General features: G+C 69.7%; 50 protein-coding genes (2 of these 50 only partly in view). 16 read left to right on the top strand and 34 right to left on the bottom strand.

The window, feature by feature from the left end; all coding sequences use genetic code 11:
• From AB0F72_RS12650 to AB0F72_RS12630, 5 genes are all read left to right on the top strand, one after another.
• Positions 1-1,399, top strand: partial view of a S8 family serine peptidase gene (locus AB0F72_RS12650; RefSeq protein WP_360429593.1) — the final stretch only. 1,910 nt of this gene lie to the left of the window's left edge; 1,399 of the gene's 3,309 nt are visible here — the last part of the coding sequence; the start codon falls outside the window, past its left edge; the stop codon is at positions 1,397-1,399.
• A gap of 231 nt (positions 1,400-1,630) precedes the next feature.
• The gene (locus tag AB0F72_RS12645) at positions 1,631-6,235 is read left to right on the top strand and encodes a hypothetical protein (protein WP_360429590.1); all 4,605 of its coding nucleotides are present in this window, start codon (positions 1,631-1,633) and stop codon (positions 6,233-6,235) included.
• Positions 6,232-6,825: a FixH family protein gene (locus AB0F72_RS12640; RefSeq protein ID WP_360429587.1), complete on the top strand. Its 594-nt coding sequence runs from the start codon at positions 6,232-6,234 to the stop codon at positions 6,823-6,825. Before AB0F72_RS12645 ends, AB0F72_RS12640 begins: the two co-directional genes overlap by 4 nt.
• Positions 6,826-6,917: 92 nt before the next feature.
• Complete coding sequence (locus AB0F72_RS12635; protein ID WP_360429584.1) at positions 6,918-7,328, top strand: hypothetical protein; 411 nt, start codon at positions 6,918-6,920, stop codon at positions 7,326-7,328.
• 42 nt (positions 7,329-7,370) lie between these two features.
• Complete coding sequence (locus AB0F72_RS12630; RefSeq protein ID WP_360429581.1) at positions 7,371-8,285, top strand: alpha/beta hydrolase; 915 nt, start codon at positions 7,371-7,373, stop codon at positions 8,283-8,285.
• 312 nt (positions 8,286-8,597) lie between these two features.
• Here AB0F72_RS12630 and AB0F72_RS12625 read toward each other — a convergent pair whose 3' ends face one another.
• From AB0F72_RS12625 to AB0F72_RS12610, 4 genes are all read right to left on the bottom strand, one after another.
• Positions 8,598-8,963, bottom strand: a complete 366-nt coding sequence (locus AB0F72_RS12625; protein ID WP_360429578.1) for a hypothetical protein — start codon at positions 8,961-8,963, stop codon at positions 8,598-8,600.
• The gene (locus AB0F72_RS12620) at positions 8,960-10,171 is read right to left on the bottom strand and encodes an SseB family protein (RefSeq protein WP_360429575.1); all 1,212 of its coding nucleotides are present in this window, start codon (positions 10,169-10,171) and stop codon (positions 8,960-8,962) included. Before AB0F72_RS12620 ends, AB0F72_RS12625 begins: the two co-directional genes overlap by 4 nt.
• A 2,599-nt stretch (positions 10,172-12,770) precedes the next feature.
• A complete protein-coding gene (locus tag AB0F72_RS12615) occupies positions 12,771-13,064 on the bottom strand; it encodes a WXG100 family type VII secretion target (RefSeq protein WP_360429572.1) in 294 nt (97 codons plus the stop codon).
• A 10-nt stretch (positions 13,065-13,074) separates the two neighbouring features.
• The gene (locus tag AB0F72_RS12610) at positions 13,075-13,392 is read right to left on the bottom strand and encodes a WXG100 family type VII secretion target (RefSeq protein ID WP_360429569.1); all 318 of its coding nucleotides are present in this window, start codon (positions 13,390-13,392) and stop codon (positions 13,075-13,077) included.
• Between the two features lie 284 nt (positions 13,393-13,676).
• Between AB0F72_RS12610 and AB0F72_RS12605 the strand changes: the two genes are divergently transcribed.
• The 3 genes from AB0F72_RS12605 to rarD all read left to right on the top strand — a co-directional run bounded on the left by AB0F72_RS12605 (position 13,677) and on the right by rarD (position 16,951).
• A complete protein-coding gene (locus AB0F72_RS12605; RefSeq protein WP_360429566.1) occupies positions 13,677-15,413 on the top strand; it encodes a type VII secretion protein EccE in 1,737 nt (578 codons plus the stop codon).
• Positions 15,414-15,494: 81 nt separating this feature from the next.
• Positions 15,495-15,875: a phage holin family protein gene (locus AB0F72_RS12600; RefSeq protein ID WP_360429564.1), complete on the top strand. Its 381-nt coding sequence runs from the start codon at positions 15,495-15,497 to the stop codon at positions 15,873-15,875.
• A 122-nt stretch (positions 15,876-15,997) separates the two neighbouring features.
• On the top strand, positions 15,998-16,951 hold the full coding sequence (gene rarD / locus AB0F72_RS12595) for an EamA family transporter RarD (RefSeq protein ID WP_360429561.1): 954 nt from the start codon (positions 15,998-16,000) through the stop codon (positions 16,949-16,951).
• Between the two features lie 16 nt (positions 16,952-16,967).
• Here the strand turns inward: rarD and AB0F72_RS12590 are convergent, their stop codons facing one another.
• Both AB0F72_RS12590 and AB0F72_RS12585 read right to left on the bottom strand, forming a co-directional pair.
• The gene (locus AB0F72_RS12590; protein ID WP_360429558.1) at positions 16,968-17,681 is read right to left on the bottom strand and encodes a zf-HC2 domain-containing protein; all 714 of its coding nucleotides are present in this window, start codon (positions 17,679-17,681) and stop codon (positions 16,968-16,970) included.
• A 127-nt stretch (positions 17,682-17,808) separates the two neighbouring features.
• On the bottom strand, positions 17,809-18,603 hold the full coding sequence (locus AB0F72_RS12585; protein WP_360429555.1) for an IclR family transcriptional regulator C-terminal domain-containing protein: 795 nt from the start codon (positions 18,601-18,603) through the stop codon (positions 17,809-17,811).
• A gap of 169 nt (positions 18,604-18,772) precedes the next feature.
• On the opposite strand from AB0F72_RS12585, the gene AB0F72_RS12580 reads away from it, so the two are divergent.
• On the top strand, positions 18,773-19,939 hold the full coding sequence (locus AB0F72_RS12580; RefSeq protein ID WP_360429921.1) for an MFS transporter: 1,167 nt from the start codon (positions 18,773-18,775) through the stop codon (positions 19,937-19,939).
• A gap of 128 nt (positions 19,940-20,067) precedes the next feature.
• On the opposite strand, the gene AB0F72_RS12575 is transcribed toward AB0F72_RS12580, so the two are convergent.
• The 19 genes from AB0F72_RS12575 to mqnC all read right to left on the bottom strand — a co-directional run bounded on the left by AB0F72_RS12575 (position 20,068) and on the right by mqnC (position 41,505).
• Positions 20,068-21,027, bottom strand: coding sequence for a polyprenyl synthetase family protein (locus AB0F72_RS12575; protein ID WP_360429919.1), 960 nt, complete (start codon positions 21,025-21,027; stop codon positions 20,068-20,070).
• A 343-nt stretch (positions 21,028-21,370) separates the two neighbouring features.
• Positions 21,371-22,903: an NADH-quinone oxidoreductase subunit NuoN gene (nuoN, locus tag AB0F72_RS12570; RefSeq protein ID WP_360429552.1), complete on the bottom strand. Its 1,533-nt coding sequence runs from the start codon at positions 22,901-22,903 to the stop codon at positions 21,371-21,373.
• 3 nt (positions 22,904-22,906) lie between these two features.
• Positions 22,907-24,445 (bottom strand): NADH-quinone oxidoreductase subunit M, encoded by a 1,539-nt coding sequence (locus tag AB0F72_RS12565; RefSeq protein ID WP_360429549.1) that lies wholly within the window; start codon positions 24,443-24,445, stop codon positions 22,907-22,909.
• Positions 24,442-26,370: an NADH-quinone oxidoreductase subunit L gene (gene nuoL / locus AB0F72_RS12560; RefSeq protein WP_360429546.1), complete on the bottom strand. Its 1,929-nt coding sequence runs from the start codon at positions 26,368-26,370 to the stop codon at positions 24,442-24,444. The genes AB0F72_RS12565 and nuoL overlap by 4 nt, the downstream gene beginning before the upstream one ends.
• 11 nt (positions 26,371-26,381) lie before the next feature.
• Positions 26,382-26,681, bottom strand: a complete 300-nt coding sequence (gene nuoK / locus AB0F72_RS12555) for an NADH-quinone oxidoreductase subunit NuoK (RefSeq protein WP_360429543.1) — start codon at positions 26,679-26,681, stop codon at positions 26,382-26,384.
• Entirely contained in the window at positions 26,678-27,421 is a 744-nt protein-coding gene (locus AB0F72_RS12550) for an NADH-quinone oxidoreductase subunit J (RefSeq protein ID WP_360429540.1), read from the bottom strand. Before AB0F72_RS12550 ends, nuoK begins: the two co-directional genes overlap by 4 nt.
• Complete coding sequence (nuoI, locus tag AB0F72_RS12545) at positions 27,421-28,050, bottom strand: NADH-quinone oxidoreductase subunit NuoI (protein ID WP_360429537.1); 630 nt, start codon at positions 28,048-28,050, stop codon at positions 27,421-27,423. Before nuoI ends, AB0F72_RS12550 begins: the two co-directional genes overlap by 1 nt.
• A 1-nt stretch (position 28,051) precedes the next feature.
• Entirely contained in the window at positions 28,052-29,407 is a 1,356-nt protein-coding gene (nuoH, locus tag AB0F72_RS12540) for an NADH-quinone oxidoreductase subunit NuoH (RefSeq protein ID WP_360429917.1), read from the bottom strand.
• A gap of 8 nt (positions 29,408-29,415) precedes the next feature.
• Positions 29,416-31,911, bottom strand: a complete 2,496-nt coding sequence (locus AB0F72_RS12535) for an NADH-quinone oxidoreductase subunit G (protein ID WP_360429534.1) — start codon at positions 31,909-31,911, stop codon at positions 29,416-29,418.
• Positions 31,911-33,227, bottom strand: coding sequence for an NADH-quinone oxidoreductase subunit NuoF (gene nuoF / locus AB0F72_RS12530; protein ID WP_360429531.1), 1,317 nt, complete (start codon positions 33,225-33,227; stop codon positions 31,911-31,913). The genes AB0F72_RS12535 and nuoF overlap by 1 nt, the downstream gene beginning before the upstream one ends.
• Positions 33,224-34,372 carry an NADH-quinone oxidoreductase subunit NuoE gene (gene nuoE, locus AB0F72_RS12525; protein ID WP_360429529.1) on the bottom strand — a complete coding sequence of 383 codons (1,149 nt, stop codon included), beginning with the start codon at positions 34,370-34,372 and terminating at the stop codon, positions 33,224-33,226. Before nuoE ends, nuoF begins: the two co-directional genes overlap by 4 nt.
• Entirely contained in the window at positions 34,372-35,697 is a 1,326-nt protein-coding gene (locus tag AB0F72_RS12520) for an NADH-quinone oxidoreductase subunit D (protein WP_360429526.1), read from the bottom strand. Before AB0F72_RS12520 ends, nuoE begins: the two co-directional genes overlap by 1 nt.
• On the bottom strand, positions 35,694-36,413 hold the full coding sequence (locus tag AB0F72_RS12515; RefSeq protein ID WP_360429523.1) for an NADH-quinone oxidoreductase subunit C: 720 nt from the start codon (positions 36,411-36,413) through the stop codon (positions 35,694-35,696). Before AB0F72_RS12515 ends, AB0F72_RS12520 begins: the two co-directional genes overlap by 4 nt.
• A complete protein-coding gene (locus AB0F72_RS12510) occupies positions 36,410-37,081 on the bottom strand; it encodes an NADH-quinone oxidoreductase subunit B (RefSeq protein WP_014440404.1) in 672 nt (223 codons plus the stop codon). The genes AB0F72_RS12515 and AB0F72_RS12510 overlap by 4 nt, the downstream gene beginning before the upstream one ends.
• A 5-nt stretch (positions 37,082-37,086) precedes the next feature.
• Positions 37,087-37,452 carry an NADH-quinone oxidoreductase subunit A gene (locus AB0F72_RS12505; protein ID WP_014440403.1) on the bottom strand — a complete coding sequence of 122 codons (366 nt, stop codon included), beginning with the start codon at positions 37,450-37,452 and terminating at the stop codon, positions 37,087-37,089.
• Between the two features lie 83 nt (positions 37,453-37,535).
• Complete coding sequence (locus AB0F72_RS12500) at positions 37,536-38,825, bottom strand: geranylgeranyl reductase family protein (RefSeq protein WP_360429518.1); 1,290 nt, start codon at positions 38,823-38,825, stop codon at positions 37,536-37,538.
• A gap of 119 nt (positions 38,826-38,944) precedes the next feature.
• On the bottom strand, positions 38,945-39,205 hold the full coding sequence (locus tag AB0F72_RS12495; RefSeq protein WP_360429515.1) for a hypothetical protein: 261 nt from the start codon (positions 39,203-39,205) through the stop codon (positions 38,945-38,947).
• Positions 39,206-39,254: 49 nt separating this feature from the next.
• On the bottom strand, positions 39,255-39,950 hold the full coding sequence (locus tag AB0F72_RS12490; protein ID WP_360429512.1) for a demethylmenaquinone methyltransferase: 696 nt from the start codon (positions 39,948-39,950) through the stop codon (positions 39,255-39,257).
• Between the two features lie 313 nt (positions 39,951-40,263).
• A complete protein-coding gene (mqnC, locus tag AB0F72_RS12485; protein ID WP_360429509.1) occupies positions 40,264-41,505 on the bottom strand; it encodes a cyclic dehypoxanthinyl futalosine synthase in 1,242 nt (413 codons plus the stop codon).
• A gap of 141 nt (positions 41,506-41,646) precedes the next feature.
• Between mqnC and AB0F72_RS12480 the strand changes: the two genes are divergently transcribed.
• The 3 genes from AB0F72_RS12480 to AB0F72_RS12470 all read left to right on the top strand — a co-directional run bounded on the left by AB0F72_RS12480 (position 41,647) and on the right by AB0F72_RS12470 (position 46,607).
• Positions 41,647-44,688, top strand: coding sequence for an SNF2-related protein (locus AB0F72_RS12480; RefSeq protein WP_360429506.1), 3,042 nt, complete (start codon positions 41,647-41,649; stop codon positions 44,686-44,688).
• A gap of 1 nt (position 44,689) precedes the next feature.
• Positions 44,690-45,505 (top strand): SWIM zinc finger family protein, encoded by an 816-nt coding sequence (locus tag AB0F72_RS12475; protein ID WP_360429503.1) that lies wholly within the window; start codon positions 44,690-44,692, stop codon positions 45,503-45,505.
• Positions 45,506-45,653: 148 nt separating this feature from the next.
• Entirely contained in the window at positions 45,654-46,607 is a 954-nt protein-coding gene (locus tag AB0F72_RS12470) for an aldo/keto reductase (protein WP_360429500.1), read from the top strand.
• Here the strand turns inward: AB0F72_RS12470 and AB0F72_RS12465 are convergent.
• On the bottom strand, positions 46,604-47,455 hold the full coding sequence (locus tag AB0F72_RS12465) for a menaquinone biosynthesis protein (RefSeq protein ID WP_360429497.1): 852 nt from the start codon (positions 47,453-47,455) through the stop codon (positions 46,604-46,606). The genes AB0F72_RS12470 and AB0F72_RS12465 overlap by 4 nt on opposite strands.
• Before the next feature lie 117 nt (positions 47,456-47,572).
• On the opposite strand from AB0F72_RS12465, the gene AB0F72_RS12460 reads away from it, so the two are divergent.
• Positions 47,573-49,291, top strand: a complete 1,719-nt coding sequence (locus tag AB0F72_RS12460; protein ID WP_360429494.1) for an ATP-binding protein — start codon at positions 47,573-47,575, stop codon at positions 49,289-49,291.
• Here the strand turns inward: AB0F72_RS12460 and AB0F72_RS12455 are convergent.
• Genes AB0F72_RS12455 through AB0F72_RS12440 form a run of 4 tightly spaced genes read right to left on the bottom strand, consistent with a single transcriptional unit; the run spans position 49,236 to position 51,788 of the window.
• Positions 49,236-50,465, bottom strand: a complete 1,230-nt coding sequence (locus tag AB0F72_RS12455) for an MFS transporter (RefSeq protein WP_360429491.1) — start codon at positions 50,463-50,465, stop codon at positions 49,236-49,238. The two genes, AB0F72_RS12460 and AB0F72_RS12455, sit on opposite strands and share 56 nt — an antisense overlap.
• Positions 50,466-50,508: 43 nt before the next feature.
• Entirely contained in the window at positions 50,509-51,078 is a 570-nt protein-coding gene (locus AB0F72_RS12450; RefSeq protein WP_360429488.1) for a winged helix-turn-helix domain-containing protein, read from the bottom strand.
• A 22-nt stretch (positions 51,079-51,100) separates the two neighbouring features.
• On the bottom strand, positions 51,101-51,418 hold the full coding sequence (locus tag AB0F72_RS12445) for a helix-turn-helix transcriptional regulator (protein ID WP_360429486.1): 318 nt from the start codon (positions 51,416-51,418) through the stop codon (positions 51,101-51,103).
• Positions 51,408-51,788 (bottom strand): type II toxin-antitoxin system RelE/ParE family toxin, encoded by a 381-nt coding sequence (locus tag AB0F72_RS12440; RefSeq protein WP_360429483.1) that lies wholly within the window; start codon positions 51,786-51,788, stop codon positions 51,408-51,410. Before AB0F72_RS12440 ends, AB0F72_RS12445 begins: the two co-directional genes overlap by 11 nt.
• Positions 51,789-51,973: 185 nt before the next feature.
• On the opposite strand from AB0F72_RS12440, the gene AB0F72_RS12435 reads away from it, so the two are divergent.
• Together AB0F72_RS12435 and AB0F72_RS12430 are read left to right on the top strand one after the other, a co-directional pair.
• A complete protein-coding gene (locus AB0F72_RS12435) occupies positions 51,974-53,983 on the top strand; it encodes an AAA family ATPase (protein WP_360429480.1) in 2,010 nt (669 codons plus the stop codon).
• Positions 53,983-54,843, top strand: a complete 861-nt coding sequence (locus AB0F72_RS12430) for an LLM class flavin-dependent oxidoreductase (RefSeq protein ID WP_360429477.1) — start codon at positions 53,983-53,985, stop codon at positions 54,841-54,843. The genes AB0F72_RS12435 and AB0F72_RS12430 overlap by 1 nt, the downstream gene beginning before the upstream one ends.
• Before the next feature lies 1 nt (position 54,844).
• On the opposite strand, the gene AB0F72_RS12425 is transcribed toward AB0F72_RS12430, so the two are convergent.
• On the bottom strand, positions 54,845-55,261 hold the full coding sequence (locus AB0F72_RS12425; RefSeq protein WP_360429474.1) for a GNAT family N-acetyltransferase: 417 nt from the start codon (positions 55,259-55,261) through the stop codon (positions 54,845-54,847).
• A 103-nt stretch (positions 55,262-55,364) separates the two neighbouring features.
• Between AB0F72_RS12425 and AB0F72_RS12420 the strand changes: the two genes are divergently transcribed.
• The gene (locus tag AB0F72_RS12420) at positions 55,365-56,120 is read left to right on the top strand and encodes a VOC family protein (protein ID WP_360429471.1); all 756 of its coding nucleotides are present in this window, start codon (positions 55,365-55,367) and stop codon (positions 56,118-56,120) included.
• A 13-nt stretch (positions 56,121-56,133) separates the two neighbouring features.
• Here AB0F72_RS12420 and fliQ read toward each other — a convergent pair whose 3' ends face one another.
• The 3 genes in view from fliQ to AB0F72_RS12405 are tightly spaced (each overlapping or abutting the next) and all read right to left on the bottom strand, a layout consistent with a single transcriptional unit that may run on beyond the window.
• On the bottom strand, positions 56,134-56,403 hold the full coding sequence (gene fliQ, locus AB0F72_RS12415; RefSeq protein ID WP_360429468.1) for a flagellar biosynthesis protein FliQ: 270 nt from the start codon (positions 56,401-56,403) through the stop codon (positions 56,134-56,136).
• Entirely contained in the window at positions 56,400-57,251 is an 852-nt protein-coding gene (locus AB0F72_RS12410) for an ABC transporter ATP-binding protein (RefSeq protein WP_360429465.1), read from the bottom strand. Before AB0F72_RS12410 ends, fliQ begins: the two co-directional genes overlap by 4 nt.
• A protein-coding gene (locus AB0F72_RS12405; RefSeq protein ID WP_360429462.1) for an iron ABC transporter permease crosses the window boundary here: on the bottom strand, positions 57,248-57,671 show its final stretch. Its footprint extends 644 nt past the window's final position; 424 of the gene's 1,068 nt are visible here — the last part of the coding sequence; its start codon lies beyond the right edge, outside the window; its stop codon occupies positions 57,248-57,250. Before AB0F72_RS12405 ends, AB0F72_RS12410 begins: the two co-directional genes overlap by 4 nt.

Raw genomic sequence — 57,671 nt, 5'->3', positions numbered from 1 at the left:
GATGGACGTCCCGGCCGCCTGGAAGCTGCTCACCAAGGAGTCGGAGACCCGGACCTACACCTCGTCGGCCCCGGTCTGCACGCCGCTCTCCGAGCAGCTGGCGACCGCGAACACGGGTAAGGGCATCTACAACCGCTGTGCCGCCGGCGACGGTGGCTACACGGTCGGCAAGGAGAAGACCGTCACGGTCAAGCTGACCCGTACCAGCGGCCCGAACAAGACCGTCAAGCACAACCTCAGCTGGATCGGCGACCGCAAGGTGTTCTCCTCGGCCGGTTCGGTGGACCTGCCGCTGAAGAAGACCGTCAGCGTCAAGGTCAAGGTCCGTCCCGGCGAGGGTGTGAGCAGCGCGATCCTGAAGGTCGACGACCCGCGCACCCCGGTGATCGACTTCGAGGTGCTCAACACGGTGGTCACCGCCGTCACGACCAAGAAGCCCGGGTACACCGAGACCTTCGCCGGCTCGGTGGACCGCAACTCCACCACGTCGTACTTCGTCGTCGTGCCGGAGGGCGCCACCGCGCTGCAGGTGAACCTGTCGGGCATCGCGACCGGTTCGCAGACGCGCTGGATCGCGATCAACCCGTGGGGCGTTCCGGTCGAGTCGACCGCCAGCACCGCCTGCTACACCAACTTCTCCGACGCGAACGCCTGCAAGCCGCAGGAGCGGGCCTACGAGAACCCGATCCCGGGCATCTGGGAGCTCGAGGTCGAGTCCCGGCGGACGTCGCCGTCGCTGAACAACCCGCACAAGCTGACCGCGAAGATCCAGGGGATCACGATCGACCCGGCCGCCGTGACGCTTCCGAGCGTCAAGGCCGGTGTGGCCGTCCCGCTGACCTGGACGGTCACGAACAACTTCGGCCCGCTCAACCTCACCGCCCAGGGCGGCCCGCTCGGCAGCGGCTTCACGGCGCGGCCGACGATCGCCAACCACGCGCAGCAGAGGTACACGGTCGTGGTGCCGTCCGGCGTCGAGCGGCTCAACGTGTCGATCGGCAACACCAGCGACGCCGCCGCCGACCTGGACCTGGTGCTCTACAACGCGGCCGGTCAGGTCGTGAAGCAGCAGGCCGACGGTGACTCGGAGGAGGCGATCTCGGTCGCCAACCCGGCAGCCGGCACCTACACGGTCCTGGTGGACGGCTACGCGGTGCCGAGCGGCTCCACGGCGTACGACTACCTGGACGTCTACTACAGCCCGGCACTGGGTGGCGTGACCACTCAGGACAGCCCGTTCTCGCTCGCCAACGGCAAGAGCGCGACGGTCACCGGTTCGGTCACGGCGGCTTCGGTGCCGCCGGCCGGGCGCACGATGTTCGGTGAGATGTCGGTCGTGACGGACGAGGGCGCGGTCGTCGGCCGCGGCTCGGTCGCCATCACGGCGGTCACCGAGTAACAAGCGCGGCTCAGGTCGCAAGCGCGGCTCAGGTAGCAAGCACCGCTCAGGCAACAAGCACGGTTCAGCGAAGAGGCCCGCCGGGTTGACCCCGGTGGGCCTCTTTTCTGGGATCTAGATAGACACATGTAGATCGGTGAATTAGTTTTTGATCGTCAGTTGCTGTGGAACGGGGCCACGCACTGTTGATCACCTCTGCGCGGGCCTCGCGTCCCTGCGTCAGGAGGTGGAGTGTCAACACCCATCGATCTCATACCCCTACTACTGATTACCACGTTCGCCGCGTACGTGCTGCTCAGCGCGAGACGACGACCGAACGGCCCGGTCCGCGTCGCACTCACTGTCGGAGCCGGCCTGTGGATGGGCCTGGTCGGCGGCGCGATCTGGATGGTGAGTCAGGCGACCGCCGCGGCGACAGTGCCGCCGAAGGCCGGGACACCGGTCAACCCGTGCGTCGCCGGAGCGCCGAACCGGACGTTCGACGTCTCGCTGATCAACCTGCCGATCTTCCTCAACCGGTTCGGTGACGTCGTCCCGGAAGGGCGGATGTACGTCCTCGACGCGAACATCGCGACGGTCCGGCAGAACTTCAAGTACGCCGCCGACCCGTCCAAGGCGAATCTCGAGGACCTGATCGAGCCGCTCACGATCCGCGCCAACAAGGGCGACTGTGTCTCGATCAAGTTCACCAACCGCCTGAACGAGGCGCCGCCACAGCTCGACCGCACGGTCCGGGACTCGGCGATCTACACCCTCCCGGGCGAGATCAAGAAGGCGCCCGGCTCGTCGACCCTGGGTGCACGCGAGTTCGCCCCCGCGTTGACCGTACCCAAGATTGATTTTGATCCGGCGAAGGCCCCGAACGCCTCGATGCACTTCGAGGGCCTGGACTACGACGTCAAAACCGGCGACGGTACGGCCGTCGGCAACAACCCGGACTCCACCGCCGCCCCCGGAGCGGCGATCACCTACCTGCTGCACGCGCAGGCCGAAGGGGAGTTCCAGTTCAAGGACGGCGCCGACTTCACGTCGGTGCAGACCCAGCCGAACAGCGCGAAGCAGTACATCGGCTCGCAGAGCTTCGGCGCGTTCGGCGCGATCGTGGTCGAGCCGAGCGACGCGACCTGGGTCGACTCGCGGACCGGCGGGCCGCTGGCGTCCGGCACCCGGGCGATCATCAAGCGGCCGAACAACAAGGACTTCCGCGAGAACGTGCTCTTCATGCACGACGAGGTGGAGGCCGAGCCGGGCATCCTGACCCGGTACTGCCGCAACGGCGGTGACGGTGACGAGGACGCCGACGACGAGTGCGTGGAACCCACGGCGGCACAGCTCGCGGTGCTGACCGAGGGCACCCTCCCGGGACTCGGCGGCGGTGACGCCGACGCCATCCTGCAGTACCACGAGCAGATTCCGGTCAAGCTGGAGTGGTTCGCGTTCAACTACCGCTCCGAGCCGACCTTCAACCGGGAGGAGCTCGGTTGCCCCTCGGCCACCGTGTCCGGCCAGGGCTATCAGGCCAACGAGTGCGTCGGCGAGGAGACCTCGCTGTCGTCCTGGGCCTACGGCGACCCGGGCGGCGGTGACCTGATCTTCCCGAACTACCGCGGTGAGCCGACTCAGGTACGCCTCATGCACGCCGCGGAGTACGAGACGCACACGTTCCACTGGCACGTGAACCGCTGGGCGTACGACCCGCTGGACGAGGGTGGCCTGGACGCGATCAGCAGCCCCAACCACATCACCCGGACGACGAACATCCTGGACGTGCAGTCGGTCTCCCCGGGCGCGCACTACGACCTCGTCGTGCAGGGCGGGGCCGGATCGGCGCACAAGAACAAGCAGGGGACGTTCGGCGACATCATCTTCCACTGCCACCTCTACCCGCACTTCGCCACCGGCATGTGGGGGCTGAACCGGACCTTCGACAAGCTCGAGGACGGCACCCGCAAGAACCCGGACGGCACACCGATTCCGAAGCTGGAACCGCTTGCCGACTTCGACTACCAGCCGACCGGCGGCACCACGCTCGACAAGCCACCGGTGCCGGACGCCACCAAGATCGGATTCCCGCACTTCGTACCCGGCAAGTTCGGGTTCAAGGCGCCGAAGCCGCCGCTCGGCGTCTCCAGCCGCACCACGACCGGCGCGTTCCCGCCCACCGCGAAGGAGCAGGCCGCGGCGGATCCCGGAGCGCAGGTGCCGGGCGGGTTCTTCCAGAACCCATGCCCGGCCGGCCGCCCGGTGAAGGAATTCGAGATATCGGCCATCCAGCTCAGTCAGGTCTACAACCCGACGGTGAAGTGGACGAACCCACAATCACGAATATATGTGCTCAACTCGGAACGGGAAGCGGTGCTGGCCGGTAAGAAGCCAGAGCCGTTCTCACCGCTGCTCAACGTGGGCGACTGCGTGATCTACAAGCTGACGAACCGGCTGCCACTGGAGTACGGCGGCACCACGTTCGACAGGCTGCAGACCACCAACGAGGTGGGCCTGCACCAGCACATGGTGCAGTTCGACGTGCTCTCCTCGGACGGCGCCGCCAACGGCTGGAACTACGACGAGGGCGCGGACGGCGCGGCGGACGGCAACGGCCAGACCATCACGTACCGCAACTTCGTCCACGAGAACACGTCCACCAACTCGTTCCACGACCACTTCTACGCCAACGTCCATCAGGACGCCGGCCTGTTCGGCGGCGGGACCATCCACGACGCCGGCTGCGTCTTCCGGGACGGGCGGACCAACCAGGAAGTGAAGATCGGAACGATCGTCGCGGTGCACTGCACGGCGACCACCGACTACAACGGCACACAGACCGACGGGTACGACTACCGCAACGTGTCCCTCTTCATCGAGGACCACGTGCCGATGTTCAAACCCGCGGACCCGAACACCACCAACGACGACCAGTTCGTCACCAAGGACGGGGTGCCGATCTACCCGGCGAAGTTCCCGTCCAGCAACGACGACTACGGCGTGATGGGCATCAACTACCGGCTGGAACCGTTCGAAGCACGCCGGGACCGAGATCCATCGCAGATATTCACCGTCCAGCCGAGCAGCGCGCACACCGAGGCGTGGGGCAATCTCCCGTACACACCGACACCAGCGGCATTCCGCGGTGACCGGGTGAAGTGGCGAATATTCCAGCTGTCCCAGGAGGAGTCGCACGGCATCAACCTCGATGCCAAATGGAAGCACGAGCCGAAGGACGACGGCTCCAACATCGTCTCGGCCCAGCACATCGGGATCCTCGAATACTTCGAGATGCAGGTGAAATCGCAGTCCGAGGGGTACCACTTCTATCCGATCGACCGGGACGAGCTGTACTACCTCGGCGGCGCCGACGACATGTTCCTCGGCGCATGGGGACATCTGCGGATCTTCCGATGTCAGACCTACGGCGCCGCGATCTCACCGGGACCGGACGACCCGCCACCGCCGCCGCAGATCGCCCTCTATCCGCTGCCTGACAACACGGCCAACGCGCTGAACTGCATCAACGAACAGCCGACGATCCCACCCAAGCCGATCACCCAGCCGCCGGGCCAGCCCTGCGGTGGCGCGCCGGTCAAATCGTTCAGCATCGTGGCGATCAACCGGGACATCACCTACAACAAGGCCGGGGACCACGACCCCAACGGCCTGCAGTACGCCCTGGAGTCCGACTGGCTGAACAACACGGTCAAGAACGAGCCACTCGTGATCCGCGCCAACCAGGGCGACTGTGTCGAGGTCACGCTGAAGAACAAACTCGACCCGGCCAAGATGAAGCCGAACTGCTTCGAGGGGGTCGAACCCGGGCAGCTGGGCTACCGGAACAGCCATCTCAGCTATCCGGACTGCCTCGACCAGCCACCGAAGAACGAGGTGAACGTCCCGGGCTTCCAGCCGCTCAAGGTGAGCAACCGGGTGTCCATCCGGCCGCAGCTGACCACGCACTACAGCTTCTCGTCCGGAGTCAACGTCGGAACCATGAACGGGTACGACCGGACGGTCGGACCGGGTGAGCAGAAGCTTTACCGGTGGCTCCTGAACACGCCCCCGGGGATGGCGATGCTCCGGGACATGGCCGACCCGATGCACCACGCCACACACGGGCTCTACGGTGCGCTGATCATCGAGCCGACCGGGTCCACGTACCTCGACCCGGCCACCGGCGCCCCGCTGTCCAGCGGGACCAGCGCGGTGATCGCCAACCCGTCGGTCCCGGACTTCCGGGAGAACATCGTCCTGATGAACAGCGACCTGGCGCTGTTCCGCAAGGACACCAACGGCAACCCGGCCGACGACCAGCCGGTGCCGGACAACCTCGACCTGTCCCTGACGCCCGGCAACGAGGCCGACGACGCCGAGGACCAGGGCGACTTCTCCGTCAACTACACCAACGAACCCTGGTCCCACCGATACGCGAACGACCAGAACATCACCAACATCTTCAGTTCGTACGTGCACGGGGATCCGTCGACACCGACGTTCCAGGCGTACGGCGGGGACAAGACGGTGTTCCACGTCGGGCAGGCCGTCGGTGACGCGCGGTCGACAAGCTTCGCGTTGCACGACCATCTGTGGCGGCGGGCGCCGAACGACGCCCAGTCGCAGCTGGCGGCCAACCAGGGCCAGTTCAACCCCGGGGTGTCGTACCAAATCGTCCTTGACCCGGCAGTCACCGGCGGCGCCGGTGGGCGAAGGGCAGCGGCCGGCGACTACCTCTACCGGTCGAGCACCCTCCAGCGGCATCTCAACAGCGGCCAATGGGGGATCTTCCGGGTGCACGCCACCCAGCGGAGTGGCCTGATCGCGCTGCCGGACAAGCCGGTGCCGTCATGAGCGCGGTCAAGGAAAAATGGCGGCTCTCCGACGAGATGCTGCACGGCCGCCAGCCCGCCCGGAAGAAGGGCAAGCCCCGCGGGCCGCGACCGCGTCCGTTCCGGCAGGGCATGCTCCTCGGCATCTGCATCGGGATGACCGCCGCGCTGCTCATCGGCGTGACCGGCTTCCTGCTCACCCGGCCACGGGCCGAGGCGCCGGCTGCCGAGTCCGCGGCGGCCGACACCAAGGCCGGGACCAAGGCCGGCACCACGACCGGCACCGAGCCGGGCACGCAGGCCGCCATCTCGATCACCGCTGAGCACCTGGGTGACCTGCAACTGCGGATCGAGGCGAGGGTGAGCGCGCCCGGAAGCTACGACCCGATCACCAAGGGACAGGTGGTGGCGTACACCGACATGGTGGCCATGCCGATGGCGCACAAGCAGGGACCGATCGTGATGGCGGAGATCTCCGGCAAGCCGGGCGTCTACGAGGCCGCCACGAACGTCCCGATGGCGGGCGAGTACAACGTCATCGTCGAGGTGAAACAGCCGATGGCGTCCACCGCCAACCAGCGGTTGGAGGTGGGTACCGTAACGCCGAAGTGACAGCGGGCGGTTCCCGGGGAGTCGCTCCCCGGGAACCGCTCCCCGCCGGGATCCGTCCCACCCGGTACGGACTTCAGTGGGAGGAACTCGACATGCGCATGCACGCCACTCTCGGGATCGGCATCGCCGTGACGGCCGGCGCATTCGTCGCCGGCTGCGCGAGCGGGCCGGCCGCGCCTTCCCCCAATACGCCTTCTCCAGCCGCGGCTTCCCCGGCCGCGTCTTCCCCGGTCCCCAGTGCGGACCTTTCGGAGATTCCCCGCGAGCCGAGCGACAAGCCCCCGGCGACCGGCTGGGTGAGCGGCATCATCACCCGCGGGGGTACGGGCCCGTGCTACGGCTTCACCGCCGACGACGGTACGCGGTACGCGCTCTACAGCACCGCAGGACTGGCACTGAACCAGAGCGAACGGGTGAAGGTGCAGCTGGAGACCACGATGGTCCGCATCTACTGCGGGCCGGGCAACCTGATGGCGATGACCGCCGCCGAGCCGATCACGTGAGTCACCGCCGGGGTTCGTGACAGCGACGCATAGTCTGACCACATGGACGAGTCGTTCGTACTGGCGGAGGGGCCGTGGAGCCATCGCTTCGTCGGCGCCAACGGCAGCCGTTTCCACGTCGCCGAGGTCGGCACCGGCCCGCTCGTGCTCTTCCTGCACGGCTTCCCGGAGTTCTGGTGGGCCTGGCACGACATCATGACCCGGGTCGCCGACGCGGGCTTCCGCGCGGCCGCGATCGATCTGCGCGGTTACGGCGCGAGCGACAAACCCCCTCGGGGGTACGACGGGTACACGCTCGCCGCCGACATCACCGGCCTGATCCGGGCCCTCGGTGAGCGCTCCGCCACCGTGGTCGGCGCCGGAGCCGGCGGCATGATCGGCTGGGCCGCCGCGTCGTTCCATCCGAAACTGGTCAACCGCCTCGTCGTGCTCGGCGCCGCCCATCCCCTCCGGCTGCGGGCGGCCGTGTTCGCCGACCCGCGGGGCCAGATGGCGGCGTCCACGGCCGTCCTGCGCTTCCAGGTGCCGCGCTTCGAACACGTGCTGACCCGGGACGACGCGGCCCTGGTCGGCGAGCTGATGTCCAAGTGGAGCAGCCCGCGGTTCGCTGTCACTCCCGAGTTCGGCGAGTACGCGTACCGGTGCCGCCAGGCCATGCAGATCCCGCAGGCCGCGTTCTGCGCGCTGGAGGCCTATCGCTGGGTCGCGCGCAGTTCGCTGCGCCTGCAGGGATACCGGTTCGTCAAGCTGATGCAGCGCCCGTCGAACGTGCCGACCCTGCAGCTGCACGGCGCGCTGGACACCGCGGTGCTGCCACGCACGGCCCAGGGCTCCGGGCGGTACGTGACAGCGCCATACGAGTGGCGCCTCATCCCAGAAACCGGCCACTTCCTGCACCGAGAGGCCCCAGACGTGGTCACGGGCGAAATCCTCAGATGGCTCAAAACGCCGAGCTGACTAGCCAAGCCCGCTGGCACCAGCCACCGGCCACACGCGTTTCCCTTCCGGTAAGGGCGTAGCCACAGAACACCCCGCAAAACGCCGCCGGTGAGGAGGCAAGTGATTTCTCGACGCCCGCGGGGTGTGCGGGTGGCGGGAAATCGCCTGCCTCCTCACCGGGTCTAAGGCGTTTTGCCGCGGAGCGAAGCGGAGCCAGCAAGCACAGTGTTTTGCGCGCGAGCGAAGCGGAGCCAGCAAGCACAGTGTTTTGCGCGCGAGCGAAGCGGAGCCAGCAAGCACAGTGTTTTGCGCGCGAGCGAAGCGGAGCAATCAGACTCTGTGTTCGTAGCGGTCGCGGACCTCGTGGGCCGGGGCCCAGCCCTGGTAGACGCCGTAGTCGAACTCTTCCAGGCCCAGCCTGCGGGCCACCGGGGCGCGGCCGCCCGTGTACTCCAGGCGCAGCCAGCTGTCCGCCTCGGCGAGCACGATGAACGGCTCACCGCGCCAGGTGCAGAGCGTCCGGACATAGGAGATCTCGTCGTACTCGTCCGGTTCCAGCACCCGGAGGTACCGCCCCGGCTTGATCTCCTCGAAGCCCTCCTGCGGGTCGGTGGCGTAGATGCGCACCTTGTCCCCGTCGGGTGCCGCGTCGTACTCCCGGCCCTGCCAGGTCACCACGTAACCGTCACGCATCACTGCTCACCCACCCGGCGCCACAGCGGTGCGTCCGCGTCGAAGATCGCCAGCATCCGCTCGTTGCCGTCCGCGTCGATCCGCCACAGCTGCGCGCCGTGCGGCAGCCGGACACTGTCCACCTTGAACTCGGCGATCACGTCCCGGCCCTCACCGGGCGCGAACCCGTTGCCGCGGAACGGCGGACGCTCGATCACCCAGCCATCCATGGCCCGCAACGCCTGCTCGTTCTGCCCGCCGTAGGGGATCCGGTACAGGCTCGGCCGGTACGCCGGCCAGCGCAGCACGAACGCCTCCTTGGCGTCCGGCTGGAACGGTGACGCGTCGTAGTAGAGCCCGAGCGCCCCGAACAGCTCCGCCGGGGTCCGCAGGTGCTCGACCTCGGAGGCGCGGTGGACGAACCCGGCCACCCGGTCGTAACCGCGATCCAGGTAGTAGTCGACCTGCTCGGCGGCGATCGTCTTCTGCATGACCGTCGCGGACTGAGCCTCGTCGCTCGCCGGTTCCGGCGCCGGCACCGGGCTGACCGCGTCGTCGGCGACCGGGCCCTCGGCCGGTTCCGCGCCCAGTCCCGCCTCCGTGGCCCAGTTCGCGAGCGCGATGATCTGGGCGCCCGGGTACTTCGCGCCGACCGGCGTGCCCGGGTTCACCGCGAACGACCAGGCCGGGTCGGGCCAGTTGCGGATCAGCTCGTAGAACCGGACACCGACAGTACGGGTCGGCTCCCCGAAATGGTCGGAAAGTCGGTCCTTGCTGGTGAAGACGATCAGGAACTTCTCCCCGTCGACGTCCTCGGGCAGGAACGCGAAGCCCGACTCGCCCGGCGAACTTCCCGGCCGGGAGTGACTCGCGACCGGCACCAGCACGTTCGCCAGCAGCAGCGTGGAGAGGAAGACGTCGGTGTTACCCGCGTCGGCGGCATCCTGAAGGTCGCGCTCCACATCGTTGGCGGGCACGAACTCGACCGCGTCGCCGGTCTCCGGCGGCGCCTGCCCACCGGTCGCCGAGCCGGCCACGCCAAGCCCGGAAGTGGCCGGGTTGGGGTAACTCGCCGGCGTGACCGGGATGACCTGAGTCGTGTACGCGTTGGCAAGGCCCGGCGCGCTGGCGAGGCCGGGCGCGCTGGCGAGGCCGGGCGCGCTGGCGAGGCCGGGCGTCCTGGCGAGGCCGGGCGCGGCATAGGCCGAGGCGGGGCTGCCCTGGGGCGGCATCCCGGGAATCTGCGGCGCAGGCGGCGCGGTGTAGGGAGCCGGGGCCGCCGGGGCGGCGTAGGCAGCGGGCACCGAAGGCCCGGCATACGCGGCCGGAGCCGGGGGTGCCGACGGCGCGGCATACGCAGCGGGCGTGGAGGATGCCGACGGTGCCGCGTAGGAAGCCGGGGCTGGCGCGGGCGCCTGCGGGCTCTGCTGGCCGGTGTAGGCGGCCGGTGCTGACACCGGGCTCGCGCTGCCGGGAACACCCTGGCCGTAACCCGAACCGGGGGCCGCGGGCGCACCGGGAATCACCGGCGGAGCGAGAGCCGGGCCGGCCGCGTGAGGGGTGCCCTGATGCGGTTGGGCGGGACCTTGGATCGAGGGCGGCGGTCCGGACGGGCCGAAGCGGTCGGCGCCGGGCTGTGCCTGCTCCGCCGCCGGCTGCCGAGCGGCACCGAGCGCCTGCGCGGCAGCCGCCATCGACGTGGGCCGCTCCGAAGGCGGAGTGACCTGCCGACGCGGCAGCGGGCTGCCAGGCGCATCCGACCCAGCAGAACCGGCCGGACCGGAAAGGCCGGGCTGACCGGGACCGACGCCGGGCTGTCCGGCAGATCCGGGGCCGGGCTGCCCCGAGGCGGCTGCCTGGGCCGCGGCGGCCAGCGGAGACGCGGGACCCTGCGGGAATGACGTCGCGGGAGCCGGAGGCGCCGACGCCGGAACGGCGGAAGCCGGGGCAGCCGAGGCGGAGGCGAAGCCCGGGAAGCTGGAGAACGCGGCGGCACTGCCACCCTGCCCGGATCCTGCGGATTGTCCGGGTTGACGGCGGGGCAGAGCGGACCCTGGAGCACCCGACGCCGGAGCGTTGGAGACAGGCTGCGACGAAGCCGGCGCACCCGGGGAGGGCACGCTCGAAGCCGGAACGCCCGGGGAAGGAGCACCGGAAGCCGGAACCGCCGAGGCCGGAGCACCCGAAGCCGGCACGCCCGAAGTTGGCACGCCCGGAGCCGGCACGCCCGAAGTTGGCACGCCCGGAGCCGGAGCTGCGGAAACCGGCGCACCGGCGGCGCGCTGGCCGGACCAGTTCGGCGCGAACGGCGTCTCGGCCGGGTCATAGGGCGCGACGTGCTCGGGTACCGGCGGGGTGTTCGCCATCGGCTTGCGGACCGGCAGCGGTGCGCCGGGGTCCGGCAGCGGCCCACGCGGGTCCTCGTGCACGTTGAACGGCAGGGACGGCTTGTCCCAGCCCGGCGTAGCCAGCCCGGCGCCCGGAGTGGGGCCACCGATGACAGGCCGAACGGGCGGAGCGGAGGAAACGGGCGGAGCGGAGGAAACGGGCGGAGCGGCCGGCGCGGCGGGGGACGACGCGGCAGCACCCGACGGAAGGCCGGCGCCCGGCGCGGCCGCAGCCGGCGGAAGAGCAGCAGGCGGAAGAGCAGCAGGCGGAAGGGCAGCAGGGGGCGCAGCCGCCGGAGGCACCGCCGGAACCCGATAGGCGGAAGGCGCCGGAACAGCGGAAGGCTGGTAGCCGGCCGGAGTCCCGCCAGGCACACCGGGAGGCTGATAGCCGGCGGGAGCGCCACCGGGCGTACCCGGAGGCTGATAGCCGGCAGGCGCACCCGGAGGCTGATAACCCGCGGGGGTTCCGCCGGGTGCAGCCGTGCCCGGCGTCCGCTTCGGCAGCCCACCCGGTCCCTGAGTCTGTCCGGGTGCCCGCACCGGCAGCCCACCAGGCCCGGTGGGAGGCGCGCCCACCGGCGGAATCGGAGCCACCGCAGGCGCGACCGGCGGCACTGCGGGAGCACCCGGCGCAGCCTGCGGCAAAGTCGAAGCACCCGGCCCGCCCGGCGGCGTGGAAACGGCCGCCGGAGTCTGCGGCCGGCCCTGCGCCGGGTCGTAGGTTGGTCCGCCCGCCTCGGATCCCCGGCTCGCGGCCAGCGCGGCGGCCCCGATCTCCTGGATCTTGGACGTGCTGGCCTGGGCTTCCCGGCCCGGGCCGCGGGTCGGCAGCCGGAGGTCGCCACGAGCGAGCTGGGCCACGAACCAGGCCGGCAGGTATCCCTCGATCGGCAGACCCGGGTTGACGGCGAGCCACCACTCCAGGTTGGGCCAGGTGTTGGCGAGCTCCGCGTACGGCACGCGGCGCGCGGAACCCGTGTAGTCAGCGAGGCACGACTTCAGCGCGGCCTGCGAGGTGAAGGCGAGCACGTGCGTACGCCCGCCGGTGCTCCACGTCCCCCAGCCCAGTGGCGCCAGACCCGCGAGCGCGTCCGCCGAGACTGGTAACAGAAGGTCGACACCGGCGAGAATGCGGAAGTAGGACTCCTGGTCGTCGGTGCGCAACGCATCGCGCATCGCGATCTCGGCGTCCGTAGCCGGTTCCCACTCGGACACGTCCACCTCTCCCCACGCTGCGAACGAGCCAACTCAACGCGTATAACCTACAAGGTCAGGCCGCAATCACAATGGGCGGCGGTGTGCTGACTGCTGAGTCGCTTTCGCGGCGTTCCCGGCACGAGATCCGGCGGACCTCGCGAGCCTCAATTGATCGCCGGGCGCGATCATCCAACCACCGATGGTAGTTCCGCAAGTGGCTGGGTCCATTACGCGTTCGGGGGACTTACTGGAACCGCTGCGTCGCCACCCGTTCGGTCTCGGCGTAATCGATCACCGACTCATCGAGGGCCGCCTTGATCTGCCGCAGGATGCCCTGCAGATCCTCGGACGCCGCCCGCCACGTGTTCTGACGTTGCTCATAGGCGTCGCGCGCCGCGCCGGACCAGGTCGACACGAGCGGGACGGCGTCGCGCTCGAGCTGATCGAGCTGATCGCGCAGCGCGGCAAGCGCCCGGTCGATGTCGGCGCTGGCCTGTCGCAGCGCGCCGAAGCTGACTCGGAGAAGCCCGTCGTTCATCGTCGTCCCCCTACAGCGGCAGGACGATCGTGCCGCCGGTCCGGGTCACCCGGGCGGCCGCGCCGGCGTCGGCCGACTGATATCCGGCGCCGGTGGTGCGGATCGCGTCGGCGGTCTCGGCGAGCGCCCCGCCGAGCCGGCGCAGATCCGCCGCGTATTCCGCTTTCACCTGCTCGAACGCATCGGCGCCCAGTCCGCGCCAGGTGCCGTGCAGCACCGACAACTCGGACATCAGGCTGCGCAACGTGCTTTGCAGCCCGTCGTTCACCTGGTCGAACCTCGCGGCGGTCCGCGCCATCACCGCCATTTCGGCCTGCGTATCGGTCATTCCGGATGCCACCCGCCCCTCACTCCGCATCTCATGTGGACTGTCGCATGCCATCGACACAGATCACTAGGCATGGAATTTCAGGGCTGACGTTATCCGTGTTCTCAGCTCGCCCGGCGGCACGATTCGCGGCCTGTGGACAACCGGGCCAACCGCCTGTGGACAACCTCGGCCGGACCTCGCGGCCGACCTACCATGAGGCCACGGCGGCGGGAGGTGTGAGCATGACCGTGTCGTTGTCCGTCGGGAGTGGGCGGCCATATCGCGTCCATCTCCATCAGCTGGTGTCCACCCAAGCCGCCGCCGTTCTGATCCTGCTCGGTGTCGTGAACGGCGATCTCGGTGTGGCTCTCGCTACGGCAGGCGCCGCCGGCTTGCTCGCGATGACGTGGGTACGCATCCGCGAGCGCTGGGCTTTCCAGTGGCTCGCTCTGCTGGCCCGCTTCGCCACCCGCGGCCGCACCGTCCGGCTCGGCGCCCCGGCCGCGATCCTCGCGCTCGCCGCCCCCGACACCCGGCTGATCAGGGTGAGCCTGTCCGGGCGACCGGCCGCGATCCTCGCCGACGATCTCGGGCTGACCATGCTGGTCGAGCTCGGCACGCTGCCCCGGCTGGCGACCCTGGAGACCAGCCCACCGGTACGCCTGCAACTCGTGCTGACCGGCGCACCGGCCCCTGTCGCACGCGCGGGTCCGGCCGCCGTCTCCTATCGGGCGCTCGGCCGGGACGGTCCGCTGGCACAGCACCGCGCGATCCTGGCGATCCGGGTGCCGCGGCAGGGCGCCGAGTCCGACGACGAGCTGCGTCACGCCGTGACGGCCGCGACCCGCACGATGCTGCGCAAGCTGGGCGCGTCGGCCACCGGGCCGCTGGACGAGACAGCGACGGTACGGGTGATCGCCGACCTCGCCGGAGTGGGGCCCGCGGCGGTCCTCCGGGAGACATGGGCCGGACTGACGGCCGGCGGCCTGACCCAGGCGGTGTTCCGCTGTGATCCCGAGCCGGGCGCCGGTCTCTCCGCACGCCTGCTCGCACGGCTGCTGCATCTGCCGGCCACCGCGACCACGCTGGCTCTCACGGTGGAGCCGGGACCGGCCGCGACACTTCTGATCCGGATCACCGCTCCCGGCATGCCGGCCCTGGAGACCACGGCCCGCTCCCTCCGGCGCCTGCTGGCGAGTGAGCGGATGACAGCCCATCGCTACGACGGGGACCACCTGCCCGCGCTGACCGCCACCCTGCCCCTGGCACCGTGTCCCCCGGCGCTCCGGCCCGGAGCCGCGAGGGCGCTCCCGCCCGAGCAGAACGACCCGGTCCTGCCGCGGCTCTCACACGGCCTGATGCTGGGCCGCAACCGGCAGGGGCGCCCGGTGCTGATCCGGCCGTTCCGCCCCGAGCCCACTCACCTGGTCCTGGTCGGCACCGGCCGGTGCGCTCAGCTGATCGTCTTCCGCGCGCTCGCGGTCGGGGCCCGCGTCCTGGTCAGCACCGCTCGTCCGGCCGCGTGGGCGCCACTGGTGCGTGGCCTTACCGGCGACGAATCCCTGACGCTGCACCCACCGGGCCTCGACGCCGTCCCGGCCGGATCGCAGCTGACCCCGGTCCTGCTCGTGAAGGACGACGGGCCGGCCGAGCCATCCACCGCCCGGCACGAGGCCGGCGACCCCGGTCACGACCGGACGGGCACGGCTGCCGGGTCCAGCCCGGAGTTCGGCCCGCTTCAGCCCTGGACGACCACGATGACCGTTCTCGGCCACCCCGATGTCGATCTCGCCGCTTCCGCCGACCTTCTTCTCCTGCAGCCGCTCACCCCGGAGGAGGCGGCCGTGCTCGGTCCGGCTCTCGCGCTCGGCGAGACCGCCGGCCTGCTGTCCCGGATGCGGCCGGGCATGCTCGCGGTCGTCACTCAGCAGGCGGTCCGATGGGCAGCGCTGACACCGACCTCGGTGGAGAAAGTCCTGATCGGGCAGCCGATCCGGTCCATCGAGACCCAGCGAAATATGCGGCAGATTCCCCTCTGACCCGATTCGACCGGCGCAGCGGGATGAAGATCGCGGGGTGTCGCTCCCCCGCCTGGCCCGCGCGTGGCACGATCCCCTGCCATGGGCATCCTCATCAGGCTGTTGATCACGGCCGTCTCGCTGTGGATCGCGACCCTGGTGATCGACGGAATCGATCTGACCTCCGACACCGCGGCCGGCAAGGCCGGCACGCTGATCGCCGTCGCGGTGATCTTCGGTGTGGTCAACGCGATTCTGCGGCCGATCATCAAGGTCCTCGGTTGCGGTCTCTACGTTCTCACGCTCGGCCTGATCGCGCTCGTCGTGAACGGCCTGCTCTTCATGCTCACCAGCTGGATCGCGGGCGAGGTCGGCCTCGGCTTCCACGTCGACGGCTTCTGGCCGGCCGCGCTCCTCGGCGCGCTGCTGGTGGGCGTCGTGAGCTGGGTGCTCAACATGCTGGTCCCGGACGGCGACGACTGAGGCATCCCGGGAGGGCGCCGGCCGCCGCGTCCTCCCGAACAGGCCAGCCCTTGCGGATTGGCTTTGTGTCCGGCATCACAACCGCAAGGACCGCTCCCCTTCCCGGCCCTTACGGTGGGGTCATGAGCGATGAGCGGCGCGGATATCTGTACGGCCTCACGGCGTACACGCTCTGGGGTTTCTTCCCCATCTATTTCAAGCTGTTGCAGCCCTCGCCGCCACTGGAGATCCTCGCGCACCGGATCGTCTGGTCGGTGCTCTTCGTGGCGCTGCTGCTCGCCGTGGCGCGCAACTGGCGCTTCCTCGGCCGGCTCCTGCGCACCCCACGGCTGATCGGCGGGATCGCCCTGGCCGCGGTGCTGATCGGCATCAACTGGGGCACCTACATCGCTGCGGTGAACTCGTCCCGGGTGGTGGAGACCGCGCTGGGCTACTTCATCACCCCGCTGGTCTCCGTCCTGCTCGGCGTCACAGTGCTGCGCGAGCGGGTCCGGGCCTGGCAGTGGGTGGCGGTCGGGGTCGGCACGCTGGCGGTCGCGATTCTCACGGTCGACTACGGACACCTACCGTACGTGGCACTGACCCTGGCCGCCTCGTTCGGCTGCTACGGGTTGATCAAGAAGCGGATGTCGCTGCCTCCGGCGGAGGGCCTGTTCGTCGAGTCGGGTGTCCTGGCGCTGCCCGCGTTCGCGTTCCTGACCTGGCTGAACCTCACCGGCGAGGCGCAGTTCGGGCACGTGTCGGTGAGGCACACCGTTCTCATGCTGGTCTCCGGCGCGGCCACCGCGATCCCGCTGCTGCTCTTCGCCGGCGCGGCGAACCGGGTGCCGCTCGTCGGCCTCGGCATCCTGCAGTACGTGGCGCCGATCCTGCAGCTCGGCTGCGGTGTGCTGATCTACCACGAGCCGATGCCGGCCGCCCGGCTCGCCGGTTTCGGCCTGGTCTGGATCGCGCTGATGATCTTCACGGTGGACGCTGTCCGGCACACCCGTGCGGCGGCACGAGAGCGGGCGGCGGCCGAAGCGGCGGCCGCCACCGCCGCTGGGCCGGCCGCCGCCGCCCTGCCCGCACGCTGAATCAGCGCGGGGAGCCTCAGTCGAACCCGGGAGGTTCGTACGTGAGCATCGCCTTCCCGTCGAATCGCACGATCTCGAGCCGGGACAGGCTGCCCTCGCCGAAGTGGGTCGCGCCGGGCATCCGGAACTCCGTGCCGGGCTGTGCCAGCCACGAGCCCAGTTGTTCCTTCTGCTCGTCCGGCCCGTACGCGATGAGCCGGAACGTGTAGGCCCGATCCGCCGCCCTGCTGTACGAGCAGAGCATCTCCACCTTCGTGCCACCGGCCGTGCTGGTGAGCCGGACCGTGGCCGTGATCGGCGAGACGTCGTCGACGGCTCTCATCGCGACGGCGGGTCCGGGCGGCGGCGCCGCGGGAGCGTCCTGATTCAGTCCCCAGGTCACCACGCCACCGCCGATCAGCAGCACCAGGACCGCCGCTGCAGCGGTGCTGAGCACCCGGATCGAGAAGTTGCGCAGCCGCGATCGCCGCGGTGGCCGATGGCGTTCGCCGAGTGCCGTGCGCCCGCCGGCCGGGAAGTACCCGGGCTGCTCGCCGAGCGTCGGATCGAGCAGCTTGGCGAATTCCTCGGCGTCGAGACGATCGAGCATGTCCGGTACGCGGGCCAGGTCGGCGACCGCCTCCCGGCAGAACGAGCAGCTCGCCAGATGACTCTCGTAGGCCGCCCGCTCCCCCGGCGACAACGCGCCGAGCACGTAGGCGGCGTCGTCATGCCCGTCCTCGCACCGCATGCGTACCGCCTCCAACCGGCTCGTCGCTCCCGGTCTGTGGTACGCGGCATCTGACGCGAAGGTTCAACGATTGCTTAGCGCCCCTCGTCAGGCCGTGGCGACCCGAACGCGGAGAGCCACCACTCGTTCAGGCGGTTGCGGACTCGCCTCCGGAGAGAGCTTCGGCGACGTTGCGGGCGGCCGCGGTCAGCTTGGCCCGGACCACTCGAGCCGAGGTCAGCATCTCGGCGGCCGGCATCGAGCAGGCCAGCACCAGGCGTCGTTCCATGTCCCGGTCGGCGACGACGACCACGGCGGCCGAGGCCAGCCCTTGCCGGAACTGTCCCATTTCGATCTGCATGCCACGCCGCTCACCGGCAGCCAGGTCGGCTTCCAGCGCCTCCGGCGTGGTCAGCGTCGCCGGGGTGAAGCCGCGCATCCCGTAGTCCCGCAGATAGCGCGAGCGCTGGTCGGGGGTGAGCGTGGCCAGCAGCGCCTTGCCGAGCGCTGTGGCGTGGCCGCCCTCGTCGAAGCCGGGCGCGATGTCGTCGAGGAACGGCGATCGCGCGCCTTCCGCCGACGCTGTCACGGCGATCCGGCCGCCGACGAACCGGCCCAGATAATGGCTGTAGCCCGTGTCCAGGGCGGCTCGGCGCAGCGCCTCGCCCACCGCGGGCGGGCCACGAAACGCGGAGACCAGTTCGCGGTACCGATCGGCTATCTCCAGGCCCACGATGTACGTGCCGTCCTCGCGACGGATCACGTAGCCCTCATAGGCCAGGGTTCGCACCAGGTGATAGGTCGTCGCGACGGTCAGCTCGCATCGCCGGGCGATCTGCTTGACGGTGAGTCCACGCGGCGCTCGTCCGACCGACTCCAGCACGCGCAGGGCGCGCGACACGCTCCGGATGAGATCTGACGGCTCCGCTAGGGGGTCACGCACAGCTACCTCCGAGGCCCAGGGACTTACACCATATGAAGAAACATCCGTCGACGGAATGCCAAAAGCATGTGGATCACGATCGATTTGCACAGCCGGTGTGATCATTAGGACTGTCCGCAGCCAAAGCGCCGGAAGCTGCCATAGTCTGCGTCACGTGCGAGCCGCAGAGATCAATTCCGGCGGAACCGGTTCTGCCAGCGGGAACGCGGGATGGGCTACGGTCGGCGCACTTACCACGACCATCGCTGTTTCGATACCCGTCTTCCTGGTGGGAGGCCTTGCCGTTCAGGTCGGCGACGAGCTCGATTTCTCGCCGACGGGCCTCGGATTGGCCGTCTCCGCCTACTTCGGAGCGAGCGCACTCGCCTCCGTACCGGCCGGCGCGCTCGTCGAACGTTACGGCGCGACACGAATCGCCCGCGGCGGCATCGCCCTGGCGGCCGTCTCGCTGATCGCCGTCGCGACCCTCGCGCGGTCACTGTGGACGCTCGTGGCGATCCTCGCCCTCGGCGCGGCCGCCAACGCCATGGGTCAGCTCGCCAGCAACACCAGCCTGTCCCGGCACGTGCCGGCCCGGCGCCAGGGACTCACGTTCGGCATCAAACAGGCCGCCATCCCGGTGAGCACACTGCTGGCCGGCGCGGCCGTACCAGCGGTGGCCCTGACCGTCGGCTGGCGCTGGGCGTTCGCGCTGGCCGGCCTGGCCGCCGTGGCCGCCATCCCGCTGGTGCCCCGCGACTCCGGGCACCGCCGGCGCAGCGCCGAAACCGGGCAGGCCACCGGCGCGCTCGTGGTGATCGGCCTGGCCGCGACGCTGGCCGCCGGATCCGCGAACGCTCTCGGCACGTTCGTGGTCGCCTCCGCGGTCGACCGGGGAGTCAGTCCCGGACCGGCCGGTCTCGCGCTCACCCTCGGCGGCGCGATCTGCGCGGCCGCCCGGATCGCCGGCGGCTGGCAGGCCGACCGGCAGCCGGACCGGCAGGTCGGTGTGATCGCGATGCTGCTGACCATCGGCGCGGGTGGGCTGGTGCTGCTGTCCACACCGGGAACGGTCGCGATGGTCGCCGGAATCGTGCTCGGCTTCGGGTTCGGCTGGGCCTGGCCGGGACTGATGACGTTCGCCGTGGTCCGGCTGCACCCCCAGGCGCCGGCCGCCGCCACCTCGATCACCCAGACCGGCGTTTACGCAGGTGGGTGCGTGGGTCCGCTCGGGCTGGGCGCGCTGGCCGGGTCCGCCGGGTATCCAGCCATGTGGACGGCGGGCGCGATCGCGATGGTCACCGCCGCCGCGCTGATGCTGCTCGGCAGCCGCCTCCTACGCCGACACACGATCTAGGCGAATCGCAGTCGCCCCATGGAGCAAATCGCCAAGATCGCGGAAGAGCGGGGAGCGGGAAACAGGAGCGGGAGCGGGGAGCGGGAGCGGGGAGCGGCCTTCGGTGGCGTGGTAGTCGATGACCGCTGTCAGCTCGTGCGGTCGGCGATGAAGTCGCACAGCGCCTCCATCGTCCGTTTCGCCTCGCCGGCGGGGAGCGGCGCCAGCCGGGCCCGCGCCTCCTCCGCATAGGTCCGCACGGTCTCCCGCGCCTGCTTCATCGCCGCCGACTCGCGCAGCAGCGTGAGGGCCTCGGCATGCAGCGCGTCGTCGGTGATCGGACCGGCCGAGAGCAGCTCGCGCAGCCGCACCGCCGACGCGTCGGTGTCGTCGCCGGCCAGCGCGTAGAGCACCGGCAGCGTCGGCACGCCCTCACGCAGGTCGGTGCCGGGGGTCTTGCCGGACTGCACCGACTCGGACGCGATGTCGAGCAGGTCGTCGGAGAGCTGGAAGGCGATGCCGATGGTCTCGCCGTAGTGCGCGAGGGCCTCCACGTGCTCGGGCCGCGCGCCGGAGAAGAGGCCGCCGAACCGGGCCGCCGTCGCGATCAGCGAGGCCGTTTTCTCCGCGATGACGTGCAGGTAGTGCTCGATGGGGTCGCTGCCCCGCGGGCCGACCGTCTCGGCGATCTGGCCGTGCACCAGGCGGGCGAACGTCTGCGCCTGCAGGTGCACCGCCTCGGTGCCGAGCTGGGCGGCCAGGTCGGCGGCCTGCGCGAAGAGGTAGTCACCGACCAGGATCGCCACCGAGTTGCCCCAGCGCGCGTTGGCGCTCGGCGCCCCCCGGCGCACTGTCGCCTCGTCCATCACGTCGTCGTGGTAGAGCGTCGCGAGGTGGGTCAGCTCCACCACGTTCGCCGCGTCGACGACCTGCGGTGACGTCGGATCACCGAACTGCGCCCCGAGCGCCACCAGCAGCGGCCGGAACCGTTTGCCCCCGGCGTCGGCGAGATGGCGCGCGGCCTCGGCCACCAGCGGGTCGGCGCTGGCCACATGGCCTCGCAGCGCTTCCTCCACGGCGGCCAGCGTCGCTGACACCGACGCGTCCATCGCGGGATCGACGTCGAGGCCCAGCGACGACAGCGTCAGATCACCGGTGCTCACCACGCATCTCACGATGCCATACGGGCCCGACGGATTCTGTCCCAGGGTGGCAAGGGACAAGATCCAAAATCCGACACCTCGGGTACGCCCGAAGCCCGCACCTCGGTCGCGGTGTTCGTGATGATCAGCCACATGTAGTGAAAATCGGTCAGCGAGGTCCAGTCGGCGTCGGCGGGGAAGCCGACTCGGACACCGCGGTCATCCAAATTAGATGCCGTCAGCGAAACCGGCCCCGGCGTGTTGCCGGGGCCGGTCAGCCGAGCAGCGGCGGTCTGATGGTCTAGGACGGTCAGCGAACGAACTGGCCCGCCTGCTCGGTCAACTCCAGCAGCGGGTCCGGGGCCACGCCCAGCGCCACCGTGGCGATCACGCCGAGCCCCAGCGCAGTGGCGGTGAGGAAACCGGGGATGGACACCGCAGGCGTCGTCTCACCCGGCTCGGAGAGCCACATCAGCACGACGACCCGCAGGTACGGGAACGCCAGCAGCATGCTGGAGATGACACCGAAGATCACCAGCCAGGTCTGCCCGCCCTCGATCGCCGCACCGAAGACCGCGAACTTGCTCATGAAGCCACTGGTCATCGGAATGCCGGCGAAGGCGAGCAGGACGAACGTGAAGGTGGCGGCGAGCAGCGGGCTCTTCCGGCCGATGCCGGCCCACCGGGACAGGTGGGTGGCCTCGCCGTCGGCGTCCCGCACCAGGCTGATGATCGCGAACGCCGCGAGCACCGAGAACCCGTAGGCGACCAGGTAGAACATCGTGCTGGCGAGACCCTCCTCGTTCATCGCGAGGACGCCGACCATCAGGTAACCGGCGTTCGCGATCGACGAGTACGCGAGCAGCCGCTTCAGGTCGGTCTGTGTGACGGCCAGGATCGCGCCGACGAACATGGTCAGCACCGCGATCGTGCCGAGGACCGGCTGGAAGTCCCACTGCACACCGGCGAACGCGACGTACAGGATGCGCAGCAGCGCGCCGAACGCGGCGACCTTGGTGCAGGCCGCCATGAACGCGGTGACAGGCGTCGGGGCGCCCTGATAGACGTCCGGCGTCCAGACGTGGAACGGCGCCAGCGCGGCCTTGAAGAGCAGACCGATCGCGATCAGCCCGAAGCCGGCGTAGAGCAGCACCTGGCTGCGCTGCGGGTTCGCGACCGCTGCCTGCACGTTCTCCAGCCGGATCCCGCCCGCGAAGCCGTAGATGAAGGCCACCCCGAACAGGAAGAACGCCGAGGCGTACGAGCCGAGCAGGAAGTACTTCAGCGCCGCCTCCTGGCTGAGCAGACGCCGGCGGCGGGCCAGCGCGCAGAGCAGGTAGAGCGGCAGCGAGAAGACCTCGAGCGCCACGAACATGGTGAGCAGGTCGTTCGCCGCGACGAAGAGCATCATGCCGCCGAGAGCGAACGAGGTCAGCGGGTAGACCTCGGTGGCGCCGGGCGCGCCGCCGGCCTGCCGCAGGTCCTTCTCCGAGCCGACGGTGATCGCGGCCTGCGACACGAACGCGCCGCCCTTCTCGATCGACCGCTCACCGATCAGCAGCAGCGACACCGCCCCGAGCACCAGGATCGCGCCCTGGAGGAAGAGCGACGGCCCGTCGATCGCGACCGCGCCGCCGATCGTGGTGATCCGGGTGTCCCGCTGCAGCACCACGGCCACGAGCGCCGCCACCACCGCGACCAGGGACAGCGCGAGCTGCACCCCGTTGCGGGCCTTCCGCGGGACGAGCACCTCGACCAGGACGCCGAGGCAGGCCGCGCCGAAGAGAATCAGCATCGGCGCGAGAGCGCCGTAGTCGATGGCGGGAAGTTGCAGTTCTCCCATGGCTCAGCCGCCTGCCTTTCCATCTGCGGCCACCACCGGGGCCGGGTCGGTGGCGCCGACGTCCTGCAGGGTCGCCTGCACCGCCGGGTTGATCACGTCGATGACCGGTTTCGGGTAGAAGCCGAGCACCACGATGAGCAGGATCAGCGGGGCGACCACGAACTTCTCGCGCAGGCTGAGGTCCTTGGACATCGCCGGAACCTCGGTCAGAGCCGGGTTCAGCGTGCCCTGCGTGGTCCGCTGGATCATCCAGAGCACGTACGCGGCGGCCAGGATGATGCCGAGGGTGGCCACCACGGCGTACCCCTTGTGGGTGCTGAATGTGCCGATCAGCACCAGGAACTCGCTGACGAACGGCGCGGTGCCGGGCAGCGCCAGCGAGGCGAGGCCGGCGAAGAACAGCACGCCGGCCAGCACCGGCACCAGTTTCCCGGCGCCGCCGAAGTCACTGACCAGCGCCGAGCCGCGCCGGGCCACGAACATCCCGACCACGATGAAGAGCAGGCCGGTGGCGAGGCCGTGGTTGACCATGTAGAGCACCGCGCCGGTGCCGGCCTGCGTGGTGAACGCGAAGATCCCGATGCCGATGAAACCGAAGTGCGCGATCGACGTGTACGAGACCAGGCGCTTCAGGTCGTTCTGGCCGACCGCGAGCAGCGACGCGTAGATGATGCCGATGACCGCGAGGGCCATCGCCGCCGGAGCGAACCAGCGCGACGCCTCCGGGAAGAGCGAGAGGCAGTAGCGCAGGATGCCGAACGTACCGACCTTGTCCATCACGCCGACGAGCAGCGCTGCCGCACCGGCCGGCGCGGCGCCACCGGAGTCCGGCAGCCAGGTGTGGAACGGGAAGAACGGCGCCTTGATCGCGAACGCCACGAAGAAGCCGAGGAACAGCCAGCGCGCGGTCTCGGTGTCCACCGAGCCGGTCGCCTCGACCAGCTTCGTGAAGTCGAACGTGTGCCCGGCGACCACCCACAGCCCGATCACCGAGGCCAGCATGAAGAGGCCGCCGACCAGGCTGTAGAGGAAGAACTTCACCGCCGCGTACTGCTTCTGGCCGGTGCCGAACGAGCCGATGATGAAGTACATCGGGATCAGCATGATCTCGAAGAACACGTAGAAGAGGAAGACGTCCGCCGCGGCGAACACCCCGATCATCGTGAACTCGAAGGAGAGCAGGAGCGCGAAGTACGCCGGAGCGGACCGCCGGCTCTGGTCGACGTCGTTCCAGGACGCCAGGATGACGATCGGGAACAGGACGGCGATCAGCATCAGCATGACGAGCGCGATGCCGTCGGCGGCGAAGGTGAAGCGGGCGTCCCAGGACGGGATCCAGGCGTAGGACTCGCGGAACTGGAACCGCTCGCCGCCGATCGTGTAGGCCGCCCACATGACGACGCTGAGTCCGAGAACGATCAGCGACCAGACGAGGGCCACCACCTTGGCCAGCTCGGCCTTCGCCCGGGGAATGAAAGCCACCACCACGGCTCCGACCAGCGGGAGCAGGGTGAGGACGCTGAGGAAAGGAAAGTCCGTCACGCCAACCACCCCAGCTGGATCGCGATGAAGGCGCCGACGACCAGCATCGCGCCGGTGAGCATGGAGAGGGCGTACGACCGTACAAAACCGGTTTGAAGCCGCCGCAAGCGCGCCGAGCCGCCGCCGATCCCGGCCGCAAGGCCGTTCACCAGGCCATCGATGCCCCTGTTGTCGAGGAAGACCAGGGCCCGGGTCAGGTAGATGCCGGGCCGCTCGAACACCGCCTCGTTGAACGCGTCGGTGTAAAGGTTGCGGCGCGCCGCGGTGACCAGCGCACCGGCCGGCTGCGGCTCGGTGGCCGTCCCGTTCCGGAACAGCGCCCAGCCCAGACCCGCGCCGAGCACCGTCACCACCAGCGACAGGATGGTGATCACGGTGTGCGAGAGCACGCCGTGCGCCTCGGCCTGTTCCGCGCCGAAGACCGGCGTGAGCCAGTCCGGCACGCTCGTGCTCATCAGCCAGCCGGCCGCGACCGAGCCGATCGCCAGCAGGATCAGCGGAATCGTCATGATCGGCGGCGACTCGTGCGGATGCTTGATGTCGTCGGTCCAGCGCGCCGGGCCGTGGAACGTCAGCACGAAGAGCCGGGTCATGTAGAACGCGGTGAGCCCGGCGCCGATCAGCGCGGCCATCCCGAACACCCAGGACTCCCAGGTCACCTCGCGCTCGAACGCGGCCGCGATGATCGGCTCCTTGGAGAAGAAGCCGGAGAGCGGCGGGATGCCGATGATCGCGAGCCAGCCGGTGGCGAACGTGATCCAGGTGATCTTCATGTGCTTCGACAGGGCGCCGAACCGCCGGATGTCGACCTGGTCGTGCATCCCGTGCATGACCGAGCCGGCGCCGAGGAACATGTTGGCCTTGAAGAAGCCGTGTGCGAGCAGGTGCACGATGGCCAGCGCGTACGCCGCGCCGCCGAGCCCCACGCCGAGGAACATGTAACCGATCTGGCTCACCGTCGACCAGGCCAGGATCCGCTTGATGTCGTCCTTCGCCGCGCCGATGATGCAGCCCATCAGCAGCGTCAGCGCGCCGACGCTCACCACGATCAGCTGCAGCGTGGTGTTCGCCGAGAAGATCGGGTTGGACCGGGCGACCAGGTAGACGCCCGCGGTGACCATGGTCGCCGCGTGGATCAGCGCCGAGACCGGGGTCGGGCCCTCCATCGCGTCCGGCAACCAGGCCTGCAACGGGAACTGGCCGGACTTGCCGCACGCGCCGAGCAGCAACAGGATGCCCATGATCAGCAACGTGCCGGCGGCCAGGGACGAGGCGCCGTTGAAGACCTCGGCGTACTGCGTGGTGCCCAGGAAGGCGAACATCATGAAGATGGCGATCGCCAGGCCGGCGTCGCCGACCCGGTTCATCAGGAACGCCTTCTTACCGGCCGTGGCCGCTGACGGGCGGGTGTACCAGAAGGAGATCAGCAGGTACGACGCCAGGCCGACGCCCTCCCAGCCGAAGTAGAGCATCACGTAGTTGTTGCCCAGGACCAGCAGCAACATCGCCGAGACGAAGAGGTTGAAGTAGGCGAAGAACTTCCGCCGGCCGGGGTCGTGCGCCATGTACCCGACCGCGTACAGGTGGATCAGCGATCCGACGCCCGTGATCAGCAGCACGAAGACGCCGGAGAGCGGGTCGAAGAGCAGGCCGAAGTCGACCTGCAGACCGCCGACCACGATGAAGTCCCAGAGATTGAGCTCGGCCGAGCGCCGCTCCGGTTCCAGCCCGGACAGGCTCACGAAGAAGACCAGGCCGAGCACGAACGAGGCGGCGACCGAGAGGACGCCGAGCCAGTGCCCCCACTTGTCGGACCTCCTGCCGAGCAGCAGCAGGACGGCCGCACTGGCGAGCGGGATCGCAACGAGCAGCCAGATGCTGCTCAGCACCCCCGTCGCTGGGGCAAACTCCACTGTCTGTTCCACGTGAAGGCCCTTCAGTACTTGAGGAGGTTCGCGTCGTCAACGCTCGCCGAGCGCCGCGTACGGAAGATCGACATGATGATGGCGAGGCCGACCACGACCTCGGCCGCCGCGACGACCATCACGAAGAACGAGATGATCTGACCGTCCAGGCTGCCGTTGATCCGGCTGAAGGTGACCAGCGCGAGGTTCGCCGCGTTCAGCATCAGTTCGATGCACATGAACAGGACGATCGCGTTACGCCTGATCAGCACGCCTGTCGCGCCGATGGTGAAGAGGATGACCGACAACACCAGGTAGTAATCAGGAGTCACCGCTCGGTTCCCTTCGGTGCGACCTCCGAGTCGGTCAGCTCACGGACCGGGAGAATCGGCGAGATGCTGCGCTCGGCGCCGTTGCCGTCCGGGAGCCGGGCCGGCGCGGCCACCGACATGGTGTTCGCGTAGATGCCCGGACCGGGCCTCGGCCCCGGGTAGTTGCCCGGCCGGAACCGTTCCTTCATCCGGGTCACCTGGTCGACCTTGTCCTCCTTCGCGCGCTCCACGTGTGCCAGCACCATGGCGCCGACCGCGGCCGTGATGAGCAGCGCCGAGGTCACCTCGAACGCGAAGACATAGTTGGTGAAGAGGAGCGCGGCGAGGCCCTGGACGTTGCCGTTCTGGTTCGCCTCGGCCAGCCCGACCGCGTCGGTGTCGCCGAGCGAGCGGGCCAGCCCGGTGGCGATCAGCGCGGCGAACCCGATGCCGAGCACGATCGCCGCGACCCGCTGCCCGCGCAACGTCTCGATCAGCGAGTCCGACGCGTCCCGGCCGACGAGCATCAGCACGAAGAGGAACAGCATCATGATCGCGCCGGTGTAGACGATGATCTGGACCATGCCGAGGAACGGCGCCGCGTTGACCACGTAGAGGAAGCCCAGGCAGAGCATGGTGACGACCAGCCACAACGCGGAGTGCACCGCGTTGCGGGCCAGCACCATGCCGAGCGCGCCGACCACCGAGATGGTGCCGAGGATCCAGAACGCGACCTGTTCGCCGGTGGAGACCGCGTCCATCACACGGCCTCCTTCCGCACCGTGCCGGCGTTCTCCGGGCGGTCGGCGTGTTCCGCCGGGTCGGAGGCGTCGTGCGTGCCCGCGTCCTCCCACGGCGCCCGCTCCGCGCCGGCCGAGGTGCCCGGGTTGGTCAGCGCGCCGAGGTAGTAGTCCTTGTCGGTCTCGCCGAGCCGCATCGGGTGCGGCGGCTGCTCCATGCCGGGCAGCAGCGGGGCCAGGAGCTCCTTCTTCGTGAAGATCAGATCCTGGCGGCTGTCCCGGGCCAGCTCGTACTCGTTGCTCATGGTGAGCGACCGGGTCGGGCAGGCCTCGATGCAGAGCCCGCAGAAGATGCACCGGGCGTAGTTGATCTGGTAGATCTTCGCGTACCGCTCACCGGGCGAGAAGCGCTGCTCGTCGGTGTTGTCGCCACCCTCGACGTAGATCGCGTCGGCCGGGCAGGCCCAGGCGCAGAGCTCGCAGCCGATGCACTTCTCCAGGCCGTCGGGGTGCCGGTTGAGGATGTGCCGGCCGTGGTATCGGGGAGCCGGCTTCGGCGGCGAGAACGGGTAGTCGGTTGTGATCACCTTGCGGAACATGTGCGCGAAGGTCACACCGAATCCCTTGAAGGAGCCGGTCAGTGTGGCCACGTCACACCTCCTTCGTTTCGGGGTCGCCGCCGACGGTGGCCGGGGCACGTTCGGCCACGGATCGGCGGGCGCGCGGGCTCGGCGGCACCTGGAGATCCATCGGGGGAATCGGGAAGCTGCCCGGTGGCCGCTGGGCCAGCTCCTCCTGGATCGAGACGGGCTTCGGCTTCTTCGTCCCCGGCCAGCCCCAGGCGACGAGCAGCACGATCAGCGCGATGGCCCCGGTGGAGATCCACCGGACCTCGTCGGAGAGCTGGCCGCTGCGGGCGACCTTGAAGTACGCCAGGAAGAGGATCCACACCAGGTTGACCGGGATGAGGACCTTCCAGCCGAACCGCATGAACTGGTCGTAGCGCAGCCGGGGCAGCGTGGCCCGCAGCCAGATGAACCCGAAGAGCAGGATCAGCACCTTGCCGAAGAACCAGATCAGCGGGAAGTAGCCGGAGTTGGCGCCCTCCCAGACCGTGGTGATCGGAGCGGGCGCCCGCCATCCGCCGAGGAACAGCGTGGTGCAGAACGCCGAGACGGTGATCATGTTGATGTACTCGGCGAGGAAGAAGAGCGCGAACTTGAACGACGAGTACTCGGTGTGGAAGCCACCGACCAGCTCCGACTCTGCCTCGGGCAGGTCGAACGGCGCCCGGTTGGTCTCACCGACCGCCGCGATCATGTAGATGACGAAGCTGGGCAGCAGCTGGAGCGCGTACCAGCCGGGCGCGGTGATGTCGAAGCCGAAGATGTTGACCGGGGTGCCGTCGGCCTGCGCCGCGACGATCTGCGACGTGCTCATCGTGCCGGCGGTCATGAACACCGCCACGATGGAGAGGCCCATCGCGACCTCGTACGAGATCATCTGAGCGCTGGAGCGGAGACCGCCGAGCAGCGGGTACGTCGACCCGGAGGCCCAGCCGGCCAGCACCACGCCGTACACCGCCATCGAGGAGCAGGCGAGCAGCACCAGCACCGAGACCGGCACGTCGGTGAGCTGCAGGGCGGTCTGCTGGCCGAACATGTTGACCACGCCGCCGAACGGGATCACCGAGAACGCGGTGAACGCCACCGTCGCGGAGATCACCGGAGCGATGAAGTAGACCACCTTGTCGGCGGTCTTCGGGATGATCTCCTCCTTGAACGGCAGCTTTAGGCCGTCGGTGAGGCTCTGCAGCCAGCCGTTCGGCCCGACCTGGTTGGGTCCGGGCCGGACCGCCATCCGGGCCACGACCTTGCGCTCATAGTTGATCGTGAACAGGGTCAGCAGCAGGAGCAGCACGAACAAGCCGAACAGCTTGATCAGCGTGATCCACCAGACGTCGTTCTCGAACGTCTCCAGTGTCGGGTCGACGGCGTGTGCCGCCAGAATCGCGTTCATCGCGCAGCCCCTTCGGCGAGGATCGGTCCGCCGACGCCGGCCTCGACACGGACGACCGCGCCGGCTGTCACGCCGAGGCTGCGCCGCACCGTCGATCCCGGTGAGTTGGTGGGCAGCCACACCACGCCCGGCGGCAGGTCGGTGATCGCGGCCGGCAGCGTCACGCCGCCCCGGCCGGTGCTGACCGTGACCAGGTCGCCGTCGACCACGCCGAGCGACTCGGCCAGGTCCTTGCCGATCCGCGCCACCGGCGGGCGGGCCGTGCCGGCCAGAACCTCGTCGCCGTCGAGCAGCGTGCCGAGGTCGATCAGCTGGTGCCAGGTGGCGAGCACCGCCTCCCGCTCACCCGGGCGGGCGAGCTCTGCGGGCTCGGTCACCGGCGTGACCGGGCGGGCCGCCGCGGCCGGCAGAGTGCCCAGCTCCCGGCGGACCGTCATCACGTCACCGGTGTTCAGGCTGACGTCGAGCAGCGCCGCGACCGCCTCCAGCACCCGGCCGTCGGTCATCGACGTGCCCGGCAGGACCGCGTCGAACGATCGCAGACGGCCCTCCCAGTCCATGTAGGTGCCGGCCTTCTCGACCGCCGGAGCGATCGGCAGCACCACGTCGGCGCGGCGGGTCACCGCGCTCTGCCGCAGTTCCAGGCTCACCAGGAACGGCACGGCGTCGAGCGCCTCCTCGGCCAGCCGCGGATCGGCCAGATCGGCCGGGTCCACGCCGCCGACCAGCAGCGCGCCGAGCGTGCCGTCGGCGGCCGCCGCGATGATCTGGTCGACGTCCCGGCCCGGTGTGCCGGACAGCACGCCCGGCTCGATGCGCCAGGCCAGCGAGAGCTCGGCCCGGGCCGCCGCGTCGGTGACCGGACGGCCGCCGGGCAGCAGGTTCGGCAGGCAGCCGGTGTCCAGCGCGCCCCGGTCACCGGCCCGGCGCGGCACCCAGGCCAGGCGAGCGCCGGTCCGCCCGGCCAGGGCGGCCGCCGCGGCGAGACCACCCGGCACCGTCGCCAGCCGCTCGCCGACGATCAGCAGGGCGCCGGGCGCGCTCAGCGCGCCGGCGACGGCCGGGTCGGTGTTGAGCAGCCGGGCCTCGTCGCCCGGGACCGCTGCGACAAGCGTCGCGCCGAGCTTTTCAAAACCCCTTGAGAGGTACGGGGAAACCGCCGTCACCTGGAGTTTCTTCTTCTGGTGGCCCTTGCGCAGACGCAGGAAGAGGATCGGGCACTCCTCCTCCGGTTCCAGTCCCACGATCAGGACGGACGACGCGTTCTCCACGTCCTCGTAGGTCACGTCGGCGATCCCGGCGACCGACGAGGCGAGGAAGTCGGCCTCCTCGGTCGCGGTCGGTGCCGTACCCGAAGCGCGGATCGGCCGTGCCCGGAAATCGATGTCGTTGCTGCCGAGGACGATCCGGGCGAATTTCGCGTACGCGTACGCGTCCTCGACCGTGAGCCGCCCACCCGGCAGGACACCCACGCCGCGCTCGCGTGCCGCCCCCAGCCCCTCCGCGGCCGCCAGCAGGGCCTCGCTCCAGGACGCCTCGCGCAGCTGGCCGGAGACCGCGTCGCGCACCAGCGGCGTGGTGATCCGGTCGGTGGCGGTGGCGTAGCGGAAGCCCCACCGGCCCTTGTCGCAGTTCCACTCCTCGTTGACCGCGGGGTCGTCGCCGGCCAGCCGCCGCAGCACCTTGCCACGCCGGTGGTCGGCGCGCATCGAGCAGCCGGCCGCACAGTGCTCGCACGACGTCGGCGAGCTGACCAGGTCGAACGGACGGGCCCGGAACCGGTACTGCTCGCCGGTGAGCGCGCCGACCGGGCAGATCTGGATGGTGTTCCCGGAGAAGTACGAGTTGAACGGAACGTCCCCCTCGCCGTCGCCGGCCTGGCCGTCCCCGGTGCCCTCGCCGCCGAAGAAGTCGTCCCGGTAGACGTTGATCTGCTCGCCGGAGGAGCGGTCCATCAGGTCGATGAACTTGTCCCCGGCGATCTCCTCGGAGAACCGGGTGCAGCGCTGGCAGAGCACGCAGCGTTCCCGGTCCAGCAGCACCTGGCTGGAGATGTGGATCGGCTTCTCGTACTCACGCTTCTGCTCGACGAACCGGGAGTCGGCCCGTCCGCTGCTCATCGCCTGGTTCTGCAGCGGGCACTCGCCGCCCTTGTCGCAGGTCGGGCAGTCGAGCGGGTGGTTGATCAGAAGCAGCTCCATCACGCCGGCCTGGGCCTTCGCGGCCACCGGCGAACTGAGCTGGGTCTTCACCACCATGCCCTCGGCCACCGTCTGGGTGCAGGAGGCGACCGGCTTGCGCTGGCCCTCCACCTCGACGAGGCACTGCCGGCAGGCGCCGGCCGGCGCGAGCAGCGGGTGGTCGCAGAACCGCGGGATCGCGATGCCCATCCGCTCGGCGACCCGGATGACCAGCTCGCCCTTCTCGGCGGTCACCTCGACGCCGTCGACGGTGAGCGTGACGAGGTCGGCCTTTTTGGCAACATCAGTCATTAGTGCGCTCCCACCAGGCTCTTCTCCGACAGGCGCGGCGCGGTCCGGCCCTCGATGTAGCCGAGGTAGTCGTCCCGGAACCACTTGAGCGTCGACACGACCGGGGTCGCGGCGCCGTCGCCGAGACCGCAGAACGACCGGCCGAAGATGTTGTCCGCGGTGTCCTGGAGGGTGTCCAGGTCCTTGTAGGTGCCCTGACCCGAGAGGATCCGGCGGTACGTGCGGACCATCCAGTAGTTGCCCTCGCGGCACGGTGTGCACTTGCCGCACGACTCGTGGTGGTAGAACTCCAGCCACCGCCACGTGTTGTAGACCGGGCAGTCCTGGTCCGAGAAGATCTGCATCGCCGTGGTGCCGAGGATCGACCCGGCCGCCGCGACCCCCTCGAAGTCCATCGGGGTGTCGATGTGCTCGGCGGTCAGGATCGGCGTCGACGACCCGCCCGGCGTCCAGAACTTCAGGTTGTGGCCCGGTTTCATGCCCCCGGCCAGCTCGATCAGCTCCCGCAGGGTGATCCCGAGGCCGCACTCGTACTGGCCCGGGTTGGCGATCCGGCCGGAGAGCGAGTAGATCATCGGGCCGGCCGATTTCTCGGTGCCCATGCTCTTCCACCAGTCCGCGCCGCCCAGCACGATGTACGGCACGCTGGCGATCGTCCCGACGTTGTTGACCACGGTCGGGCTGGCGTAGAGACCCGCGATGGCCGGGAAGGGCGGGCGGAGCCGGGGCTGGCCGCGGAACCCCTCCAGGGAGTCCAGCAGCGCCGTCTCCTCACCGCAGATGTACGCCCCCGCCCCGCTGTGCACGACGAGGTCCAGGTCGAACCCGGACTTCAAGATGTTCTTGCCGAGGTATCCCTTGGCGTACGCCTCTTTCACCGCGTTGCGCAGCCGCCGCGCGGCGTGCACCGCCTCGCCACGGATGTAGATGAACGCCCGGTTCGCCCGGATGGCGTACGCCGCGATGATCGCGCCCTCCACCAGCGAGTGCGGGTCGTAGGTCATCAGCGGCAGGTCCTTGCAGGTGCCGGGCTCACCCTCGTCCGCGTTGATCACGAGGTAGTGCGGCTTGCCGTCACCCTGCGGGATGAAGCCCCACTTCAGTCCGGTGGGGAAGCCGGCGCCGCCCCGGCCGCGCAGGCCGGAGTCCTTCACCAGCTGGATCAGGTCGTCGGGGTGGACGTCGAGCGCCTTACGCAACGCCAGATAGCCGTCCAGCCGCTCGTAGACGCCGATCTGCCAGGCGTCCGGCGAGAGCCAGCGCTTGGTGAGCACGGGGGTGAGCTTCTGGAGGACTTCCGGCCGGGGCTGGGTCACTTCTCCTCCTCGGTGCCACGCGGGACGTTCGTGGCTTCCTTCTGCGCGGCGGTCCGCTGGCTGACGATCCACTCGCCGCGGCTGCCGTCACCTGCCGGTTTGCCGTCGCCGGCAGGCGCGTTCTCGGCGGCGCCGGCGGCCTCGGCCGGTGAACTGGGCGGCGGCCCACCGGCGTCGGCGGCGCCGGAGGGCGCCGGGGTGTCAGCGGTGGGGTTGCGGGACTCGGCCGCGCGGACCTCCGGGTCCTTGACGTCGCCGGTGTCGGTGGTCCGGCCCGCGTGGCGGTGCTCGGCGACCTTGCCCGCTTTCTCAGCGACCGCTCCGGCCGCTGCCTTGGCGGCCGTGGCGGCCTTCTTTGCGAACGCCGCGATCCGGCTCGGCTGCTCCGGCTGGGGCTGGGGCAGCGCGTTGCCCTCGCGGGCCGGCTTGGTCGTGGTGATCGGGGTGTCCGGGTCGAAGCCCGCCACCGCGACGCCGTGCTCCTGGGCCAGGCGCGCGCCGCGCAGGGTGGGCGCGCCGGCCACGCCGTCGCCGACCGCGCCCTCGCGCGGGTCCGCGAAACCGGCCAGCTGGTACTGCATCTCCTTGAGCGAGCAGATCCGGGCGCCCCGGGCGGGCGTCGGGCGCTCGCCGTTGCGCAGGTTCTCCACCAGCTGGATCGCCGATTCCGGGGTGGCCTCGTCGACCGTGAAGTCGTAGTTGACCGTCACGACCGGCGCGTAGTCACAGGCCGCCAGGCACTCGGCGTGCTCCAGCGTGATCTTGCCGTCGGCCGTGGTCTGGTCGTGTCCGACGCCGAGGTGCTCGGCCAGCTCGTCGTAGACCTGCTGGCCGCCGAGCACGTTGCACAGGGTGTTGGTGCAGACGCTGACCAGGTATTCGCCGGTCGGGCGGCGCTTGTACATCGTGTAGAACGTCGCCACCGCGCCGACCTGGGCCTTGTTGATCCCGAGGATCTCGGCGCAGAAGGACACGCCGGCCGGGCTGACGTGGCCCTCCTGGGTCTGCACCAGGTGCAGCAGCGGCAGGAGCGCCGAGCGTTCCCGGCCGGCCGGGTACCGGCCGAGGATCTCCAGAGCCGGCTCCAGCAGCTTCTCCGCGAGCGCCGCCGCTGCCGGGCTGAACTCCACCGTCTGTTCGGACATCAGCGGTCACACCCACCCATCACGGGGTCCAGGGAGGCGCCGCCGGCGATCACGTCGGCGAGCAGCGCCCCCTCGGCCATCGCGGGGATGGCCTGGAGGTTGACGAAGCTCGGCTCGCGGTAGTGCACCCGGTACGGATGGGTGCCACCGTCCGAGACCGCGTGTACGCCGAGTTCGCCACGCGGATGCTCGATCGCGACATAGACTTGACCAGGCGGAACTCGGAAGCCCTCGGTCACGAGCTTGAAGTGGTGGATCAGGGACTCCATCGACTGACCCATGATCTTGGCGACGTGTTCGAGGGAGTTGCCGAGACCGTCCAGGCCGAGCGCGAGCTGCGACGGCCATGCGATCTTCTTGTCCGCGATCCAGACCGGGCCGGGGCGAAGCCGGTCCAGCGCCTGCTCGACGATCTTCAGTGACTCCCGGATCTCGGCGACCCGGACCAGGTAACGGCCCCAGACGTCGGCAGTGGTCGCCGTCGGCACGTCGAACTCGTAGTTCTCGTAACCGCAGTACGGCATGGTCTTGCGCAGGTCCCACGGCAGGCCGGCGGCGCGCAGCACCGGGCCGGTGACGCCGAGGGACAGGCAGCCGGTCACGTCGAGAACCGCGACACCCTGCGTACGCCTCTGCCAGATGACCTGGTCGGAGAGCATCGCCTCGTACTCCTTGAGGCGCTTCGGCAGGTACTTGAGGAAGTCGCGGATCTTGCGAACCGCGGACTCCGGCAGATCCTGCGCGAGGCCGCCCGGACGGATGTACGCGTTGTTCATCCGCAGGCCGGAGGTCTCCTCGAAGATGTCGAGGATGTACTCCCGCTCCCGGAAGCCGTAGAGCATCATCGAGATCGCGCCCAGCTCCATGCCGGTCGTGGCGAGCCAGACCAGGTGCGAGGCGATCCGCTGGAGCTCCATGAACATGACCCGGATCGTGGTGGCCCGCTCGGTGATCTGGTCGGTGATGCCGAGCAGCTTCTCCACCGCGAGGCAGTAACCCGCCTCGTTCGACATGTTGGAGAGGTAGTCCATCCGGGTCACGAACGTGACGCCCTGGGTCCAGTTCCGGTACTCCAGGTTCTTCTCGATCCCGGTGTGCAGGTAACCGACGACCGGGCGGCACGCGGTGACCGTCTCGCCCTCGAGCTCCAGGACCAGCCGGAGCACACCGTGCGTGGACGGGTGCTGCGGGCCCATGTTGACGACGATCTTCTCGTTGCTGAGCGGGTCGACGCCGGCCGAGATCGAGTCCCAGTCCCCGCCGGTGACGGTGAAGACCCGGCCCTCGGTGGTCTCGCGCTCGGTCGCGTACTCGGATGTCGTCATTGGTAGACCCTCCGCTGGTCGGGCGGCGGAATCTCGGCACCCTTGTACTCCACCGGCACGCCGCCGAGTGGGTAGTCCTTGCGCTGGGGATGCCCTTCCCAGTCGTCGGGCATCAGGATCCGGGTGAGGTTCGGATGTCCGGCGAAGACGACGCCGAACATGTCGTAGACCTCGCGCTCCTGCCAGTCCGCCGTCGGGTAGACGCCGGTGACGCTCGGAACGCTCTCCCCGTCGGCCACCGCCACTTCGAGACGCACCCGCCGCCGGTACGTCATCGAGGTCAGCTGGTACGCCACGTGGAACCGGCGCTCGTCGGTGCCGAGGTAGTCGACCGCGTCCACCGACGAACAGAGCTCGAACCGCAACGACTCGTCGTCGCGCATTACCTGACAGACCTCGGTGATTTTCTCGGGCCTGATGTGAAGTGTGAGCTCCGCCCTATCTACGACCACCTTCTCGATGGCTTCGGAGAAGGCCGGATAAGCTTCCTCCAACGCGTCATAGACGTCGTCGAAATACCCGCCGTACGGCCGTGGGCTGTCAAAAACAGCAGGTCGCGGGCGGACCAGACGACCGAAGCCGGAAACGTCACCGGTACCTTTGACTCCGAACATCCCCTTGTCGGGGCTGGGTGGAGTCTGTGCCGGCGCATCGAGATTGGCTCCGGTCGGCGCAGTAATCGGTACGCCACCCTCAGTGCCGGAAGAAATGCTCATTTGACACCTTCCCGCAAATGCGGCTGGAGTTTCATCCAGTTCTCGATCCGCAATTGCTCCTCACGGCCTTCCTTGACGGCCTGAGTCCATTCCGCACGACGTGCCTTGTCGACGCGGTACGACGACGGCATGGCACCGGGCGCGACGACGGGGGTCTTACCCTCGGCCTCACGCTGGGCCAGCATCTTGCGCCCGTTCGGGCCGAGCGGCTGGGCCATCACCTTCTCGCGCATCTTGAGGATCGCGTCGATCAGCATCTCCGGCCGGGGCGGACAACCGGGCAGGTAGACGTCGACCGGGACGATGTGGTCGACACCCTGCACGATGGCGTAGTTGTTGAACATGCCACCGGACGAGGCGCAGACGCCCATCGAGATCACCGAGCGCGGCTCGGGCATCTGGTCGTAGATCTGGCGGACCACCGGGGCCATCTTCTGGCTGACCCGGCCTGCCACGATCATCAGGTCGGCCTGCCGCGGTGAGGCCCGGAAGACTTCCATCCCCCAGCGGCCCAGGTCGTAATGCGGCCCGCCGGCGGCCATCATCTCGATGGCACAGCACGCCAGGCCGAAGGTGGCTCCCCAGAACGACGACTTGCGCGCGTAGTTGGAGAGTTTCTCCACCGAGGTGAGCAGGATCCCGCTGGGCAGCTTCTCTTCGATTCCCATGGTTATCAGTCCCAGTTCAGGCCGCCGCGCCGCCACACGTACGCGTAGGCGATGAAGACGGTGACGATGAAGAGGACCATCTCCACGAACCCGAACAGACCGAGCGCGTCGAACGAGACGGCCCACGGGTACAGGAAGATGGTCTCGATGTCGAAGATGATGAAGAGCATCGCGGTCAGATAGAACTTCACCGGGAATCGGCCGCCGCCGATCGGCTGCGGGGCCGGCTCGATACCGCACTCGTAGGCGTCGAGTTTCGCCCTGTTGTACCGCTTGGGCCCGACGATCGGCGCGACGGACACCGAGAACAACGCGAAGAGGGCGCCGAGGATCAGCAACCCGACGATCGGGACATAAGGGTTGATCGTCATGTTCACTCCCGTACGACTGTTAGCCGCTTCACACTAGTTGCTGCGCTTTTGTATCCCTTTGCTCGGGGTGCCCGATTCCGTCTTCAGACGGAGGGCGCCACCTTGGTCAAACCGTTGATGATGCGATCCATGGCGTCGCCGTCCCGGGGGTCGGTGAGGTTGGCCAGGAGCTTGAGGACGAACTTCATGAGCGTCGGATGCGGCATGCCGTACTTCGTCGCGGCGCGCATGATCTGCGGGTTCCCGATCAGCTTCACGAATATCCCGCCGATCCGGTAGTAACCACCGAACCGGAGACTGAGTTCAGCCGGGTAGGCCCGGAGAGCGCGCTCCCGCTCGGCGCCGGCCGGCCGGGCCAGCGCCTGCACCGCGACCTCCGCGGCGAGCTCGCCGGACTCCATCGCGTACGCGATGCCCTCGCCGTTCATCGGGTTGACCATGCCGCCGGAGTCGCCGACCAGCAGCACGCCGCGGGTGTAGTGCGGCACCCGGTTGAAGCCCATCGGCAGCGCGGCGCCGAGCGTGGGGCCGTCCGCGTTCTCCTCGTCGCGCAGGCCCCAGTCCTCCGGGGTGCTCCCGAGCCAGTCGGTGAGCAGAGCGCGGTAGTTGGTCTTGCCGAACGCGTCGGACGAGTTCAGGATGCCGAGGCCGACGTTGACCCGGCCGTCACCGAGACCGAAGATCCACCCGTACCCGGGAAGGAGCCGCGCCGGATCCTGCGCGCTGCGCAGCTCCAGCCAGGACTCCAGGTAGTTGTCGTCGGCCTTGGCCGGCGACCGGTAGTAGCGCCGGACCGCCACGCCGAGCGGGCGATCGTCGCGCTTGGCCAGGCCGAGCGCCAGCGGGAACTTGCCGGAGACGCCGTCCGCGGCGATCACCAGGGGCGCGCGGTACTCGACCGGCTCGCCGTCGGCTTTCGCCTCGACGCCGATGACGTAACCGTCCTCGTCGAACACCGGGCCGGTGACGTTGACGCCGGTGCGCAGCAGGGCGCCGGCCTCCGTCGCACGCCGGGCCAGCAGGTCGTCGAAGTCCATCCGGGTCCGGACCAGCCCGTAGTTGGGGAAGCTCGCGAGGTCCGGCCAGTCCAGCTCCATGCGGACGCCGCCGCCGATCACGCGCAGGCCCCGGTTCTGCAGCCAACCGGCTTTCTCGGAGGTGTCCACACCCATCCGGATCAGCTGGCGCACCGCGCGCGGCGTCAGGCCGTCGCCGCAGACCTTCTCGCGCGGGAACTCGGTCTTCTCCAGCAGCAGCACGCGCACGCCGTGCCGCGCCAGGTGGTACGCCGCGGCGGACCCGCCCGGCCCCGCACCGACCACGATCACGTCTGCTTCATCGGCGACGATCGAACCGGTTCCGCGGTCGTTCACGGCCAACCTCCATCTCCACGCGGATGCTCGTGAATTAGTTCACAAGCATGCCTCGATCGGAGTGTAGGCCGACCATCGAAGATCTTTGCGCTTAGGTCCGCCTAATTGTTTGGGCGTGGCTAACGTGCCTGCTCAGGATCGGTGAGAACCTTGTCCGCCACGCCGAGGGCCGGGCCCTCCAGGTGTTCCCGGATGGTGCCGCCCATGGCCCGGTCGAGCGCCACGATGAGCCCTTCGACCAGGTCCTGGGCCAGCAGCGGGTCCTCGGCGGCGACCATCCGCAGACGGTTGGCCAGCTCGGTGGCGCGGCGCTCGCCGGCCTCGCCCTCATCGATCGCCAGATCGATGTCGGTGTCCTCCAGATGCCCGATATCAGTCATAAAACCGAGCTAAACAGCGTTTATTAGCTTTGTACGCCGATTGCCGGATTTATACCCTGGTAGCGCGGTGGAGGGACGCGATGCCGCCGGTCAGATTGCGCCAGCCGACCCGATCCCACGGTCCCGACTCGGCGATGACGGCGGCCAGGCTCTGCTGGTCGTGCCAGGCGCGGATCGACTCGGCGAGATAGACGTACGCGTCGGGGTTGGTCGCGACGCGACGGGCCACCGCCGGCAGGGACCGCATCAGGTAGGACAGATAGGCCGTCCGGAACGCGGCATTGGTCGGGTGGCTGAACTCGCAGATGACCAGCCGCCCACCCGGCCGGACCACCCGGCCGAACTCACGCAGCGCAGCGGTGGTGTCAACGACGTTACGCAGCGCGAAGGAGATCGTCACCGCGTCGAAGGCGGCGTCGGCGAACGGCAGCCTCAGCGCGTCACCCGCGAGCAGCGGCACGGCCGGCCGGGTCGACCGGCCCGCCCGCAGCATCCCGACCGAGAGGTCCGCGCCGACCGCGAAGGCGCCCGACCGGCTCAGCTCCTCGGTGGAGACGCCGGTGCCCGCCCCCACGTCCAGGACACGCTCGCCGGGCCGCAACCCGAGAGCGGCACGGGTGGCGCGACGCCAGCCCCGGTCCTGGCCGAAGGAGAGAACCGTGTTGGTGAGGTCGTAGCGTTTCGCCACGCCGTCGAACATCTCGGCGACCTCGTGGGGCTGCTTGTCCAGATCTGCGCGACTCACGGCATCAACTCTGCCACCACGTCCGACCACCCCGGCCAACCGCCCCCGCAAACAGAACAGGCGGGATGGTTTCCCATCCCGCCCACACCTTGTGCTTTATATATACGACCGCCATCGGTCGGGTCCGACTGCTCGTCACCGACCTGACCGCGGCTGGCGACGCATTGGTGTTCGTTGCCTTACGCAGGCAACTTAACCAGCGCCAAAGACCGGGTACAGGCAACCGGCAGGCTCGTTACGAAGGAGCAACCCTCCCTCACCGGTCCGACTAGCCGAACCTGGCCGAACGGCCGACGACCACCCCCCAAAGGGGTCAGGAAGCCTCCACGAGCGGCAACTGAGTGCGCCCGGCTCCGCCGCCCTTGATCGCGATCGAGGAGAAGTGCGACACCACGCGCTCGTCGGTCGGGTCCTCCGCCGCGGTGCGGTGCACGGCGAGGTGCCGGTACCAGGTGTCACGCTGCGCCGGGATCCGGTCGGCAGTGCGGATCATGGAGATCAGGCCCTGCAGGTTGGACCGGTGCCGGGCGCCGGCCGAGGAGATCACGTTCTCCTCCAGCATGATCGACCCGAGGTCGTCGACGCCCATGTGCAGCGAGAGCTGGCCGATGTCCTTGCCGGTGGTGAGCCAGGACGCCTGCAGGTGGGCGACGTTGTCGAAGAACAGCCGGGAGACCGCGATGAAGCGCAGGTACTCCAGCGTGGTGGCCTGGGTGCGGCCCTTCAGGTGGTTGTTCTCCGGCTGGTACGTCCACGGGATGAAGGCCCGGAAGCCACCGACCTGGTGCGACTGTTCCACCGGGACGTCCTGGTAACCGTTCGCCACCGCCAGGTCCTGCACCTCACGGATCATGCGGATGTGCTCGATGCGCTCCGCGTTCGTCTCGCCGGTGCCCATCATCATGGTCGCGGTCGAGGACAGACCGTGCCGGTGCGCCACCGCCATCACCTCGAGCCAGCGCTCGCCGCTCTCCTTGAGCGGGGCGATCGCCTTGCGCGGCCGCTCGGGCAGCATCTCCGCGCCGGCGCCGGCGATCGAGTCCAGCCCGGCCGCCTTGATCCGGATCACCGCTTCCTCGATCGACACGCCGTCGACCTTGGCCATGTGCAGGATCTCGCTCGGGCCGATCGAGTGGATGGCGAGCTGCGGGTACGCCTGCTTCACCGAGGAGAAGAGGTCCTCGTAGTACGCCACGCCGTAGTCCGGGTGGTGGCCGCCCTGCAGCATCACCTGGGTGGCGCCGAGGTCGACAGCCTCGCCGCACCGCCGCAGGATCTCCTCGGTCGGGTGCGACCAGCCCTCCTTGTGCTTCGGCGCGCGGAAGAACGCGCAGAACTTGCACGCGGTGACGCAGACGTTCGTGTAGTTGATGTTCCGGTCGATCAGGTACGTGACGATGCCGTCCGGATAACGCCGGCGCCGGACCGCGTCGGCCGCCTCGCCCAGCGCGTGGAACGGGGCCTGCGTGTAGAGAAGCAGCGCCTCCTCGGGCGTGATCCGCCCGCCGTCGGCGCCGCGCTGCAGGATGCTGTCGATCTCCGGATTCGCGGTCACGACTCGAAGCGTACGACTCCACGCGGGAAGTCGGCAGCGGCGCGGGTCACCGCCCGGAGCGGGATCCGCGCGCCGAGGCTCGGCTGGGGGCCCGCTTGCAGGGACGGGGGTAACCTCGACGGGGCTTTTCAGGGGGTGGAAGTGCTCGTCGTTCATGGTGGCTGGGTGCCCGGCCGAGGCGGACCGGGAAAGCTCGTGTTCTGGGCCGAGGACCCCGAGTTGCCGTCAGCGTCGGCGTCCCGGTCACGCGGCGCCCGGCCGCACCCCTTCGCCACCTCCGCCGAATCGCTGCGCGCCGCGCTGGGCGAGCCGGTCGCCGACGCGGTGAGCGAGACCGCGACCGCAGTCCTGCCCGGGACGGCGCGCGGACCCCTGCCCTCCCCCGACACCGGCGTCGAGGCCGCGACCCGGGGTCTTCGCCTCGGCTCCTGGACGGTTCCGGTGCTCGCGGTGCCGGCCCGGTCCGCCACGCCGGTGCTCGCGATGCTGGCCGAGCCCGACCCGAGCGGCCCCTGGGTGGCCGGCCCGTCGTTGCGCTACCTCTGCCTGCTCGCCGGTTACGCCTGTGACCTGGCCCGGCGCGGCCGGATGCTGCCGCAACTGGTGATCGAGTCGGGCGTGCCAACGGCGCGCTGGCGGCCGGTGCTCACCGGGGCGGACGCGGCGACCTATCGGGACTTCGCGGCCGGGATGCCACCGGTGGCGAGAGCGGTCGGGGCCGCTCACCCCATCGGCAGGACGGTCCGCGACGCCCTGGACGCCCTGGTCGACCAGGCGGCGCGGGACGTCATGCCGGAGCGGATCCTGGTCGGCGCGCGCCCGGGCCCCAAGGCAGCCCTGCCGGACCGCTGGCTCGCCGCGCTCACCGCCGACGACCCGTCGCTGCCCGGCGCGCCGAGCGGCGAGGTCCGCGAGCTGCGCCAGGCGCTGGACGGCTGGATGCACGCGGCGAACGCGGCGAACGGTCCGATCCGGGTCAGCTTCCGGCTGATCGAACCGCCGCCGGTCGGTGAAGCCGAGCCCGGTGCCGACGAGTGGTCGCTGGAGTTCGCGCTGCAGTCCGCCGACGACCCGAGCCTCTACCTGCCCGCCGCGGCGCTCTGGGAGGGCGAGCGCTTCCCCGGCCTGCCGCGCCGCCCGGACGAGACGCTGCTGGCCGGGCTGGGCCGGGCGGTCCGGCTCTTCCCGCTGCTGCACGTGGCGCTGCTGGAGAAGCAGCCGGCCGCGATGCCGCTCGCCACCGGTGAGGCGTTCGAGTTCCTCCGGCAGGTCGCGCCGCTGCTGCAGGCGGCCGGTTTCGGGGTGCAGCTGCCGTCCTGGGCGGGGCGCAAGGGAATCGGCCTCAAGCTCACCACCCGGTCCAAATCCAAGTCCAAGGCCGGCGCCTCCCGCGCGGTCGCCGACTCCGGGTTCGGCCTGGAGCAGCTCGTCGAGTTCCGGCTCGACCTGGTGATCGGCGACAGCACGGTGACCGCCGCGGAACTGGCCGAGCTGGCCCGGCTCAAGGTGCCGCTGGTCCGGGTCCGCGGCCAGTGGGTGGAGCTGGACGATCGCCAGCTCAAGGCCGCGCTCAAGGCGGTGAGCCGCCGGCACGAGGGTGAGCTCACCGCCGGCGAGGTGCTCCAGCAGGTGGTCGAGGGCGGCGAGGAGGACCTGCCTCTGGTCGAGGTCGACGCGGACGGCATGCTCGGCGATCTGCTCTCCGGGCAGGCCGCGGACCGGCTCACCCCGCTGCCGACCCCGGCCGGTTTCCACGGGACGCTCCGCCCGTACCAGGAAAGGGGTCTTTCGTGGTTGTCCTTCCTGTCCCGGCTGGGACTGGGCGGGATCCTCGCGGACGACATGGGCCTCGGCAAGACCGCGCAGACGCTGTCGCTGCTGCTGACCGAGAAGGCCGCCGACCCGGAGCGGAAAACTTTGCTGGTCTGCCCGATGTCGCTGGTCAGCAACTGGCAGAAGGAGGCGGCACGGTTCGCGCCGAGCCTGCGGGTCTACGTGCACCACGGCGGCACCCGGCTGCGCGACGAGGAGTTCGACGCCGCGGTCGCCGAGTCCGACCTGGTGCTGACCACCTACGGCACTGCGCTGCGTGATCTTGAGACGTTACGGAGAGTGACCTGGGGACGGGTCGCCTGCGACGAGGCTCAGGCGATCAAGAACAGCGGCACCCGGCAGTCCCAGGCGGTCCGGGCGCTGCCGGCGCGGACCCGGCTGGCCCTGACCGGCACCCCGGTGGAAAACCACCTGGCCGAGCTCTGGTCGATCATGGACTTCTGCAATCCCGGGCTGCTCGGCCCGGCCAAACGGTTCCGGCGGCGGTTCCAGGAGCCGATCGAGAACCGGCAGGACGCCGACGCCACGGCCGCGCTGAAACGGGCCACCGGGCCGTTCGTGCTGCGGCGGCTCAAGACCGACAAGAGCATCATCTCGGACCTGCCGGAGAAGAACGAGATGAAGGTGTGGTGCTCGCTCACCCCCGAGCAGGCCACCCTCTACCAGGCCGTCGTCGAGGACATGATGGCCGAGATCGAGAGCACCGAGGGCATCCAGCGCCGGGGCAACGTGCTCGCCGCCATGATGAAACTCAAGCAGGTCTGCAACCACCCGGCCCACCTGCTCAAGGACGGTTCCCGCCTGCCCGGCCGCTCGGGCAAGCTGGCCCGCCTCGAGGAGCTGGCCGAGGAGATCGTGGAGGACGGCGACAAGGCCCTGGTCTTCACGCAGTACGCGGAGTGGGGCTCGCTGCTCCAGCCCTACCTCGCCGCTCAGCTCGACCGCCCGGTGCTCTGGCTGCACGGCGGGCTCAGCAAGGCCCGCCGTGACGAACTGGTCGACCGCTTCCAGACCGGCACCGAGCCGATGGTGTTCCTGCTGTCGCTGAAGGCGGCCGGCACCGGTCTCAACCTGACAGCGGCGAACCACGTCGTGCACTTCGACAGATGGTGGAACCCGGCGGTCGAGGACCAGGCCACCGACCGGGCGTTCCGCATCGGGCAGTCGCGCGACGTGCAGGTCCGCAAGTTCATCTGCACCGGGACGCTGGAGGAGAAGATCGATCAGATGATCGAGCGGAAGAAGGCGCTCGCCTCCTCGGTCGTCGGCACCGGCGAGGACTGGATCACCGACCTGAGCACCGATCAGCTGCGGGAGCTGTTCTCCCTCGACCCGGCGGCGGTGCGCTGACATGGCTCATTTCTTCGAATCCGCGCCCCCGATCAAGGTGGATGGCGGCCTCGCGGTCCGGTCGCAGCGCGGCAAGATCGGCGAGCAGTGGTGGTCCCGCCGGTTCGTCGACGTGCTGGAGGACGTCTGCCAGCCGGGGCGGCTGGCACGTGGCCGGACCTATGCGCGCAAGGGCCAGGTGATGGACTTCGCCCTGCGGCCGGGCCGGGTGACGGCCCGGGTGCAGGGGTCACGACCCACGCCGTACCAGGTGGAGATCCGGATCGAGGCCTACGACGAGGAGCAGTGGGCCGACATCACGGCGGCACTGGCCGGGCAGGCGCTCTACCGTGCCGCCCTGCTGGCCGGCGAGATGCCGCACGAGATCGTCGATCTCTTCACCGACCTCGGGATGCCGCTCTTCCCGTCCGATCTCGACATCTCCTGCTCGTGCCCGGACTGGGGGGTTCCGTGCAAGCACGGCTCGGCAGCGCTCTACGTGCTCGCCGAGGCGTTCGACGACGACCCGTTCCTGGTGCTGGCCTGGCGCGGCCGGGCCCGGGACGTGCTCCTCGACGATCTCCGGGGAACCCCCGAGCCGGACGAGGACGCGGCCGACCCGCTCGCCGTCGAGGAGGAGCCGCTGGAGGACCGGCTCGCCGACTTCTACGCCCCCGGGATCAGCCTGGGCCGGCTGCGCGAACGGCCGGCTCGCGGCGCCGCGCCACCGGAGCTGCTGCTGCGTGCGCTCGACCCGCCGAAGGTGGTGGTGCGGCACATCCCGCTGGTGGACACGCTCCGAGCCGCCTATCGCGACCTGGGCAGACCCGAGGAATGAGGCGCCGGGGCCGCGTCCATCGTGGACCGATCGTGGGCGAGTCCACGATGGACGCGGCGGCTTGACAGGCTACCCGGAACGCCCTCAACTCTGCGAGGCGTAACAAGTCGTGTCAATAGACGAAATCCGATATTAGAATTGGGAACTCATGAGTGAGATGACCTACCGCCGGCTGGGCGACTCGGGCCTCGTCGTATCCGTCGTCGGCATCGGCTGCAACAACTTCGGCCGCAAGCTGGACGCCGACGGCACCCGTGAGGTGGTCGACGCGGCCTTCGACACCGGCATCACCCTCTTCGACACCGCGGACATCTACGGCACCCCGCACGGCACATCGGAGGCCCTGCTCGGCGCCGCGCTCAAGGGCCGGCGCGACGAGGCGGTGCTGGCCACCAAGTTCGGCATGAACATGGAAGGCATGAACGGCCGGGACTTCGGCGCCCGCGGCTCACGGCGGTACATCACCCGCGCCGTCGAGGCGTCGCTGCGCCGGCTGGAGACCGACTACATCGACCTCTACCAGATGCACGAGCCCGACCCGGCCACCCCGATCGACGAGACGCTCGCCGCCCTGGACGACCTCGTCCGCTCCGGCAAGGTCCGCTACCTGGGCAACTCGAACTTCTCCGGCTGGCAGATCGCGGACGCCGACTGGACCGCCCGGACCAGCGACCGGACCCGGTTCATCAGCGCCCAGAACCGGTACAGCCTGCTGCACCGCGACGCCGAGGCCGAGGTCGTGCCGGCCTGCGAGCAGTTCGGCCTCGGGCTGCTGCCGTTCTTCCCGCTGGACGCCGGCCTGCTGACCGGCAAGTACCGGCGCGGCGCACCGGCCGGCGCCGGCACCCGGATGTCGACCGACCGCTACGCGTCCTGGCTCGACACCGCCGACTGGGACACCATCGAGGCGCTCACCGTGTTCGGCGCGGAGCGTGACCACAGCCTGCTCGACGTCGCGATCGCCGGCCTGGCCGCCCGACCGGCGGTGACCAGCGTGATCGCCGGGGCGACCACGGCCGAGCAGGTGCACGCCAACGCGTCGGCTGCGTCGTGGCAGCTCAGCGTGGCCGACGTGGCAGCCCTCGACGAGATCCTGAGCTAGACGTCCGCGAACGCCGGTCCGCCGAGGGGCAGGGGTGGCACCTCGCCCCGCTCCGCCGCCCGCCGCGCGAACTCGCGCAGCCCGGCGACCTGCCGCTCGCCGAGCGAGAAGTCCAGCACCCGGAAGTAGTTGGCGAGGGTGGCCGCGTCGAACGGCTCCCATCGAGCCCCGGCCTCGGCCACCTCGTCCAGCTCCCGCAGCGCCAGGTCACGGGACCGCTGGAACGCCTCGTGCACGTCCTTGACCCGGCCCGGGTGCGCGGCCGCGAAGTCCTTGCGGACCGCCCAGACGGCGAAGACCATCGGCAGCCCGGTCCACTCCCGCCACGCCTCGGCCAGGTCGATCACCTGGAGGCCGAGGGAGGGAGCCTCGTACATCGCGCGCAGCGCCGGGTCGCCGATCAGAACACCGGCGTCGGCCTCCATCAGCATCTGTGACAGGTCCGGCGGGCAGCGGAAGTACTCGGGCTCGACCCCGTACCTCTCGGCCAGCAGCATCTGCGCGAGCAGCACCCCGGTCCGCGAGGTGGAGCCGAGCGCGACCGGCCGCCCGTCCAGCTCGGCCGGCGGCCGGGTGGAGATCAGGTTGACCGAGAGCACCGGGCCGTCGCTGCCGACCGCCAGGTCGGGAAGGAGCAGCAGCTCGTCGGCGTGCCGCAGGTACTCGACCAGGGTGATCGGCCCGATGTCCAGGTCACCGGCGACGAGCGCGGCACTGAGCCGCTCCGGGGTGTCCTTGTGGAGATCGACGTCGAGGAGAGCGCCCGAGCGCATCAGACCCCAGTAGATCGGGAGGCAGTTGAGGAACTGGATATGCCCGACCCGGGGCCGACGGACGCTGTCGCTCATGCTGCGACGTTATCCCCGGTCCCACGAAAGAGGCCCGTAGGGAGCACGTCGAGGTGTCCCATATCGCAGCTGACCTTGCTAAAGTCTTTTGCACAAGTCTTTAGCAAGGAGTGTTCGGTGACCCCCGACGAGCTCGTCCGCTTGACGGCGCTCCTGCGGCGCAGCGGCACCGATCTCCGAGACGTCGAGGTCAAGGCCGCCGGGGGTGGCCTGCCCAAGTCGGTACGCGACACCCTGAGCGCGTTCAGCAACGACCGGGGCGGGACAGTCATCCTCGGGCTGGCCGAGGACGACGATTTTCGTCCCGTCACCGGCTTCGACGCGGCCCGCATCCGCGATGCGCTGGCCGCGGCGTGCAGTGCTGATCTCCAGCCACCGGTCCGCTGTGAGATCGACATCGTCCCCTTCGAGGACGCCCTGGTGGTCGTCGCCGAGATCAGCGAACTCGATCCCCGGTTCAAGCCCTGCTACGTGGCGGCCCGGGGAGAGTACAACGGGTCCTTCACCCGAGGCGGCGACGGCGACCGCAGGCTGACCGACTTCGAGATCCATCTGCTCCACACCAACCGCGGGCAGCCGGAGGACGACCGGCAACCGGTTCCCGGCGCCACCGAGGCGGATCTCGATGCGACCGAGATCCAGGTCCTGATCACACGGGTTCGGCAGCGCCAGCCGCGAGCATTCGCCAACCTCGACACCGAGCACGTTCTTCGACGTCTCAACGTGCTCGCCGCCGCCGAGGACGGCACGCTCCGCCCCACCCTCGGCGGCCTGCTCACTCTGGGCGTCTTCCCCCAGCAATTTTTTCCGCAGCTCAACGCGACCCTGGTCGTCTATCCCGGCACCTCGGCACAGGAGATTCCGCTCAACGGGCCACGATTCCTGGAGAACCGCTCGTTCGACGGCCCGATCCCGGTGATCGTCGACGAGGCGGTGAACGCGGTCCTGCGCAACACCTCGGTCCGTTCCTTCATCGACGGAAGCGGCCGGACCGACCAGTACGACTATCCAGCGGAAGTGATCCGCGAGGGCATAGCTAACGCACTCCTGCATCGCGATTATTCGCCGTACTCCCGAGGCACTCCGGTGCAGATCGTCGTCTATTCCGATCGGCTCGTCATCGCGAACCCGGGCGGCCTGTTCGGAGCAGTGACGGAGGACGACCTCGGCGGCGAAGGCGTCACGTCGACCCGCAATCCGGTGCTCGCGCGTCTGCTCCAGGACGTCCGATCCCCGGAGACCGGCCGGATGGTATGCGAGAACCGGGCGAGCGGGATCCCCACCATGCTCCGTGAACTTCGCCGCGCGGGGTCGCCGCTGCCCGAGTTCCACAACCGGATCACTCGATTCAAGCTGCTCCTGCCCCGGCACACACTTCTCGACGAGGAGACGACCGCCTGGATCGCGAGCCTCGGCCAGCAGGGCCTCACCGCCACCCAGCATCTGGCTCTGGCCGAGATGCGCCTGGGCCGAGCCGTCACCAACGCCACGATGCGAAATCTCGGCCTCGAAGCCCACCGGGCCACCGCCGAGCTGGCCGATCTGGTCAACCGTGGCGTCGCGATTCGCGTCGGCGAGCGGAGACATGCCCGCTACCTGCTCGTGCCACGATCCGAGCAACTGACGCTGGACATCGACTCGGGAACGAGCCATACCGAGGCTGTCCGCCGCGCACTCGCCGACGGGTCCGCCTTGAGCCGGCGAGACATCGAGCAGCGAACCGGGTTGAGTTACATGAAAGTGCTGCGTGCGCTGAAGTATCTGGAGGAGGCGGGGGACGTCAGCCCCACCGCGCCGGCTCAATCCCCGTTACGTCGCTACCGGCTGACTCTCTGACCGGGGTGGCGGGTGGCTCAGATCGCACCAGTGGCAGGCAGGCCAGCGCCGCCAGGACGCCGGCCGCTCCGGCGCCCGCGACCAGGGCGCGGGGCTCGAAACTCTCGGCGAGCGGCCCGGCCACCAGCAGCCCGGTGAGCCCGGCGCCCTGGACGACGGCGGTGGTCGCGGCGAAGGCCCGGCCGTGCGCCGCGGGCCGCACCCGGCCGGCGATCAGCACGGTGGTGCAGATGTTGAGGGCGCCGTTCGCCGCGCCGCCGAGGATCCAGAGCGGGATGAGCCAGCCGGCGCCCTGAACGCCTGCGCCGGCGAGCACCACCACGCAGGTTCCGGTCAGCAGGGCGAGCACGGTGCGCAGGGTGATCCACCGGCGCGCCGCCCGGCCGAAGGTCAGGCTGGCGGTCAGCATGCCGACGGTCCAGGACGCCATCACGAAGCCGTAGACCGTGGTGGAGGCGCCGAGCGTGTCCCTGATGAAGAACACCTCGAAGACGTTTATCGCGCTCACCCCGGCGACGACGGCGGCGACGGCCACCGTCATGACTGTCAGGACGCGGTCGTCCCGGAGGCGGAACGGGACGGCCGGCAGGGAGTCCGGTCCGGTGCGGACGCCTCTGCGCGTACGAATCAGAAGTCCGATTCCGCTCAGCCCGAGGTAGGCCGCGGCCGCCAGCAGCAACGGCACCCGCGCCCCGGTCTGCCCGACCAGGACCCCGGCCAGCGCCGGGGCGGCCAGCATCCCCACCTGACTCGCGGTCAGCACGATGCCGCTCGCGCGCGGCAGGTCGGCCTCGCGCACCATGCCCGGCACCAGCGCGGCGATGGTCGGCTGCGTGACGGCGACGCCGCAGGCCAGCAGCGCGACGAGCGCGATGATCACAGCCGGGTGGGTGGCGAAGGCGAGCGCCGCGCAGAGCGCGGTCTGCGCGAGACCCACGACCACCATGAGGGTACGGCTGTCCGCACGGTCCACGAGCCGTCCGGTGATCGGCGCGAGCACCGCGATCGGAAGGCTCGCCGCGACGAACAGTCCGGAGACGGCCAGCCCACCGTGCCCGGCCTCCTGCAGGACCAGCGCGAGCGTGGTCGCCGCGAGCAGGTCACCGCAGACCGAGATCCCGCGGCCCGCGGCGGCCAGATAGACGTCCGACCACCCGGCATTTATGAAGGACATACTTCGAAAGTATTCCTTCACATGTGCTCGGGCAAGGGAAGGGCTATGCCATCGGGAACGCCGCGTACTGCACCACCACCCGGCGCGCTCCCTCCGGCGCCTCGGCCTGCCGATCCCGCATCCGGAACGGCTCCATCAGCACCCTGATCTGCTTGTTCAGCTCGGACAGCTCCTCGGCCGTCATGACCAGTTGCTGACCCATCAACGCGCTCGCGTCCCGCCACTCCTGCGGATCCCGCGGCTGCCGGGCCATCCACTCGCGCACCCGGTCCTTGTCCCGGGTCATGTAGAGGTCGACGAGCGCCTGCTCCGCCGCCACCGACTCCGGCTGCTCGGCGTCACTGTGGATCCACAGGCTGGAGCCGGTGCTCCGCCACCGCCGCTCGCGCCCGTCGCCCTGGCTCGGAGCGTGTTCGACGAGCCCGTACTTGGCGAGTTCCCGCAGGTGATAGCTGGTGGCGCTCGGCGACAGCCCGACCAGCCCGGCACACTCGGTGGCGGTGACCGAGGCACCGGTGTAACTCAGGTAATCCACGATCTCGATCCGGGCCGGATGCGCGAGCGCCCGCATCGTCCGCGCATCGGTGATCCGGACGTTCGCCTGCTCTGCCATCCCCCCATTCTCGCCAGCCGCCTCAGGCGACCTTCAACTGCTCGTCCCCGAAATCCGCTATCAGCTTGAGGGTGCCGCCGAGCGCCTCGATGTACCGCGCCAGGACCTCCTGAGTCGAGACCGAACCGGCCTCGATCTGCGAAACACGCGCCACCGAGACACCCATGCGCTCCGCGACCTGCTCCTGGGTCATCTCCCGCCGCTTGCGCAGCTCCACCAGACGCCACCCGCGCGCCTCGTCCAGCATCGCGCCGACCCCGTCCTCGAACGCCTCCAAGCCTCCGGCGGTGCTCACCGCACGCTCAAGGTGACCGGTCTCCCGCCAACGCCTAGTCGCCATCGCGCAACTCCTTCTGCCGTTCCTTCAAGTAGACGGCGTACCTCTGCTTCGCCTCGGGTATGGCAGTCCGGTACCACCGCCTCCATTGTCCCGATTTGTCGCCTGCAACCAAGAGAACAGCTGATCGCCACGGATCGAAGACGAACAGAATTCTGATCTCCGTGCGGCCCGCCGAGGGCGGACGCAACTCCTTCAAATTGGAGACCGCCGAGGCCGTGATGGCATCCACCAGAGGCCGGCCCTCACTCGGCCCGTTCCGCTCCAGAACGAGGATCGCCTGGTTGACGAGCCGGTGGGTTTCGCGATCGGACACCCACAGATCCTCGAGAGACTCTTCGACCTGCTCCGTCAGCAGGATCTCCCACTCCACACGTTAACAATATGCTTAACCCAGTCCTGGGCCAGTCGCTAAATCGGTGGACAGATGGCTGTCACGGCGTAGCGTGGAGGGCCGCTTGACGGCCGTGGTGAGCATGCACCGCAGCGGACGTCCCCGCGCCGCAGGCGGCCACCCGCCTTGCGGATACGCGAGCAGCCAGCCTTCAGCTTCTGGGGATGACTGTGTCCACCGATCTCGACAGCGAACTCGCCGCCGAACGTACCCATCTCGTCGAGTCCCGCGCCGCGCTGCGCCGGATGCGCGACCGGGCCCAATCGCTCTTCGCCACCGGTGACAAGGTCGCCGGTGACGCCTACACCGCCGAGCAGCTGGGCCGGCACATGGCCCGCCGGGTGAAGGAGCTCGCCGACGACCCGGAGACGCCGCTCTTCTTCGGCCGTCTCGACATCGACGAGGCCGCGTACCACGTGGGGCGTCGGCACGTCACCGACGACGCCGGCGAGCCGATGGTGCTGGACTGGCGGGCGCCGCTGTCGCGCAGTTTCTACCGGGCCAGCGTGCGCGATCCGCAGGGTGTCGCGACCCGCCGGCGGTTCGGGTTCGTCAAGGGTGACCTGACCAGCTTCGAGGACGAGCACCTGGACCGCGGCGAGGAGCTCGGCACGACGAGCCGCATCCTGACCGCCGAGATCGAGCGGCCCCGGGTCGGGCCGATGCGGGACATCGTGGCGACCATCCAGCCGGAGCAGGACGAGCTGGTCCGGGCCGAGTTGGCCGACTCGATCTGCGTGCAGGGCGCGCCCGGCACCGGCAAGACCGCGGTCGGCCTGCACCGGGCGGCGTTCCTGCTCTACCTGCACCGTGAGCGACTGCGCCGGTCGGGCGTGCTGATCGTCGGGCCCAACACGGCGTTCCTCTCCTACATCTCGGCGGTCCTGCCGACGCTGGGTGAGGTGGAGGTCCAGCAGTCCACACTGGAGGAGCTGATCGGCCGGGTGCCGGTCAAGGCCGTCGATCCGGCGCCGGCCACGTTCGTCAAACACGACGTACGGATGGCCGCGGTGCTCCACAAGGTCCTCTGGGACAGGCTGCGCAAGCCCACGGATCCGATCATGGTGTCGGACGGCTCCTACCGCTGGCGGATCGACGTGGAGCCGCTGCGCCGGATCGTCGACGAGGCGCGCCGCGAGGGCTTGCCGTACGCGGTGGGGCGGGAACGCGTCCGGGCCCGGGTCGTGGGCCTGCTGCAGCGCCAGTCGGAGTACCGGACGGGCAACTCACCCGGCGAGACCTGGCTGCGCAAGATGAGCAAGATCGGACCCGTCACCGAGTTCCTCGAGTCGACGTGGCCGGCCGTCACTCCGGAGTCGCTGGTCGTGGGCCTGCTGACCGATCCGTCGGCGGCCGGTGACCTGCTCACCGCGGAGGAGCAGGACACGATCCGCTGGGCGAAGCCCCCGAAGACGGTGAAGTCGGCGAAGTTCTCGGCGGCCGACCTGCTGCTGCTCGACGAGGCCGCGGGTCTCCTCGAACGGGAGAACAGTTTCGGTCACGTGATCGTCGATGAGGCTCAGGACCTCTCCCCCATGCAGGCCCGGGTGATCGCCCGCCGCAGCGAGCACGGCTCGATCACGCTCCTCGGCGATCTGGCGCAGGGCACCGCGCCGTGGGCCACCACCGACTGGCACGAGATCCTGCGCCACCTGGGGAAGCCGGACGCCGCGGTGGTTCCGCTGACAGTCGGTTTCCGCGTACCGGAAGCAGTTGTGACATTGGCGAATCGCCTGCTGCCGGCGCTCGGTGTGAACGTGCCGGAGGCGGTGTCGCTGCGCCGCGACGGCGATCTCGCCGTGATCGCGGTGCCGGATCCCGGCGACCTGGACGCGCGGACGCTGGCCGAGGTCACCGCCGCGCTCGCGCACGAGGGATCAGTCGCGGTCATCGCCGCGGACAGTGCGGTGGATCGGCTGCGTGCGCACCTGAGCGCCGCGGGCATCGAGCACGCGAGCGCCGACGATGTCGAGGCCGCGGCGCGCGTCATGGTGGTGCCGGCGACGCTTGTCAAAGGCCTGGAGTACGACCATGTCATCGTCCACGAGCCGGCCGACATCGTGGCCGCCGAGCCGAAGGGCCTGAACCGCCTCTACGTGGTCCTCACCCGGGCCGTCACGAGGCTGTCGGTTCTGCACGCCCAACCGTTGCCGGATCCGCTTAAGATCGCTTGATGCCTCGTATCGGAGTGATGTTCGACCGTGACCGTGCGCCCGAGGAGTTGCCCGGCTTCGCCGCCGCGATGGAGGAGATCGGCGTCGACGACCTCTGGGTCGTCGAGGACCTGGGCTGGGCCGGATCGGTCAGCACCGCGGCGCTCGCCCTCGCCGCCACCTCCCGCGTCCGGGTCGGCATCGGCATCGCGCCGGCGCCGCTGCGCAACCCGGCCCTGCTCGCCATGGAGCTGGCGATGCTGGCCCGGGTCCACCCCGGCCGCCTGGTCGCCGGTCTCGGTCACGGCGTCCCGGCGTGGATGCGCCAGGTCGGCGCCGAGCGGAAGGCGAAGCTCGCGCTGCTCGAGGAGACGATTCTCGCCGTTCGAGGCCTGCTCAACGGCGAGACCGTGACCCTGCACGGCCGGGAGGTGCACATCGACGGCGTGAAGCTGGTGCACCCGCCCGCGGTGGCGCCGCCGATCGTCACCGGCGTGGTCGGTCCCCGCTCGCTGGAGCTCTCCGGCCGGGTGGCGGACGGCACGATCATCCCGGAGGGCAAGGGACCGGCCGAGGTGGCCGAGGCGCTGGAGCTGATCCGCCGCGGCGGCGGCCAGGACGATCACGAGGCGGTCGTCTTCACGTTGCTGCACGTCAGCGACGACCCGGCGGCGATCGAGAGGGAGACCGGCGACCTGGTACGGACCCAGGCGGCGTGGCTGGGCATCGAGCCGTCCGAGCTGTTCGCGCTGATCGGACCGGCGGCGGACAGCCCGGCCAAGGTCAGCGCGCTCGCCGAGGCCGGCGCGGGAACGCTGGTGCTCAGGCCGCTCGGCCCGGACCCGGTCGGCCAGGTGAAGGCCACGCTGGCCGCGCTCTGACTCAGGCGAGCGGTTTCACCCAGCGCGACCACTCGCCCTGCTGCCGGTAACCCCGCGCCGCCCAGATCCCGTGTGCCGTCGCGTTGTCGTCGAGCACCATGGCGTCGACGCGGGTGCCGCCCAGCTCGCGGAATCGCTCCTCGGCCGCGGCGATCAGCCGGCCGCCGATGCCTTCGCGGCGGCGCCACGGCGCGACCGCGAGCCGGTACAGGTGGCAGCGCCAGCCGTCCCAGCCGGCGATGACGGTGCCCACGATCTCACCGCCGTCGTCCGCGATGATCAGCGCGGACGGGTCGCGGGCGACGAGCGCCTCGACGGCGGCGAGCGTGTCCACCGGGCGGCTGCCGTTCTCCGCGGCGGCCTGCCAGAACGCCAGGACCCGGGGCAGCTCGCCGACATGCGCCGGTCGCAAGATCATGCCGCCAGCATAGTTACGTCGCGGGCGTCACCGAGGGTTCAGGTGAGCCGGAACAACGACAGTTTCATGCCCGGCCCGGTATGGAAATGCGACTATGCGGGACATGACCGCTCCGTCACCCGGCGCGCCGACCTGGGTGGATCTGGCCACTGCCGACCTCGGGGACGCCACCCGCTTCTACACCGAGATGTTCGGCTGGACCGCTGACGTCTCCGGCGACGACTTCGGGGGCTACACCACATTCCTGCTGAACGGCTTGCCGGTGGCCGGGGCGGGACCGCTCTTCGGCGAGGGGCAGCCGACCGCCTGGAGCACGTACTTCGCCGCCGACGACGCCGACGCGGTGGCGGCCCGGGTCGAGGCGGCGGGTGGAAAAGTGCTCGTCGCGCCGTTCGACGTGATCGACCAGGGGCGGATGGCCGCGTTCCTGGACCCGGCCGGGGCACCGTTCAGCGCCTGGGAGGCCGGCACGATGCGCGGGGCCGAGGTCTTCAACATCCCCGGAGCGCTGACCTGGAACGAGCTGAACACCCGGGACGCGGTCGGCGCGATGGCGTTCTACGGCATGGTGTTCGGCTGGGAGTACCGGGACACCCAGGTCGGCGGCCTGCCGTACGTGCTCTGTGAACAGCACCGGCGATCGGTGGCCGGCATCCAGCTGATGGTCGGCAACGGGTGGCCCGACGACCTGCCGCCGCACTGGCTCGTCTATTTCGCGGTGGGCGACTGCGATGCGGCGGCCGAGCACGCGTACCGGCTGGGCGGCCGGATCGTGCACCCGCCCACGACGATCTCGACGGGCCGGTACGCGATGCTGACGGATCCGCAGGGCGGCAGCTTCGCGATCCTCGCCCCGTGACAGCGCGCGGCGCTCACGCCAGCAGCTGCGGGATCTTCTCGTAGAGCTGTGTGGTGAACGTCAGCATCTCGCGGAGCATCCAGTTGCCGGTGAGCAGCAACGCCACGCCGATGGCGATCGCCTTCGGGACGAACGAGAGCGTCGCCTCCTGGATCTGGGTCACCGACTGGAACAGCGAGATCACGAAACCGACCCCGAGCGCGGTCAGCAGCACCGGCGCTGACAGCTTCGCCGAGATGGTCATGGCCTGGAGCGCGAGTTCCACCACCATCGTGTCAGTCATAACGGACTTATCGTCTGATCTATTGATTTCTGAGTGCTGTTCGGTTGCGGTCTGGTTGCCACCACCAGCGGACCGCGTTCCCCCGCGATCACCCGGACCCGGACCCGGTAGTGCTCGGCCAGGTTCGCCTCGGTCAGCACCTCGGCGGGCGGCCCGGCCGCCACCACCCGGCCACCGGCCAGCAGGATCATGCGGTCCGCGTACTCACCGGCCGTCGCGAGGTCGTGCATCGTCGCCAGCACGGTGAGCCCGCGCTCGGCGCGCAGACGGTCGACCAGCTCCAGCACCTCCTGCTGGTGACCGATGTCGAGCGCGCTGGTCGGCTCGTCCAGCAGCAGGATGCCGGCGCCCTGCGCGAGCGCCCGCGCCAGGAAGACCCGCTGCCGCTCCCCGCCGGAGAGCGTGTCGAGGCGGCGACCGGCGAACGGCTCGAGGTCCAGCGCGGCCAGGACCTCGTCGGCCACGGCCAGGTCCGAGGCCGACTCACGGCCCAGAGGCGGAATGTACGGAGTACGCCCGAGCAGCACATAGTCGTAGACGCCCATCGCCGGCGGCACCACCGGCGACTGCATCACCGTGGCGATCGCCTTGGCCCGCTCCCGCCGATGCATGCGGTCGATCGGGGATCCATGCCAGAAAACCTTTCCCGTGTACGGCAACAGGCCGCCGATCGCACGCAGCGCCGTCGACTTGCCGGCGCCGTTCGGACCGATCACCGTCACCCATTCACCCTCGGCGACGGTCAGGCTCACGTCGTCGACGATCAGCGTGCCGTCGAGCCGTACCGTCAGCCCGGCGACGGTGATGGCCTCGACCGTTCCGGCGGCCGGGGGGAGAGCACCGGTCATGTCGGCACCGCGCGGCTCGTGCGCATCACCAGGATGAAGAAGGGCGCGCCGAGGAACGCCGTGACGACCCCGATCGGAATCTCGGCGTCACCGGCGACGGTCCGGGCCAGCAGGTCGGTCAGGGTCAGGAACGCGGCCCCGAACAGCACCGAGAGCGGCAGCAGCGACCGGTAACTCGGGCCGGTCAGCAGCCGGATCGTGTGCGGCACGATGATCCCGACGAAACCGATCAGGCCGGAGACCGAGACCGCCGCCGCGGTGCCGAGCGACGCCGCGATGATCAGCAGATACCTGCTGCGCTGCGGGTGCAGGCCGAGACTCGTCGCCTCCGCGTCACCCACGGTCAGCACGTCGAGCTCCCGCCGCCGCGACAGGACGATCACGCCGGTCACCACCGCGTACGGCAGGATCACCAGCACG

Origin of the sequence: Actinoplanes sp. NPDC023936 (assembly GCF_040639325.1) — a bacterium.
Classification (GTDB): Bacteria; Actinomycetota; Actinomycetes; order Mycobacteriales; family Micromonosporaceae; genus Actinoplanes.
Note: the sequence above shows the minus strand (reverse complement) of the source record. Positions and strands in the feature narration are given on the sequence as shown.

Coding starts and splice junctions, on each gene's coding strand:
- AB0F72_RS12600 (WP_360429564.1), top strand. CDS start 15,495: ATGGGCATCCTCATCAGGCTGTTGATCACGGCCGTCTCGCTGTGGATC.
- AB0F72_RS12410 (WP_360429465.1), bottom strand. CDS start 57,251: ATGACCGGTGCTCTCCCCCCGGCCGCCGGAACGGTCGAGGCCATCACC.
- AB0F72_RS12505 (WP_014440403.1), bottom strand. CDS start 37,452: ATGACGATCAACCCTTATGTCCCGATCGTCGGGTTGCTGATCCTCGGC.
- AB0F72_RS12535 (WP_360429534.1), bottom strand. CDS start 31,911: ATGACTGATGTTGCCAAAAAGGCCGACCTCGTCACGCTCACCGTCGAC.
- AB0F72_RS12615 (WP_360429572.1), bottom strand. CDS start 13,064: ATGAACGACGGGCTTCTCCGAGTCAGCTTCGGCGCGCTGCGACAGGCC.
- AB0F72_RS12635 (WP_360429584.1), top strand. CDS start 6,918: ATGCGCATGCACGCCACTCTCGGGATCGGCATCGCCGTGACGGCCGGC.
- AB0F72_RS12550 (WP_360429540.1), bottom strand. CDS start 27,421: ATGGACGCGGTCTCCACCGGCGAACAGGTCGCGTTCTGGATCCTCGGC.
- AB0F72_RS12495 (WP_360429515.1), bottom strand. CDS start 39,205: ATGACTGATATCGGGCATCTGGAGGACACCGACATCGATCTGGCGATC.
- AB0F72_RS12435 (WP_360429480.1), top strand. CDS start 51,974: ATGACTGTGTCCACCGATCTCGACAGCGAACTCGCCGCCGAACGTACC.
- AB0F72_RS12620 (WP_360429575.1), bottom strand. CDS start 10,171: ATGCCGCCCCAGGGCAGCCCCGCCTCGGCCTATGCCGCGCCCGGCCTC.
- AB0F72_RS12455 (WP_360429491.1), bottom strand. CDS start 50,465: ATGTCCTTCATAAATGCCGGGTGGTCGGACGTCTATCTGGCCGCCGCG.
- AB0F72_RS12445 (WP_360429486.1), bottom strand. CDS start 51,418: ATGGCGACTAGGCGTTGGCGGGAGACCGGTCACCTTGAGCGTGCGGTG.
- nuoN (WP_360429552.1), bottom strand. CDS start 22,903: ATGGGAGAACTGCAACTTCCCGCCATCGACTACGGCGCTCTCGCGCCG.
- fliQ (WP_360429468.1), bottom strand. CDS start 56,403: ATGACTGACACGATGGTGGTGGAACTCGCGCTCCAGGCCATGACCATC.
- nuoE (WP_360429529.1), bottom strand. CDS start 34,372: ATGTCCGAACAGACGGTGGAGTTCAGCCCGGCAGCGGCGGCGCTCGCG.
- AB0F72_RS12630 (WP_360429581.1), top strand. CDS start 7,371: ATGGACGAGTCGTTCGTACTGGCGGAGGGGCCGTGGAGCCATCGCTTC.
- AB0F72_RS12590 (WP_360429558.1), bottom strand. CDS start 17,681: ATGCGGTGCGAGGACGGGCATGACGACGCCGCCTACGTGCTCGGCGCG.
- AB0F72_RS12470 (WP_360429500.1), top strand. CDS start 45,654: ATGAGTGAGATGACCTACCGCCGGCTGGGCGACTCGGGCCTCGTCGTA.
- AB0F72_RS12420 (WP_360429471.1), top strand. CDS start 55,365: ATGACCGCTCCGTCACCCGGCGCGCCGACCTGGGTGGATCTGGCCACT.
- AB0F72_RS12610 (WP_360429569.1), bottom strand. CDS start 13,392: ATGACCGATACGCAGGCCGAAATGGCGGTGATGGCGCGGACCGCCGCG.
- rarD (WP_360429561.1), top strand. CDS start 15,998: ATGAGCGATGAGCGGCGCGGATATCTGTACGGCCTCACGGCGTACACG.
- AB0F72_RS12640 (WP_360429587.1), top strand. CDS start 6,232: ATGAGCGCGGTCAAGGAAAAATGGCGGCTCTCCGACGAGATGCTGCAC.
- AB0F72_RS12510 (WP_014440404.1), bottom strand. CDS start 37,081: ATGGGAATCGAAGAGAAGCTGCCCAGCGGGATCCTGCTCACCTCGGTG.
- AB0F72_RS12515 (WP_360429523.1), bottom strand. CDS start 36,413: ATGAGCATTTCTTCCGGCACTGAGGGTGGCGTACCGATTACTGCGCCG.
- AB0F72_RS12475 (WP_360429503.1), top strand. CDS start 44,690: ATGGCTCATTTCTTCGAATCCGCGCCCCCGATCAAGGTGGATGGCGGC.
- AB0F72_RS12450 (WP_360429488.1), bottom strand. CDS start 51,078: ATGGCAGAGCAGGCGAACGTCCGGATCACCGATGCGCGGACGATGCGG.
- AB0F72_RS12575 (WP_360429919.1), bottom strand. CDS start 21,027: ATGGACGCGTCGGTGTCAGCGACGCTGGCCGCCGTGGAGGAAGCGCTG.
- AB0F72_RS12430 (WP_360429477.1), top strand. CDS start 53,983: ATGCCTCGTATCGGAGTGATGTTCGACCGTGACCGTGCGCCCGAGGAG.
- AB0F72_RS12425 (WP_360429474.1), bottom strand. CDS start 55,261: ATGATCTTGCGACCGGCGCATGTCGGCGAGCTGCCCCGGGTCCTGGCG.
- AB0F72_RS12520 (WP_360429526.1), bottom strand. CDS start 35,697: ATGACGACATCCGAGTACGCGACCGAGCGCGAGACCACCGAGGGCCGG.
- AB0F72_RS12465 (WP_360429497.1), bottom strand. CDS start 47,455: ATGAGCGACAGCGTCCGTCGGCCCCGGGTCGGGCATATCCAGTTCCTC.